We start from the raw sequence: 54,321 nt of genomic DNA, 5'->3' as shown, positions 1-54,321 counted from the left end.
TTATATGGAATCCCAAGGTACTGTAGAAACCGTTAACCGACATAAACAGCTTGGACTCAGCGACGGCCAGGTCATCGATATGTACAGATTCATGCAGCTCGGGCGTAAGTATGATGAACGCAGTCTGCTGCTTCAGCGCGCAGGCAAGATCAATTTCCACGTGTCCGGCATCGGGCAGGAAGCGGCGCAGGTCGCAGCGGCATTTGCACTGGACCGGGAGAATGATTATTTCCTCCCCTATTACCGTGATTATGCTTTCGTGCTGTCCGTTGGAATGACGACGCGGGAGCTGATGCTGTCCGTATTCGCCAAGGCGGAGGATCCGAACAGCGGCGGCCGGCAGATGCCGGGCCACTTCGGAAGCAAACGCCTGCGCATCGTAACCGGATCAAGTCCGGTAACGACTCAGGTTCCGCATGCTGTAGGCTTCGCACTGGCGGCCAAAATGCAGAAGAAAAAGTTCGTTTCTTTTGTTACGTTCGGTGAAGGCTCCAGCAACCAGGGTGATTTTCATGAAGCGTGTAACTTCGCCGGTGTAAATAAGCTGCCGGTCATTATCTTCTGCCAGAATAACCAGTATGCGATTTCCATTCCGGCCCACAAGCAGCTTGGCGGCAAGGTCAGTGACCGCGCCCTCGGCTATGGCTTCCCGGGCTTCCGGGTGGACGGTAATGATCCGCTTGAGGTCTACCGTGTGGTGAAGGAAGCGCGGGAGCGTGCGCTTGCCGGAGAAGGACCCACTCTGATTGAAGCGATGATGTACCGCCTGTCACCGCATTCTACCTCGGATAATGATCTGGCGTACCGGACTAAGGAAGAAGTCGATGAGAATTGGAAAAAAGACGGCATCGCCGCGTTCCGCTCGTACCTGACCGGACTGGGCCTGTGGAGTGACGAGCAGGAGAGCGACCTGGTTGCCGAATATAATCTTGAATTGAAAGAGGCCATAACCTACGCCGAAAATGCACCGTTCCCGAAACCGGAAGATACGCTGCTGCATGTGTACGATGAATCCGGCCTCAAGGGAGGAGCATAAGCCATGGCGATGATGGAATATATCGATGCAATCCGGCTGGCAATGAAGGAAGAGATGGAGCGCGATGATTCGGTGTTCGTGCTGGGTGAGGATGTCGGCGTGAAGGGCGGCGTATTCACGACTACCAAAGGACTGCAGGAGCAGTTCGGTGCAGAGCGCGTGCTTGATACACCGCTTGCGGAGTCAGCGATTGCCGGCGTGGCGATCGGGGCAGCGATGTACGGCATGAAGCCGATTGCTGAAATGCAGTACTCGGATTTCATGCTTCCGGCAACGAACCAGATTATCAGCGAGGCGGCCAAAATCCGCTACCGCTCCAATAACGACTGGAATTGTCCGGTAGTGATCCGCGCGCCTATAGGCGGCGGGATCTTCGGCGGATTATATCACTCCCAGTGTCCGGAATCGATCTTCTTCGGGACTCCGGGACTGAAGATTGTAGCCCCTTATTCAGCCGCAGATGCCAAGGGACTGCTGAAAGCTGCTGTCCGTGACCCTGATCCGGTGCTGTTCTTCGAGAACAAGAAATGCTACAAGCTGATCAAGGAAGATGTGCCGGAGGGCGACTACATTGTGCCGATCGGTGAAGCGAATCTGCTGCGTGAAGGCAGCGATATTACGGTGATCGGGTACAGTCTGCCGCTGCATTTTGCGATGCAGGCAGCGGAAGAGCTGGAGCGGGAGCAAGGCATCACCGCGCATATTCTGGATCTGCGCACCTTGCAGCCGCTGGACCGTGAGGCGATTATTGCCGCTGTCCGCCAGACCGGTAAGGTGCTGATTGTCCACGAGGACAATAAGACCGGAGGCATCGGCGGTGAAGTGGCAGCGATTATTGCTGAGCACTGCCTGTTTGATCTGGACGCGCCAATCTTCCGCCTGTGCGGACCGGATGTGCCGGCGATGCCGATCTCTCCGCCGATGGAGAAGTTCTTCATGCTGAGCAAGGACAAATTAAAGGCTGAGATGCTTCGTTTGGCACAGTACTAATATGTGGGGACAACAGCTGGAATCTTCACCCTGTATGTACATTGGGCATGAATGTTGCAATTATTGCAACTTTGATTCGAAATTAGCAGTGGATTGGGTACGATTGCTGTATGAAATACAACAATTGGCACGCTTATCCGCTTGGATAGAGAGAAATGCTGCCTTTTTTACAACTTTTTTGAATTCTGGCCGGTTTAAGTGGTTAAATGTTGTATTTTGGGCAGGATTTCGTGGCTGTATGCTTCCGAAGCCAGTTTTGTACGAAGCTAATTCGGGAAGCAGAGCTTACAAAACTTTAAGCGTATGCTTTCTAAGCTAGTTTTGTCGAAGCTAACTCAGGGAGCTTGTGCTTACCAAACTTTAAGGAGTGACATTATGTCTGACAATACAAAGCTGACGGATGTAATCATGCCGCAGCTTGCAGAATCGCTGGTGTCGGCGACGATCGGGAAGTGGCTGAAGCAGCCGGGAGATACGATCGAGCAATATGAGCCGATCTGTGAGCTGATTACGGATAAGGTAAATGCTGAACTTCCGGCTACCGTAGACGGTACGCTGGTGGAGCTGCTCGCCGAAGAAGGCCAGACGGTCAGCGTCGGTGAGATCATTGCCCGCATCGCAGTAGCTGGTGCCGAGGCCCCTGCTGCCCAAGTCCCTGCGGCGTCCGCAGCAGCACCGTCACCGGCAGCTGCCGCTGCGGGACCTGCCAATGCCGCCGCACCGGCGGCATCCGGCGCCGCGCCGCAGGCGGCCCACGCCTCCGTCCGGCCGTCCGTGCCGGCTGCGCCATATGACGCGGATGCTCCGATGCGTTCCCGTTACTCTCCGGCTGTGCAGACGCTGGCCGCCGAGCACGGCGTCAACCTTACGGCCGTGCCGGGCACCGGCCTGGGCGGACGCATCACACGTAAGGATGTGCTCGCGTTCCTGGAGAGCGGCGCAGCTGCGGCGCAGCCTGCACCTACAGCCCCAATGGCTGCTGCTCCTGCACCGCAGCAGCCTTTATTCCAGCCTATTCAGGAAGAAGTGCGCGAAGAGCTTCAGCATTTGCGTCATTCCGGCCTGCACTTAAGCGAATCGCCGAAGATTCCGACGATTGAAGTGGAAGGCGGCCGGGGCAGCAGCTCGGAATATCTGATCGATGTTACACCGATCCGCAATACCATAGCTACCCGTATGCGCCAGAGCGTCTCAGAGATTCCGCATGCCTGGACGATGATTGAGGTCGATGTGACCAATCTTGTCGTGCTGCGCAACAAGCTGAAGGATGAGTTCAAGCGCAAAGAGGGCATTAACCTGACCTATCTGGCCTTCCTGATGAAGGCGGTTGTCAGTGCAATCAAGGATTATCCGATCATGAACTCCGTCTGGGCTGTTGACAAAATCATTGTCAAACGCGATATCAACATCTCGCTCGCCGTAGGCACAGAGGATTCCGTAATGACACCGGTCATCAAAAAAGCCGATCAGAAGAATGTCGCCGGGCTGGCCCGCGAGATCGACGAACTGGCGCTGAAGACCCGTGAAGGCAAGCTGCGGCTGGACGACATGCAGGGCGGCACGTTCACGGTTAACAATACCGGCTCGTTCGGCTCGATTCTGTCCTACCCGATTATCAACTATCCGCAGGCGGCTATCCTAACCTTTGAATCTATCGTGAAAAAGCCTGTAGTCATCAATGATATGATCGCCGTCCGCTCGATGGCCAATATCTGCCTGTCGCTGGATCACCGGATTCTGGATGGAGTCATCAGCGGACGCTTCCTGCAGCGTGTGAAGGATAATGTGGAAGGATATACGCCGGACACGAAGCTGTACTAGTTAGTACTTTAAGCTGCTGCTGAACCCTGTGACAGGGAGAATAAGAAGCAAAGGGGACCTGATAACCATGGACAACCTGAACTTAAGCAAACTGGAAGTTTCCTATCTCCCGCTGATAGAATACGGCGCGGCCTGGGAGCTGCAAAAGGAAGCGGTGCAGGGGATCGACGCAGGTACCGCTTACGAGCGGCTGATCCTTTTGCAGCATCCGCCAACCTATACCGTCGGTTCACAGAATCATCCGGAACATCTGCTCCTTAGCGGGGAACAGCTTAAGAAACAGGGGATTGCGCTGTTTGAAATCGACCGCGGAGGAGATATTACATATCACGGGCCGGGCCAGCTTGTCGGTTACCCTCTCCTGAAGCTTGGCGAAGACGGCAAGGTCGATCTGCACGGGTATCTGCGCAGGCTGGAGGCCGTTATTATTGCCTATCTGGCTTCATACGGGATATCAGGAACCCGCAAGCAGGGATATACGGGCGTATGGGTCGGCGATGAGAAGATTTGTGCGATCGGCGTCAAATTCAACAAGAGTAAATTCCGCAGAGGTTTTATTACCAGCCACGGCTTCGCGTTCAACATCTCAGCCGGAATCAGCCAAAGCGGATTCTCGGGAATCATCCCCTGCGGCATTGCTGAGTACGGAGTCACTTCACTTGAGGAATGCACCGGGCGTTCTTTTGGCATAGAGACCGTTGCGTCGGAGCTGGTGCCTTATTTCCTGCAGCAGTTTCCGTATGAAGCGGTTGCCGGGGCTGTACATGCTGCAGAATAAGGAATGCTGCATCCAGGTAAAGCCAAACAGCGCCCGGGGAACCCGGACGCTGTTAATTAAGTACTAAACGAGATTAACCGGCCATAAACGGCTCGATGACAAACAGCACCGTAGAGGCGATCATGGCGATCAGCATAATGTAGATAATGATGCGGAACCATTTTTTCTGTTGCATGAGTGACTCCTTTGAGATTAGTTTAAGTTAAGAACGTAGGCGTAAATGAACGCAGTACAACCATTGTAACGTATCCGTGAAAGAGAGGGAAGTCCAAGTGATATCACAAGACCGGTTGATCAATGAATTCATGGAGCTTGTCCGTATTGATAGTGAAACCCGAAATGAACGGCGGATTGCCGATGTGCTTAAGGAAAAATTCAGCAGTCTGGGACTGACAGCAGTTGAAGATGACTCCCAGGAGAGAACGGGACACGGAGCGGGCAATCTGTTCGTGACCTGGCCTGCGGACAGCGGCGTAAGCGCGCCTAAGCTGCTGTTCACCTGCCACATGGATACAGTGGTTCCAGGGCAGAATATCAAGCCTTCCCTTGGGGCAGACGGCTGGATTACCAGCGACGGCAGTACGATTCTCGGAGCCGATGACAAAGCGGGACTTGCTGCCCTGTTCGAAGCGATCCGGGTGATTCAGGAGCAGAAGCTTCCGCACGGGCAGATCCAGTTTGTCATTACGGCAGGCGAAGAGTCCGGGCTGATGGGCGCACGTGCAATGGACCCGGCGCATCTGGATGCCGATCTGGGCTTCGCGCTCGATTCCAATGGTGAAGTAGGTGCTATCGCGATTGCTGCGCCGACACAGGCGCGGGTAACGATGCAGATCTTCGGCAAATCCGCTCATGCAGGGGTGAATCCGGAGGATGGAATCAGTGCGATTCAAGTGGCCAGCAAAGCGATTTCGGCGATGAAGCTTGGGCGGATTGATAATGAAACGACAGCGAATATCGGCAAATTTGCCGGCGGCGGCCCGACCAATGTCGTCTGTGACCATGTGCAGCTGGATGCGGAAGCCCGCAGTATTGTGCAGGAGAAGGTAGAACTGCAGATTGCCTCTATGCGTGAAGCCCTGGAGACGACCGCACGTGACAATGGCGCGCAGAGTGAATTCCGCAGTGAAATTATTTATCCGGCGTTCAGCTTTAATGAGCATGATCCGGTAGTACAGCTGGCAGACCGCGCGATTACTTCGCTGGGACTGACCACCCGGCTGTTCGCTTCCGGCGGCGGCAGTGATGCCAATGTGTTCAACGGCCTGAAGGTTCCTACTGTGAATCTGGCTGTCGGCTATGAGGATATCCACACGACAAAGGAACGGATCAAAGCCGAAGATATTGTCAAAGTAGCCAGCCTGGTTGTAGCTATTGTGGCCGAAAGCCAGAAGGGCTGATTTCAAAAACTGCTCAAATGCCCGCCGGTAATGGGGCCGGCTGGGGTTAAATATAACAAGAAGGAGCTGTTCCGGATTCACCGGGAAACAGCTCCTTCTTGTTACTTAGTGAAGTTAAATCTGCCTCAAGGAACTCCGGAAGAACGAAGCGGCATTACCCGGCCTTGGAAGCTTTGATCCGCGGTTCCGCCTGGAGCAGCAGGATGTAGGCCAGGGGCATATCACGCCCATATTGCTTCATCCACCCGGCCATGACGGCCATTATTTGCTCCGGTTTCCCTACCATTGTAACAGCGGATGAGCTTGTACGGACAAGGATGTCATTCATGCCTGCATTCCTTCTTTCCTCTTAAGTTTGCTATAATACACCCTATGCATAACCATGCCAAAGGAGACCACAAATCTATGAAAAAAGATGAAATCAACCGCAACCCCGCATTGGATGAAGAAACATTGTCGACGAAGCCGATCTTCACAGGTAATATTATTTCGCTACAGGTGGATACGGTGAAGCTGCCGGACGGCAATACAGCAACCCGTGAGGTTGTGAAGCACCCGGGAGCTGTAGCTGTGCTGGCGCTGAATAACGGTAAAATGCTTGTAGTGGAGCAATACCGTCAGCCGATGCACCGGACCGAGGTAGAGATTCCGGCAGGTAAGCTGGATAAAGGCGAAGATCCGCTAGCGGCTGCTGGCCGTGAGCTTCAGGAAGAGACCGGATTCCACAGCGGCGGTCTGAAACTGCTGAAGTCCTTCTATACGTCTCCCGGCTTCGCCGATGAGATCATTCACCTCTACGTGACGGAGGATGTCCAGCCTGGAGAGATGGCGCTGGATGAGGATGAATTCCTGGAGGTCTCCGAGCTTACGCTGGAGGAAGCCTACCAGTATATCGCGGATGGACGTATTGCCGATGCCAAGACCATGATGGCTGTCTACGCCTGGCATCTGTATACGCTGACTGGACAATGGCACTAGAGTCTGCGCTGCAGAGCGTTTACTGCGACCTGCACGTGCATATCGGGCGGACTTCAGAGGGGCAGGCGGTCAAAATCAGCGGCAGCCGCGGGCTCACCTTCGCCGGTATTGCCAAAGAGGCGGCGGAGCGCAAGGGGGTAGGGCTCATCGGCATTATCGACAGCCACTCACCGGGCGTGCTGCGGGATATTCATGCGGCCCTGGAGTCCGGCGAGATGACGGTGGCGGAAGGCGGAGGGATTGCCTACAGGGGAACCACGATCCTGCTGGGGACCGAGATTGAGATCCGTGAGTCCGGGCGAAAAGAGTGCCATGTCCTGGCCTTCATGCCGGACCTTGGGACGATGGAGGAGTTCAGCGGCTGGATGAGCGCCCACATGCGCAATGTGAATCTCAGCTCCCAGCGCCTCTATGCCCCCTCCCGGGTGCTGCAGGATGAGATTACCGGGCGGGGAGGCCTGCTGATTCCGGCGCATATTTTCACCCCGCACAAAGGGTTGTACGGCTGTGCAGCGGAGCGGATGGCTGAATTATTTGACCTGGAACGCATTGCGGCGGTAGAGCTTGGACTCAGTGCAGATTCGGAGATGGCCGGGTATATCTCGGAGCTTGACCCGTACAGCTTCCTGACCAATTCCGACGCCCATTCCCTGGGCAAAATCGGCCGTGAGTATAATGTGATTGAGATGCAGCGGCCCTCGTTCCATGAGCTGAAGCTTGCGCTGATGCGCTCGGAAGGACGCCGGATCAGCGCCAACTTCGGGCTGAATCCCCGGCTGGGTAAATATCACCGCACTTACTGCGGCGGCTGCGGCAGCATTATCGATGAGGCCTATGCAACTTCAGAGCGCTGTCCGTATTGCGGCAGTGCGAAGCTGGTGAAGGGTGTGCTGGACCGTATTCTCGATATTGCCGACCGCGGGCAGCCGCTGGTTCCGGCGTACCGTCCGCCGTATCATTACCAGGTGCCTCTGGAGTTTATTCCCGGACTCGGGAAGCGCAAGCTGGATGATCTGCTGCAGGCGTTTGGCACAGAGATGAATATCCTGCACAAGGCGGCGGAAGCCGAGCTGGCCGCTGTCGCCGGGCCAATTCTTGCGGAGCAGATTGTACTTGCCCGTACAGGCAGGCTTGCGCTCTCTTCAGGAGGCGGAGGGACTTACGGCAAGGTCATTAAGGATAAGTAATCAAGGACAAGTCATAGAGCGGGACATTCCTTCATATGGTGTAACATGTGACCGGAAAGGAGAATGTCCTGATGCGCAGTTTAAGGCTGATGATGAAGGAACAGACGCCTCTTTATATTTTTGTTGCGGTGTTATTTCTGGTCGGGGTCGTATTTGGAGCGCTCATTGTCAGTGCACTGACGCTGGATCAGCAGCAGGAGCTGGGGGATTATCTGGGCAATTTCTTCATGACCGTGGATCAGCAGGGACTGCCTGCCGCTCAGGATTCGTACTGGGGGATTGCCGCATTCAATCTGAAGTGGGTCGGACTGATCTGGATTCTCGGCTTGTCGGTGATCGGACTCCCGGGCATTCTGATTCTGGATTTCCTCAAAGGCGTGCTGATCGGCTTCACCGTCGGCTGTCTCGTCAGCCAGTATTCCTGGCACGGCATGCTGTTTGCCCTGGTCTCCGTAGCGCCGCATAATCTGGTGCTGATTCCGGTGCTGCTTGTATGCAGTGCGGCAGCGATCGCCTTCTCCCTGCTGATGATCCGCAGCCGGGTGCTGGGCCAGCAGCGGCGTACCGGGGTGACCCGGCCTTTTGTAATGTATACCCTGCTGTCACTCGGCATGGCACTGCTGGTTATGGGAATCTCCGGATTTGAGGCTTGGGTGACCCCGGCGATGATGCGGTGGGTTACACCTCTTCTAATTTAGAAACGCTGTAAACGCTGGTGATATTGGGTTAATAAGTAGTGAACATGATGAGAAAATAACGGAAAAATCACATTTACTGCAAATTCTCTGGATTTAGGATGTTGTTGAAGTGAATCCGTCTTTTCTGAGAAGAATTTTTTTTCATCATCTCGGTTACATGAGTATATACTTTCAAGGTTGTCTTAGAATCGTCATGACCTACTCGCTGCATGATCGTTGGTAGGTCCACCCCGGCTTCCGCCAAAAAACTCACATGAGTGTGCCGGAAGATATGCGGGGTGGCCTTTTTTGTGATGGTGGTTCTTTTAAGAATACGATTCATACGCTCCAACAAAAGCTTCTGTGAAATAGGACGACCGTTCTCTTTGGCAAACAAGAACTTGGATTCATAAAAATCATCATGCAGTTTCTTGTATCGGGCCTGGCGTTCTTTTTTTACTAAGATATATTTTTGCATCATATCTATAATCAAGTCATCCAAATCAAATCTGCGCACAGAACCCGGAGTCTTAGGCGGTGTGATTTGAAAATGTTCATTTTTATTATTAGGATAGTAAATGGTTTTGGTGATGCGAACATCTTTTTCTTTCAACTTCAAATCCTCTTCATACAATGCGCACATCTCCCCGGGACGCATACCACTATAGGTAAGCATGTAGAACATTTCCGTATCTCCCCATAATCCATGCTTTATAACTTCGCCCAGAAATTCTTGTAGCTCATCCCGTTCTAAATATTTCTCCGAAATGTTTCCATTCTCCAAATCTTCGACAGTAACCTTATTTTTGGGCATGGTAATTCCTTTACAGGGATTATCGCCACGGAGATTATTTTTAATAGCCCATTCAAAAATCATATTGGCACAAATATGGATACTTCGGATATAAGAATTCGAATAGGCATTTTCTTTGAATAGTTCATTGAGTGCCTTCTGATATTGAGTATGCGTTACCCGGTCTATATTGATCTTTGAGATTTTCGTAAGCAATACCTGTAACGTCTTTTTCCGCAGGCGTATAGAGCTGGCTTTGACGTCTGTGGCAGAGTATACCTCAACCCAGGCATTGGCAGCATCTTCGAATGAAGTACGTTTTGCCTTTTTTAAATCGAACCCAGCTGTCAGCTGATCTACGACTGCTTGAGCACGGTTAGTGGCTTCCGTCTTGGTATCAGCTCTACGAGAAATTTGCCGGCGGACCCCACTGGCAGGATCGGGAGGACCCTCCATAACACAAAGCCATTTGTATCCTTGTTTATTGTTTGCGGGTATTTTCTTTGTGTAGGCCATAAAGATCGCTCCTCTTAGGAATTTTTTAAATGATCTTCCAACCGCTTTTCTATCCTCGCTAACCGTTCAAGATATCCACCCTGCGTGTAATCTCTGATCTCATATTCAATTGCTGCATAACAGATATCGATGGCCTCATATAAGAGCTCTCTGCTTTCGTAAAAACGCCAGAGAGTTCTGAAAGACAATGGATCGATGGGGAGCCTATCATTTCGATAGCGGGCCCGCCAGGCATCCAGGAAACAATAATAAAACTCTATATCCAGTCGGCAGACCATTACGAGCTTGTCCGCAGCATCGCTCTGATAATCTAGGTAATTGTTATAGAAGATGATCAAACTCTCATACATGTAATGGAGATCATAAGGATCGTGAATAACCTCCACAGCTTTGCCGACAAGGTATTCTTCATCTTCATCGTAAGTAGACTTTGAGTAATAGAATCCATAATCCATCGGATCACCTCCGAAGCCTGTAATATTTTATGTAATGCCGTATGTAGAACTTTGTCGTAAAATAATCTAAACCCATCCAGAAATCGGCAGAGGAGATACATATGATAAGACGAATGAAGAGGCTACAGCATAAGAAGAAGGATATATTTGAATGGAAGGACGTTGATCTTAAGGACGTTAATTATATTGATAAATGGCAACGGACAGAACATTCACAATCAGTACTCGCGTATCATACTACCACCGGATCTTATCAGGACTTGGATATTCTAGCGGAAGCAGCCGAATCTCTAAAAGGTGAAGGTTTTGTCTTGGTCGGACGAACGGCGCTTGTCCAGGAATCGAAAATCGACAACATACAATCAATAGAAAATAATGGATCATTGATTACGTTCAAAGACGGTAATAAATTGTACGTTTTGAAGCAAATTTAATAGCGAAAGTCAACCCCTTCAATGGGGTTTAGGGGTGTCTTTCGTTCGTCCTTTTTCGACAACGCTTTCTTACTTAATGTGATAAAGTATGTATTACAGCAAATAGATTTCGTGATTGTGAGGTGATCGAGAGAATCAATAGGTACTGATATACATGTACTTGTTCCTTAAGAGCAGCTGAGCTACTCTGCTATCGCCATTCCCAGACAAACAGATCATCTTGTAAACAGTCAAGGTGGTAAGCAATCAATGCTGCACGCTGAATACTCATGCTCGTGTATCCTGAGCGGAGATTGATGTAATCAGACATTTGTTGCTTACTAATGCCTATCTTATCTGCTAACCATTGCTGATTGATCTTAATCTGACTCGTCGCCGACTCCATCTTGTGGCGCCGGACAAGCAACTCGGGAATGCGACAGCGGACGGGAACAAGTTCCATCGCACTGCCCACCTAACTATTATACTATTTTTCTGGAACATTTACGAACATGAGTTCGTATGTTAATATGATAAAATAATCCACCTATGAAATGGATGGTGCAATATGAACAATAGAGAATGCCTGATCACTAAGATCATTGCGGCTACTGATGAAGAAATTAATGAACTTATGATGTTATTCAAAGAATATGAAGTAGAACAAAAAGAGAGTTGTGAAGAGACTTAATCTTTATCAGGAATAACTCTGTTCACTATTATTGTAAGATCCGGCAAGACTTCATCAGATGCGCGCATGATTTTATCAATAAGGTATTTTCTGTTCTCATCAATTTCTCTCGATGCTTGATTGTTTTTCTTCTTAGGATCATCCGTCTTTCCATATAGCCAATCCACTGATACTTCATAAAGGTCCGACAACAAATTAATTGAACCGATATCAGGTTCACTTACCTCGTTTTCATATCCACTTAAAGTCTTATTATGGATGCCAGTCTTCTTTTGTACTTCAACCTGTGTATAACCTTTCTTCTTTCTTGCTTTTCTTAATCTATCCGATACAACTGACAAATTTACTCACCTCCTTGACTTCAATAATTATAACTAAATTCCTAGTAACAAAGAATTAACTCTTAGAAATATAGAATTTAAGCTTGACGTATTAGAAACTAAGAGTTATATTATGAGTACGAAATCTTAATATCTAAGAGAAAGGGGCGTAGACAATGGAAATAAATCAGCGTATTCGTGAATTCATAAAGACTAATGGGCTTAAGTTTACTTACGTGGCTAAGGAATCCAATATTGATATGAAGAAGTTTTCTCGTATGATGACCGGAAAACAAAAAATTGATACTGATGAATATGAAACAATTTGTTCATCATTAAGAGTGAATCCAGGTTATTTTTTTGATCAAAAACTCTTAGAAAATAAGAATTATGAAAACGCCAAAGAGGTGATCTAGATGGCCGTAGTCGTGATGGACAGTGATGACCTGGAAAGATTGCTCGATAAAGTCGTATCGCGAGCAATCGAAGCTTATGCCGTGCAAGTTCCAGTGTCCTTACCACCGGTGCTGAGCAGAACTCAATTCATGGAGCTATTGAATATCAGTGCTCCAGTCGCAACAGCATTGTTTAAACGTCCTGATTTTCCAGTCAACCGCGAGTTCGGCAATCCACGGATTCCAACAGCCTTGTTGCTCCGCTGGATTGAAGAACACACCGATTGGGCTGAAGATAACGTCGGCGACAAGTTCAAGGCAATACGTAATCATGCTACAGGATAAAGAAAACCCGCCGAGCTGTACCGGCAGCGGCGGGCAGGGAAAGCGGCAAGGGGAATTGCTTAAGACAATCATACATCAGGCCTCTGTCCGATATAACCCGCAAAACCGGACAAAGGAGAGGATCAGAAGTTGGCAATCGGACAATTCGGACCAGCATTAGAACAAGCGTTAAAGCGCTCAGGCGATACCAGGGAGAAGGCAGGGCTCATCGTTCATGCTGACGCTTCATTAGTAGGGAAAATCGCCAGAGGGACCCGTAAGGCATCAAAGCCTGTCATGAGTGCGGCAGCTGAGCATTACGATGACGGTCAACTCTATCTGGCAGCGGCGGCAGAAGTCACCGGTGGTGCATCTGCTCCTTGGCTGGATAATGTGGACCTACATAGAGCAAGCGTGATGTTCAAGACAATAGAAGAGGTCAAGGAAGTACTGGAAGCCTCCAGCGACGCTCCAATCAGCAAGACAAACAAGCAGCTCAATGATTCGGAACGAAAGCAGATCAAGCGGTTGTTGATGGAGACAGTAGAGGCGATTACGGCTCTAACTCATCTGGCCGCTGTGCTTTGCAAGGAATATTCCTTCAGTTGGTTGTCGACCTGGAAAGAACACCGCGCTGACCTGAAGGCCAAACAATACATGAAATGAGGGAAGCTGAAATGATAACACTCGAACAATTGGAAGGGGAAGCGAGATTCGTGGCACAGAACGCTAAGCACAACCTGAAGCTGGTTAAACAGCAGGCAGCGGTAATTGACCCGGCAAAGCTGGAGAGCAACATTAAGTGGCTTGAAATGATGATTTCTTTGCATCAGAAGGATCTGGCAGCAGCAAAGGTACAAATGAAAAAAGCCCGCCTGGCAGGGCGGACCTCATTGAGAACTCGTCTAAAGTATCTCGTTGCGTCCATTTTACGGGACGATGACCGCAAAAGCAAGGGGGAAGCGGTGTGACAGAGCAGGAAGTGCAGGAATTCGCCGTAGCCCTGGTATCATCTTTTCTCCATTACAGACAACGGTGGTTTGAAGCTCTGGACTTGACGCAAGCAGCGTACTCAGATCGATTCGCCGATCCTCACCGTTACAACCGGGCTGTTAAACAGAACGAGAAGGCCACACATAATTGGGATTTGATTTCAGATATTACGAACCACCTTCTTACTCCCACTATCAAGATAGCGTTCGATGTGGAGTTGAAACGTAGAGAAAAAGCTATCTGAGCAGCGGCTTCGGCCCCTGTCTCCAAGCGTCGACCCTTAGAAATAACCTTTCCTCCGGGTTGGCGTTTGGAGATGCGGCTGACGCATCCGAGGTGGTGGCAGAACGAGTATGCAGCGCCTTAAAACGAAAAGTGAAGTAGGAGTGAAATTCTCCGGCGCTTATAAGAGTTTGTACGGCATGATCGTACAGAAAAACGCCCACTTAGCCTTTCCGGTGAAGCTTGCCCGAAACATGGCGGCCATAAACTACGATGCAAACCGATGCCGGGTTCAAGTCCCGGCCCACCTTGATCTTACATAGGAAGGAGGACAAGAGAAATGACTTTACAGAAACGGATTGAGAAAGCAGTTCAGACACTTAAAGATTTTCAAAACGCAGTGGACGATGCGAAACATACGACAACTGATATCTTGGTCAGCATTTCGGACTTCATTGATGATGATCTGAACGATTTGGTTGACGAACTCGAAGAAGTTGCAGATGAAGTCGGAGATGTGGAAGAAAAGCTGGAAGTGCTAGAAATTGCGCTGGATGAGCTTAAGGAAGGGAGTGAAACGGTTTGAATATCGACACAGGCGAATTGATCCGCCTTAAGCAATCTCAGCCCGTATCGGGTGGATTTGTACCGATTCCACGGGAGCTGCAGCGCGAAGCCAATAAGCATTTGAGTGAAAAAGACAGCGTGATTGTCGATCTTTCATCCAACGGACCATTGTCCAAATGGGCTAAGGCCCAACGGAAGAAGCGCCGGAAGGCTGTTCGTAAATCTCGCAAGCAAAATCGCAAATAAAAAACGCCCCGTTGCACCGGGACGCCTGCTCTTTGAAAACTGAAATATCAACTTGCCTCCATCTTAGCAGGTGGAGGCGCACTACACAAGAGGGAGTGAATGGAATGTCAACTGCCTATTCTGCTGACATTAGCGGTCAGCGCATCGAAGTAGAGATTGTACCTCCTACTAATTACTCGCCACCAGTGCTTTCGATCCGGCAGCAGTTCGGGAGCTTTCAGCTGCATGCTGATCCCGAGCAATTGGCTGAAGTCGAATATGCCATCCGGACCTATCTGGAAGGCATCCGTTATCCCGAAACACCTGATCAACAAATGATCTTACATGCCGAATGTGAATCGGCTATCGAGGAGGGGATCGCTTGAGTCGTATAGAGTTGGAGCGCTTAGGGCTACGTAATTTCAAGGGTATTAAGGAGTTTACTCTGACCGTCAATGGTGGTTACGCTGCTGTCTATGGCGATAACGCTACTGGAAAGACAACAATTTTTGATGGATTCACCTGGTTGTTCTTCGGTAAGGACAGTCAGAACAAGGCCGACTTCGAAATCAAAGGCTTGGACGGTGCCGGTAAGGTCCTACAGCACAAGCTGGAGCATGAGGTCGAGGGAGTATTCCTGATCGATGGCCGCCGCCGGACGTTCCGCAGGGTCTTCTCAGAGAAATGGACTAAGAAGCGCGGATCCGCAACGGACGCCTTCGAAGGGCATGAGACGAATTACTTCTTGGATGGGGTTCCTGTCAAAAAGGGAGAGTACACCGCTGAAGTGGATTCCCTCATTAAAGAGGAACTGTTCAAGCTTCTGACTTCACCTTCTTACTTCAATGAACAAATGAAGAAGGAGGATCGCCGGAAGACTTTGCTGGAAGTATGCGGCGACCTTACGGATGCCGAAGTGATTCACGGTAACAAGGAGCTTGCTCCTCTGCCCGGCATCCTCAGCGGGCGTGACCTTGATTCTCACAAGAAAGTGATCTCTTCCCGGTGCGCCGTGATCAACAAGGAGATCAAGGAGCTGCCGGTTCGCATCAGCGAAGTTCAGCGCCAGATGCCGGATGTTACGGAGTTGGATGAAGATTCACTTAAAGAAGACATGGCCGTCCTTCGCAATCGGGTTGTATCAGGTGAAGCTGAGCTTTCCCGAATTCTCTCCGGGGGCGAAGTGGCCGTGAAAGAGAAACGGCTGCGGGAGATTGAGGGCGAACTGATCGCCATTAAGAGCCGCATGCAGTCAGATGTCCTGGATAAGGTTGCTCTTAAACGGGATGCGGTCAACCAAATGCACATGGAAGTCAACCGGTACCGCCGGGACATTGAAGATAAGCAGCAGCGTATTCAGATCAATGAGCGGAAGGCCAAGGATCGTCAGCAGGAAGCGGATCGTCTCCGGACAGAGTTTTCTGAACTGAAGGGTTTGACCTTTGAACCTGCTGGTGATCACGATGCTCATTGCTCCGCCTGCGGCCAGTCTTTACCTGAAGATCAGGTCAAGGCTGCTCATGACAAGGCAGAGGCTGATTTTAACCGTAGGTTGGCCGAGCGAAAGGAACGTATTAACGCTTCCGGCAAAGCGGCGGTGGCTGATACTCAGAAGTTTGAACAAGAGATTGTCCGGTTCCAGGGAGAAATTGAGAGCTTGAAGAGCGCACTGCAGCTGCTCCAAGCAGAGTTGACTGACGCCGATGCTGAACTGACTGATCTTCGAGCTGGTGTTAAAGATCCTGCAGCGGATCCAGATTATGCCAGCAAGCAGGCTGAGGCAGCGACAGTACAGCAGCAGATCAGCGATCTGAAAGCTTCTTCTAATGATGCGGCTGCTGCTGTCCGGCAGAGCATTCTCCTGCAGCGTTCTGAAATTGCAGGAATGGAAAGTGATCTTGCTAAATTTGATGGTGTCCGCCGCGCGCAACTGCGTGTGACGGAGCTAGAGAACCAGGAGCGGGAATTGGCTGCTGAATACGAACGCCTACAGCATGAGTTGTTCCTCTGTGAAGAGTTCACCAAGACCAAGGTCAGCATGCTGGATGCCAAGATCAACAGTAAATTCAAGCTCGCCCGGTTCCGCCTCTTCGAGGATCAGATCAACGGCGGGATCAAGGAGGTTTGTGACACGCTGTATAAGGGCGTTCCGTATGACGGCGGGCTGAACAATGCGGCCCGGATCAATGTCGGACTGGACATCATCAATACGCTGGGTGAGCATTACGGTTTCAGCGCTCCGATCTTCGTGGACAATGCGGAGGCCGTTACCAAGCTGATCGGAACGGACGCTCAGGTAATCCGGCTGGTTGTAAGTGAAGCTGATAAGAAGCTGCGCATTGAGACGGCAGCTATACAGGAGGCGATTTAAGGGATGAGTACAGGTAATCAGGTGGCGATTATTCAAAAGGACATCACCGATGATGTTAATCGGAGTCTTACACGGTTGCAGGATGACGGGTTGATCTTGCCTATGAATTACAATGCGAGCAATGCGCTAAAAAGCGCCTTCTTCAAGCTCCAGGAGGTTCAGGATAAGAATGGCAAGCCTGCGTTGGAGGTTTGCTCGCGGGAATCTGTCGCAAATGCCCTGCTGGATATGGTTGTGCAAGGTTTAAGCCCGGCCAAGACACAATGTTATTTCATTGTGTACGGCAGCAAGCTTCAGCTTAATCGCTCCTATTTCGGTACACAAGCTGTTCTTAAGCGTTTGTCCAACGTAAAGGATATTTGGGCAAACGTGATTTATAAGGGTGATGTTTTTGAATATGAAGTGGCAGGTGGACGCGAAAAATTAGTCAAACACGAAACCAGTTTTGAGAATCGGGACAATGAAATTCTAGGTGTGTATGCCGTCGTGAAGTCGGTTGATGATGAAGAAATCCTTACCGTTATGACAAAAAAGGAAGTTGACGCATCGTGGAGTCAGAGTAAAACAAGTCAATCTGTCCATAAAAAATTCCCGCAAGAAATGGCAAAGCGGACTGTTATCAACCGTGCGGCCAAGGCTTACATCAACACCAGTGACGACAGCGACCTGCTGGTCGATGCTATTAATCGGTCGACAGATAATGAGTATGAAGAGCGTATCGATGTGACGCCTGAAGAGGTCAAAGCAGAGATTGCGGAGCACGCGAACAGAGAAGTGATTGATATCGTACCGGAAGTTACTCCGCCGTCATCAAAACAACAGACGGCACCACGTACGAAGCAACTTGTCGATGACCCTTATGATTTTGCTGATGATGTTCCGCCACTTGAACAAGAGATGGATTTCTAATGATCGACATCCAATGTCTCGGCTCCAGCAGTGCCGGTAATGCCTACCGTATATCGGACGGCCACACCGCGATCCTGCTGGAAGCCGGTTTTCCTTATAAGTCGATTCAGCGGGCTCTTAACTTCCGAATGTCGGACATTTCCGGTTGCTTGATCACACACGAGCACCTGGATCATAGCAAGGCTGCTCCTGACATTATGAGAGCAGGCATCAACATTTATACCAGTGCTGGTACGGCGGCTGCCAGAGGGCTGTCAGGTCATCGCCTGAAGGTCATCAAGGCGCTGGAGAAGTTCACGATAGGCACCTGGACGATTCTACCGTTCGATATTCAGCATGATGTGGAGGAGCCGTTGGGCTTCCTTCTTGCCAATACAGCGGGCGATAAGTTGGTCTTCCTGACAGATACCTATTACTGCCGGCATCGCTTCAGCGGGCTGACTCACATCATGTGTGAGTGTAATTATTCTCTGGATATCGTCAATGAGCGGGTGGCTGCTGGTCATCTTCATCCAGCACAGAAGAAACGGCTGCTTCGTTCTCATTTCTCCCTGGAGAATGTGAAGGAGATGCTGAAAGTCAATGATACCCGGAATGTCGAAGAAATCTGGTTGCTTCATTTATCCGACGGTAACAGCGATGCTGAGCGCTTTAAGCAAGAGATCCAAGAGACCACCGGCGCGCTCGTCCGGGTAGCAGATCGATGAACGGCCCGATGGGTGAACGGATCTGGACCAGCATGATCAGTGACCGATTGTGGGCCTTGCGGTCAACTGACCCGGAATCATTCAAAGCACAGGTCAAAGAGTACTTCGCTCGGGGCATCAGGGCTTCACCGTGGTCCGAGCAAAGTACCCACACATTTATATTCAGGACGATAGAAACAATCAAGTGAATTAGCACGGCTGCTGCGGGAGGGGGGAGTGAATGACGGAGTCAGCCAGAGAACCAACTATGGCCGGCCTCCTTAACCAGTATGAAGCGATAGGCGGTCCTGAGGAATATGGACCAGAGGGAATTGCAATCATGGTCGCCTTATGGCGGAAGTCTTGCAAGCTGGGATGGAAGCGGGCTTTCCAAATGACAAACACTGAGCTTACACTTCAAACCGGAATAAAGAGTCGGGATACCATTAACACACATCGTAGCAAACTCGTCAATGCCGGATTGATCGGCTATACTTCCCCACCTCGGGGGAGTGCCAAGGGCAGTTACACGATCAGATTTGATCTAATAGTTGTCGGCGAACCTGTCCAAAATTCGGACCACTTTAATATAGTTGGTGAAGAAGTGGTCCAAAAACCGGACCACTTTTCAAAAGCTGACGGTGAAGCTGTCCGAAAATTGGACCACTTTCCCGACACTGTATTAAAAGATCTTAGTACTACTATTACTTCTACTACTGACAATGAGTTCGCTGATGAGATTGATCAAGGCAAGCCAGGAGATATGTTCGAACTTTTAAATGCCTTTTGCAAAATGAATCACAGACTTGATATTCACATTTCCCCACGTGAACGCGAAGCCATGGGTAGGATGGTCGCCGGAGGTACGCCTAACCCTTTTACCATCCGAACTATGGAGAGCCTGCTTCAGGCAAAGCGAGAACGTGAGGGAGACGACTTTAAGTATCCCACAAGCTTTTTATACTACGTGGACGGGATTAAAAAAGCCTGGCTGAACTCTCAAACTACCGCAGCACAGACTGACGGAGTCGCCCCGAGAGAGACGACAGATAAGCCGCAGCGCCAGACCAAACAGCAACGAGAGCTTGCCGAATTAGACATGATGATCGAGGAGGAACGACGACGTGGAGAAGCTGGAGGTCATTCTTCTGGTCCGCACCATTAAGGCCAACTATCCCGGATTTGACAAGTCGCCCGAAAACATTGAACGGTTGTACAAATACCTGAAGGATTTCCCGTTTGAAGCTGCCAAGGAGAATGTTGACGCCCATATCAAGACAAAGGAATTTCCGCCAAATGTTGCGGAAATTCGCGGCCGTCTCGGGGAGCAGATTGAGCGGGAGCAGATGAAAATTCTGACTGATCAGCACTTTGCTAATCTCGACACCTGGAGCGCCAGCAGCAAACCGCCGCCTGAAGGGTACTGGGACGAAGTGAAGCGGAAGATTCGAGGCGAAGCAAATGTTGAATCGTGAAGAAATGCTAGAACAGATGGGCATTCAGCCACCGATTGATCTTGAAGCAGAGCAGGCTGTTCTTGGAGCCGCACTTTTGGACCAGACGGCTTACGATGCTGCTGCAGACATCTTGCAGGGCGGAGAATTCAGCGATAAAGGCCATGCCCGTATCTTCCGGGCTATGCGCAAGTTGAACGACGCAGAACTGCCGATCGATATGGTCAGCTTGACCTCCCAGCTCAAGGACAGCGAGGAGCTCGAGAAAGTCGGTGGAGTCAGTTATCTGGCTCGGATGGCTGGAGCTGTTCCAACCGTGGCGAACGCCGGTTACTATGCGGAGCGGGTACAGGAAATGTTCCTCCGACGCCAAGCCATAGACACTGCAATGGACCTGCTGCGCAACGCTGGAGAGGAACAGGACGTGAAGGGCTTCATCGCGATGGCGGAACATGCTGTTTCGAAACTCTCCGATCAGTCCGTGCCGATTCGGGAGTTTGCCACCATGAAGGACGTCCTTATGCAGGTCTGGGAAGATGCCGAGCAGCGGTACAGCGTACGGGAAACATCACGAGGGATCACCGGTATCCGGTCTGGTTTTGACGACCTCGACAAGATGACATCCGGCTTCCAGCGAAATGATCTGATTATCGTTGCTGCCCGGCCATCGGTGGGTAAGACAGCGTTCGCCCTGAACATTGCTCAGAACGTGGCAGTCCGCGCCAAAGAGACCGTTGCCGTATTCAGCCTTGAGATGTCCAATGCTCAGCTCGTACAGCGCATGGTCTGTGCTGAAGGCAACATCGATGCCAGCCGGATGCGGACCGGGCACTTCGAGGAAGATGATTGGCAGAAGATGTCCATGGCGATGGGGTCTCTATCCGAGGCTGACATCTACATCGACGATACGCCAGGAATCACGGTCAACGAGATCCGTTCCAAGTGCCGTCGGCTCAAGAAGGAAAAGGACCTCGGCATGATTGTTATCGACTACCTGCAGCTTATCCAAGGCAGGGGGCAGCGGGGAGTGAACCGGCAGGAAGAGGTGTCTCAAATCAGCCGGACGCTGAAGCAGCTTGCGCGGGAACTTGAGGTTCCGGTGATTGCACTGTCCCAGCTCAGCCGCGGTGTGGAGCAACGCCAGGACAAACGCCCGATGATGAGCGACCTTCGGGAGTCTGGCTCCATCGAGCAGGATGCCGATATCGTAGCCTTCTTGTACCGAGATGACTATTACGATAAGGAATCCGAGAAGAAGAACATCATCGAGATCATTATCTCAAAGCAGCGGAATGGCCCGGTGGGCACGGTAGAGCTGGTGTTCCTTAAGGAATTCAATAAATTCGTCAACTACGAGCGGGCACACAGCGACATTCCGGCTCCGCCGGATGATATTGATAAACGCAAATGGGCATGAGAAAGGGGAATTGTGATGAAGCAGGAAAAGCGGCCAACACGCCGGCAGATGCTTGAAATTCAGGCAGCTGGCTTGAGTGCGTGGAATTGGTTTGTGGAGCGGGATACGCGTGAACAGTTAGTACTGATAAATCGGTACTCCGGCAAGCCCCGGACGATCCGGAGGGCAGTGTCGTGAGTGGCGCTTGGAATTACTGGCACGTCTATCACTTCATGGTCACCTACTACCAGAACACGGGGCTCGTACCGGAGCGCTCGGTTCTGCTGGCAGAGTTTCCTTCTCTGGATCCTGAACAGGTGGACGAAGGCATCGCCGAGTTCAATCTCGTGATGGGGAAACGGGGTGAGGCTGGATGATCCCGGATAGACCCATTGATCCTTTGTTCCAGCAGAAATATTACTTCGCTGTTTTTGATAAACGCGGGCATGTAATCGGCACGGTGTATGTTCTGGACACCGATATGAAGCCGCGCAGGGAAGGGGGAGGGAAACAAGATGATCCAGTTCGTGGTGTACGGAGAGCCAGTCGCTCAGGGTCGGCCTAAGTTCAGTACTGCAGGCGGATTCACCAGGGCATATGACCCGGCCAAATCCCGGGATTACAAGGATTATGTCCGGCTGGCCGCCCGGGAATATGCACCGGCTGCTCTGCTGGAAGGAGCTTTAGGCATTGCTATCACAGCTTATCGTTCCACACCGAAGAGCTTCAGTAAGAAGAAGGCGGCGGAAGCTGAGCGGGGCGAAATTCTCCCGGTCACTAAACCGGATGCTGACAACTACCTGAAAGGGGTGAAGGATGCTCTGAAGGGCATCATCTGGAAGGATGACAGCCAGGTGGTGGATGCTTTCGTCCGGAAGCGGTATAGTAACCGGCCGCGCATTGAAGTGAAGATCAAGGAATTAACTTAATCCAAACATGAAGGGAATGGGGAATTGTGGGATATCTCGATTTTAAAGGGCTTGTGAAAAAGGTTGACTTGAAGGCTGACGGTGATGTGAACATCTTGCTGGTTGTGTCCGGCGAAGAGCTTCGCGGAAAGATTGAATGGCTGCATGAAATGATCGGGGATAAGGTGACAGCCTCGCTGGACTCCGCGGTTGTTAATTACAACATCGAGATCAATGCCCGGACAGAGAAGCCGATCAAGACCTACAGGGTGGATAACGGTGTTGTGTCCGAAGTGAAGCCAGAAGGTGAGCAGCTTGCGATGGACCTGGGGCTTCCCGCCGAGAAGATCGAGATTAAGCAGCAGCCGGCAGAAATCGAACTGGCCATCATCGAAGAATTCATCCAGTCCGGCCTGGCGCCGACCTTCGAGGATTTGGATTATGATTTTGTCGCCTTCTCCCTTCGTTTGGCCGGCGGGGAGACTTACATGAAGATCGCTTCTGAGCTCGGCATCAGCAGTGGCAAGATCGTCGAAAAGATTGATGAATACCGCAAGCGTGTAGCCCCTTCCGCAGCAGCTTGGCATGAGTGGATGCAGTCCCAGGGTGTAGCCCCTTCCGCAGCAGCTGAGGCAGCTCCAGTCACTGAAGATGGCGGTTCGGCTGAAGGTGAAGACGGAGATATCGTTATTGAAGAAGCAGACGGCCCTGTTCAAGATGGTGAAGGCGATGGATTCGTGCCGGAGTGGGAAAGCGGTGCTGACCAGGGAACAGGTGATCCGTCCGGTGAACCAGGTCAGGACCCGGCAGACCCTACAGATGCTGAAGAAGTGGATAAAGACGAGTTGGATGCCTTCATTCTGAAGGAACGCCCGATCTTCCCGGAAATTGAGCATCAAGGTCAGCCTATCCCGTTCCCGGACCTGATCGAGAAGCGGGCTAAGGAAGACAAGACTTGGCTGGAGATCGCTGTTTCTCAGGGAATGACCAAGGGACAGTTCCAGGGGAAATTCAGCGCCTACAAGAAACTGGCAGCTAAGAAAATGAAGGGTGGCGGAGGAGCAGCTTAACAGCTGCTTCTTCTCTTACAAAGGAGGGAGCGCGATGTTCATCGATTTCGGGATGCTCATGCAACTGCGGTATGAAGCCATGCTGAGTGTCCACGCTGATGCAATTTGGCAAGCCTCTATCCAACGCTTTAATGAGGAACGTCTGCTCAAGCTGATCGACCAGGCACTGGATGATCAAAATCCTGAAGCATTTTACCAATACTCGGCAGAGTTGGCCGGAGTAAGGGCGGTGCAGGCTTATGGGCAAGTCACATCGGCGTCCAAAGGATGAATCCATCCGGAAGTTAGCAGACCGGATCACCCGGGCGGTGAAAGCCCATGGAATCACCGTACAGCGGTATGACGCCTTCACCACCAACAGTGTTTACCTCAAATTCGATTACGGCGTGGCGAACAGCGTCCGGATTAGCGATCACATGGGGAAGCTCAGCAGGTCCAATCGCTTCAACCTATTGAAGAACATCGATCACAGTTATGTCGAACTGGATCGCTATCTCAAATACTTCTATTGCACAAATGATTTGGAAAAGTTGGTCGCTGACATTATCCAGAATCGCAAGGACCAGGTCGAGAAGTACGGACCACGGTACTATGATTTCCTGATGAAACGAAATAAAGCGGCTAACACCGACACTAAGGGATTTTGGAGCAAGGCCAGGATTGTATAAACGGGAGGGACTTGGGATGAAGGACAAAATCAAGGCGGCTCTGATCAAATTGGAGCCTGAGCTGAAGCGGGTAGCCAAGCTGATTGAGGAAGGAGAGAATGACGGGATTTATGACCGAGAGGATCCTGATGCTCAGTATCTTCGGAGTATGTTCAATGTAATCAGCGAAGATTTGAGCAAAACTCGGCGTTACATCCGGCAGCTCTCCGCTCCACTTGTGGCAGAAGAGACCATTTATAAACGTCCAGACGGACGGTATGGAAGCAGGACTTCCTATTATACATCCGGTGCGGCAATAGAGTATCTGTTCACCGATTCTTGGGGCGATCAAGTTTGGGTGTACTCCCACATCGAGCATAACGGTGAGGATTACTACATCGTTAATAATCCTAAGCTCTCACTTGAAGGGCTGCGGGTAAGAGTCAAGCGATTGCCTATGTGGGATTAGCATGAACTGGCGCGCTGCGACTCCCCAGCAATTACGGATGGTAATGTGGGACCCCGGCGCGCATCCGGTTCACCGGCAGGAAGCTGCCGCGGAGCTGTTCCGGCGGCGCCGGCAGAAGTGGGGCAAGACCAACTACAAAATGAAGAGGGTGTATCCCAAATGAAGACAGTCATTCGCTTCAGAGACGACAACGGCCGGATCATGACAGCGCGGGAAGAGGAACTGCCGAGTCCAAATCGGGTACTAGTTCGGTTTAGCATTGCGATGTTCGTCCTGTGGCTGCTACTGAACTGCCTTATATAGAAAGGATGCTGAATGATGAGCAGGCTACAGGTGGTCTACGCAATAAGCGATATCCTCCAGCATTGCGGGGTCTGCCCGCAGCGCGTGAAGCTTAGCCAGAAGTATGGCAGCACTTATTCCAAAATAGACGGGTATTGCAACCGGGAGTGTCCGGTAGGTGGATTGCTGCAGCTGCAGGGAAAAGAACTCATACGTGAAAGGGCGTGAAGCTTTGGGCTTACCAGATAACATCATCTATAAAACAGCAGCGTTCCTCTTTGCGGGGATCGGTGGGGCCACGGCCGGAGCAATGCGCTCAACAGTTGAATATGGCGGCAAGGTTTATAAGTTCAAGGTACTGTGCTCGATCGACAACGACCCTGTTGCATGCCGGAATCATGATCAGATCTGCGGTGAGAAAACTTCTGTGGTAATGGACTTGTTCAAGCGTTGGCAGTACAAAGCCTGGCACGGACATGAGCCGCCTGAGACTTGGAGGGAAACAACGCCTTGGGATATCTGGCAGGCATTCAAGGAGCAGGTACCGTTCTTTCTGTTCCTCTCACCGCCATGCAAGGGCCTGAGCGGGCTACTGCCGTCTGATAAGGCAGCATCCGCTCAGTATCAGGCGCTTAATTTCCTTACTGTTCATGGATTGGAAATGGCTTTGCAGGCTTGTCTGGAGTATGGAGGAGCCATCCCGGCAGTCATTCAACTGGAGAACGTACCGAGAATCACCAGTCGGGGCGAACCTTTATTGAAGCAGATTCTGAAGATGCTTAAGAAATACGGATATGAGGTAAGTGTTCGGTCTGATCACAACCTGGGTACCATTGGCGGGCTTGGGCAAAACCGAGTGCGGTTTCTCCTTAAAGCTCGCGATCCAAAGCAGATTCCGAATGTGATTTACTATCCAGAAGCTAAGCCCATGAAGAGCATCGGAGAGGTACTTGTACCCTTGCCTGCCCCAGGAGATACAGTTGCAGGCGGTCCGATGAACAAATTACAGCAGCTGCAGTGGAAGACTTGGATGCGATTGGCCCTTATACTCGCCGGCGGAGATTGGCGAGATCTGAACAAAGTCAATTGGCAGAACTTGCGAATTGCACATGAACCGCGGCGAGGGGCATACGAAGTGGCTGATTGGAATGAACCGAGTAGAGCAGTAACCAGCACGGCGGGACCCGGTCGCAGCAATGGTGTTGCCGCAGTGTCGGACCCACGGCTTCATATTAACAGCGAAGGCAAGACAAATATTCTGCGGATACAATCGGTAGATGAACAATCCTCTTGCATAACCGGTGCTGCTGGACCATATCAGGGCGGAGCCAGCATCGCTGATCCTGCATTGAAGGAACGGCCTAGTCGTCACCCGGCAGCCTACCGGGTAGTGCGGGTTGACGAGGTGGCGCCATGTGTGACAGGTACGCGATTTGGCAGCGGGGCTATTGCCATTGCAGATCCTTTGCTGAAATGCACTCCACGGGCGGATAGCTACGGTGTCCAAGACTGGGATCAACCAGCCAAGACAGTGATTGGCAGCGCCGATATTCATGCTTCAGCTGCAGCGGTAACTGATCCGAGAATTCCGAAAGACAACGAACAGGGAGTTTGGGTGATAATCGCCCAAGATGGTACTTGGCACCGGCCGCTCACTACCTATGAGCTCGCCATGCTGCAGAACTTCCCGACGCATCTTCCAGACGGCAGACCGTTCCAGCTTGAGGGCTGTAATGATGCCAAGGCACGGGAGTACATCGGGAATGCTGTTCCTCCGGGAGCTGAGGAGGCTATGGGCAATGTCATCCTGATGGCGGCAGCGGAAGCTGAAGCGGGCATATCATTCCAGCTCAGTTGGAATCCAGTTTGGGTTGCTCCTGGTGAGGAGCAGCGGCCGACAGTGCTGCATTGATTAGGTCTGCTGCGGGACAGGTGGAGTTTAGCCTATTGGGCAAGCATTCCTTCGGTGGTGTCTGCTCAGCGACGACTGTCGTGCTGGCTCAGCTAGGGGACATAGCTCATCCGGACTACCGCATCGCTGGCAGTGACAGCCTGGACCGCCGGAGCCTGTACCGTTAGGGCAGCCGCCTTGTCCTCGAAAGATTCATGTTCCATTACATGACACCAATGACAAGTAGTGAGAAAGGAGACACCCATTTATCCTACAAGAAGACAACATACAGAGAGGAGGGAGAGCCTTGAAGGTACCACGCATACTCCATTACCCTGGCAGCAAGTGGAGCATGGCCGAGTGGATCATCAGCCACATGCCAGCACATACGACCTATCTGGAGCCGTACTTTGGAAGCGGGGCGGTGCTATTCAACAAACCACCGGCAGTACTAGAGACGGTGAATGATCTGGACGGAAGTGTCGTGAACCTTTTCCGGGTGATCAGGGATAAACCTGACGAACTGGCCCGGGCAGTGTACTGGACTCCATATAGCCGGGACGAATACCTCTCCTGTCAAACGGGGGGGGGATTCAGACCTCGAAAATGCCCGCAAATTTCTTGTTCGCTGTTGGCAGAGCATCAGGGTCAAAACGGGTTCTATCTCGGGATGGAAATGTCGGGGAACACCGGATGATTCTTACCGGGTGAAACAGTGGAACGGCCTGCCGGAGAAAATTAGTATCGTGGCAGAACGTCTGAAGGATGTTCAGATTGAAAACCGCCCGGCGTTGCAGGTAATCGCTCGGTACAATCGGCCTGATGTGCTGATATATGCGGATCCGCCGTACCTGCTTGAGACCCGGAACGGACCGATTTACGACAATGAAATGACAGATGCTGATCATACACAACTGCTTGAAGCTCTGGCGGTGCATCCAGGACCGGTATTCCTTAGTGGATATGACAATTCACTCTATAACGAGTGCTTGTCTGGATGGCACCGGCAGGAACGGCAGCAGACCATTGAAACCGGACAGAGCCGGACAGAGGTGTTATGGATCAACCCGGCAGCAGCAGGGCAGGTCGGACAGATGCAGTTATTTTAAGGGGCTTTAACAGCCCCAGGGAGGGAACAGATAGCACCCCTCCCACCAGTGATTTGAATTAAATAAAAAATGGAAGCAAGTACAAAGCGGTAATGGCACCAAATGGTATATGTCGCGGATAAAAGCGGCGGCGAGGATAGAAGCCTGGATAGTATCCAAATTGTCTGTAAGTTGATGCGTTAGCGGGCATTCCGTTCATCATTTCATTTGTTGGAACAGCAAGTGTAACGTAATCCTGATCAATATGAGCAATAAACCCATCGTGAGACTGACCATCAGTTGTAGTCATGCCAACATATTTATTCATGCAGTTCCAAGCGACTTGTTGATAATTTGTTTCCATGGATAACCTCCTAAAATAATATCTCGACATCAGTCTATGGACTACAACCTATATCAATCACGGCATATGCCTATAACTCAAAAGTTTCATGATAAATAAAGTCCATTTTAAGAATCGGAGTGTATTGAAATTAGAAAAAGGGATGCGTAACCAGTATGAGCATAGTGGGGATAATTAATCGTATGGAAAGGCCATCCGTTAAGATGGCCTTGATCATGATTATTTAATGCCAGCCCATTGAGCTAAAGCCGGAAATAGTTCTCGAATGGTCGAGTCCCATCCACCTTTGTTACCATAGGGTTCATTCTCATATGAAAGAATTCCCCGACGAATAAATAACAGCTGAGGGCGTGTGTACTTCTCCATCCGATTGTTTGGATCAGGGTAAAACTTTTCCTCATCCGCCATTAAAACAATTTGTCCCATCAGTTTGTTAGCTACAAGATCAAGTTTTTTCATTACGTATTTCCTCCTCAAAATGTAAGTTTGCAACCAAAAATAACGGCTGCGGAGACCAACCTGTATTCGGTTACTGGCTGGTACTGCATTCCACCCCAAGATGAAAGAAATAGCAAGAGCTAAATGGTGATGATTAAAAAAAATTATACAGAACAAGCCGTAATTCAAAGAAATGTCACATAATTTGTCTGTTAATTAGGAAGGAGAGAGGGCGTATGGGCCGACTCAAATTTAAGATGTGGAAGGCAAAAACTCGCGACAGGGGTTACTATTCGGAATTCACGGACGGCAGAGGGGTATGTACTCAATCATGGTGGAGCAGCCCTCAGATGAGCATTGATCATGCTGGGCCCGAATATCTCATAAATCGTCACCCTAACGTGAAAACTGCCCGGCATAACGCCTTTTTTAAAGAGCGTTACAAACAGGAGATGGCCCGGATTAAGGGCGAGGAAGGGGATACACATTCATGATGAAACCACGCTACTTAATTTTGAAGGGCGGTAGCCCGGCAATTCACAAGCTCGGCGATATCGGCAGAGATGAAGATGACCTTATCTTTGTGAAATCGGAAACTGAGGACCACTTCATCGGAAATTTTGTAGAGGGATTCGGGTTTGCGGATGTTGAGTATAGGAAAAGCGATTGTCGACCGCTAACACCAGGTGAGATTGAGAAATTAAACAATAGCGCGTTCCAACTCGGTGGAGTCAGATACAAGATGCGGGTGGATTCAGAGGGGTATCCTCAGAAAAATTAAATAAATAACATGCAAAGACCCCCATATCCTTGGCCGGGGCGGGGGTCATTTCGGTAAATCATTCCTCTTGACATTATAACACAAAGGGGAATGAGGGGAATGGCGATGGCATACGAGCAAGGGGAATTGTTTGCTAAAGCATCAGAGGAGGAGATTACAGAGACCGAGTTCTACCTCGAACGATACCGGGACATGATTTTGTTTATTGAGGATTTCAACGGATTCCAATCAGAAATGGCTCAGGTTGCGGTTGATGGAGAGGCTGCTCGCAGGTTGAGTGCGGACGAGCTGCACGCCGACAAGACGGCTAATGCTGTAATCCTGACCGAAAAGCAGAAATGGATGTATGAGCGGTACCGCGTTTATACGTTCATGATCTTCAGGGCATACAACCTAATTCCGCATCAGGGAATAAAGAAGGTGATCAAGGCTCGCTTCATTGAAGGGCATAACCGCAGCAATACAATTCTGTTTACTTACGCATCAGGTAGCACCGTGGATCGTTACATTGAGCGGGGAACCAAGATGATAGCGAACTCCTTGGTACAGATGGGATTCTTCGATGAAATTTTGAAGAGGAACTGATGAAAACATGGCGGAATAGCGGGGTTTTCTGAACACCACATGAAGATTCTACCGTGCTATATTGGTAATGTGGAAATCAGGCGAGAGTGACACGCACGGCTGCAGTAATGCAGCATTAACCGAGGCGTACCTCCTCTCGCTTTTTCTTTTACTCCGATCTTGTTACCCTTGTCCCCCTAGAACCGTGACCACAACGGTTAAAGTTCGGATCGTGGAGGCATCCGGCCGCCTGAGTGAGTGCCGGATTTAATTTGTTCCAACCGATGATAAGATCAAATCAAACTTCTGGAGGGTTACTATGAACGGTATGCCGGTTAAATGTGATAACTGTAAGGGTGGATTTCATATCTTCGTGCAGCATCGCCGACTTGAAGACTCAATTGAGGAAACGTATTTTGAGTGTCCTTACTGCCAACAACACTACCCGTCCTTTTATACGGACACTGCCGTCCGTGAGAAACAGCGCTCCATCACTAAGCTGCGGGAGCGATTCGATGCTCTGAAGAATCCTGCGAAGCGTGATGTTCTCCAGGAAAGAATCGAGCGGGAGCAGGCGGAAGTCAAGGTTCTTATGGACGAACTGAAACTGAAATATAAGCCGGTATAACTGGAGGTGCTCATCGTGGAAGTCGGGAACATTAGGAAATTCGGATATCGGGTAAATGGTAACATCGTCAATCAGCCTGCCCGGGTCATCAGCACGAATAAAGTTACTTCGGGACTGAAGGTTATAGAAGCTGAGTTTCAAGACGGAACAGTCCGGAAATACTCCCGGCAACATATGCCGAAAGAGTGAGAAATGAAGAGTGAGAATGAGATTTCCGGGAGCACATCTTCTGTGATCAGCTGCGGCGGTTTTGACTCCGATTTCTCCAGATCAGTAAAATGGTCTTGTTCTCCTCTGTAACAATGGAGATAAAGATTTAAGCAAAGAGCGCGGCGCATTTGCTGCGGATGCGAAGCGGACGCCGCTCTATAGACCAGGCTCATCGCAGGATTGAATCGAATACATATTCCGAAGTCGCTCATTTATTGGGCGGCTTTTTTATTATGAGGAAAGGAGCAGCAGCCATGGATATGAAGCTCAATGATCAGAATAAGCTTACTTCTGGATTGATTATTCTCTGCTGTGAAAGACGATTTTTCATTCCTCAATCAGCTCTTGATGAAAATGAAGAGTTATTCTGCATCGGCTGCAACCAGCCTATGTTATTCAAGGGCAGCAACGGTGAATGGTATATTCCCGGGAAGAAGGTGGATTTCTGATGGTGAAGACGAAGCGAATGAAACAGAAGGACCCGCCCCAGCAGCCGGAGAAATGCGTAGGTTGTATATGGGGGCGATGGGAAGGAACAGCTCAGTTTTGTTCCAGAGTGAAATGTCAAAGAGACAAACCTCAGTCTCCAAAGTATCTCGAAAAATATCAAGTGGGTACCGCTTGTCATGGTATCTCAAATAGTATGGATGAATTCCTTCGGAGTTTAGCTAAGAAAATAGATTGGCCAGATTAGTGCCAGAAGGTAAAAACTTCCTTGATGTCGAATTATGATGTCGAAGGAGGATGGCTATGAACTTTGATTTCGGTGGATTTACAGGTGGAATAATTGGTACTATAGGTGCATTTGGCGCTGCATGGTACACTCTAAAAAAACAAGAAAAATCAAAAAGACCGGCTATTTATGCTAAAACCATTGCTGAATCGAGATTTTTATTTAATTTGTTGCGTGGATTCGAATGGGATATAACTTTGGCAACCAAAAGAGTCGAATCTATTGAAGAAGATCCAAGGCTCAATTTATTAGAGGTGAAGTATCTTGTAAGAGACCACTTGAAAGTATTAGAAGAACATATTCCTAAAGCAATTGAAACAGACTTACGAATTGCTAGCTCTTTAATGGATTACGTCTCAGAACTCGACGACCTAAATTATAAATATAGGAAAGATGATAGTGTAGAAGAGACCAACTTATATAAAACCGAACATGAGAGTATTTCCACAAATACACGACAGAAGCTATTTGGTATACGAAGCGAAGTTGAGAATAAGGTTAGAAGAATAACTTGAATAGTTCGATACTCTTAATGTTACATCTCGCTCTGTGAGCCTATTTCAGCGTTTATTGTTGAGGGCGTCCGTTTGTGAGGATGAAGTCTGAGAAGGGCAGGTAGCAGCAAGCCACACAGTGTGCAAGCGGATTACGGACCGACCCTACAGCAAAACCGACATAACATAAATTCTAATACTTATTCAGCGATTTCCACCTTGACGCTTTCCTTCTATTAATTAATATTGATATAAATCAAATATTTTAGGGGAGTAATTATGAGCAGACAAATTTTATACTCACGTCCTGAAAACGGGAAATATGCAGTTGAATATCCTTCTTATGTAGATCGATACCCAGATAAATGTCCTGTTTGTAATGTTGTTGTTGAACCGAGAATCATTTATGCTAAATTTTTCAGTCGAGGTATATCGGAAGCAGTTTTTTTATGCACAAAAAATGATTGCAACTCTCTATTTATTTCATATTATTATTCTGGCGACATTAACTTATGGACTTATTCAAGAAGCGAACCTCAAAAACTTATATTGCCAAAGTTCAGTGATGAAATAAATGAATTGTCGCCATTGTTCAAAGAAATTTATGGACAAGCATACACGGCTGATAATTCTGGACTGAATCATGTAGCTGGAATGGGATATAGAAAAGCTTTGGAATTCTTGATAAAAGATTACTTAATTAATTTTCTTGAAAAAGAAAGAGAAGTAATTGAAAAGAAACTTTTAGGAAAATGTATTAAGGATGATGTTGACAATTCAAATATCAAACTGGTTGCTGAGAGGGCAGTATGGATTGGGAATGATGAGACACATTATGTCCGGAAATGGGAAACCAAAGATATTTCTGACCTTAAAAAACTAATCGATGTCACAGTTCATTGGATTTCATCTGAGATTATCACCAAGAGAGTAATTGAAGAAATGCAGTAGTTAACAACGCACCTGAGTTAATTCGGGTGCTTTTTCTTTTGCCCTAAATCTTATGCCGGGGGTGGTGACATGTAGCTATGAACTGGGATGATATCAGAAAAGAATACGAGACAACGGAAATCACTTTGCGTGAATTAGCTGAGAAATACGTTATCAAATACCCGACGATCAAAAGCCGGAACCAGCGGCAGGGATGGGTCAAGGATGCATCTCCGGGAGCTACGGATGCATCCAGCGATAAAGATGCATCCAAAAAACGGCGCGGTCCTCCAAAGGGAAACAAGAACGCCGTTGGCAATCGCGGCGGTGCTCCTCCCGGCAGTAAGAATGCGCTGGGAAACAAGGGCGGGCACGGCGGGCCATACCGAAATGATAAAGCCGTCACCCATGGCTTCTTCCGTAAGTTCCTGCCTGACGACACCGCCGAGATCATGGAGCAGCTTGAAACCCGTTCCCCTATCGATATGATGTGGGATCAGATCACGATTCAGTACGCTGCTATTCTCCGGGCGCAGCAGATCATGCTGGTGAAGGACCGGGATGATCTTACGAAAGAGCTTAAGAAGTCCAAACTGGTCACTACTGAGAAAACGGATAATGAGGAAACCGAGTGGGAGATTCAGTTCGCCTGGGACAAGCAGGCTACCTTCCTAACTGCGCAGAGCCGGGCAATGACCACACTGCAGAACCTTATCCGGCAGTATGACGAGATGTGCAGGCAGGATGGAGCGGATACAGAACATCAGCTCCGCGTTGAGAAGCTCAAGAAGGAAATTTCGATTCTTGATAAGAAAGGCGGGAGTGATGGCAGCAAGCCGCCTCTTCACATCATCGTAGATTACGGGGATGATGCATCATGAGTGCTCCGGTAGTCGTGGCGTTCAATTCTCATTTCAAGATCATTAACCGTTCTAAGCATCGGTACCGGGTGATGCGTGGCAGCGCCGGATCTGGCAAATCCGTTAATATAGCACAGGACTTCATTTTGAAGCTTGGCGATCCGAAGTATGAGGGTGCCAACCTGCTGTGTGTCCGGAAGGTCAATGAAACCAACCGGAATAGCACCTACGCGGAGCTGGTCGGCGCGATCAACCGGATTTACGGTGATCAGGCTGATGAATACTGGGAAGTCCTTCGTTCACCGCTGATGATCCGCAGCCGGGTAACCGGTAATGAGATCATATTCCGCGGCATGAATGATGTGCGGGACCGCGAAAAGGTCAAATCTATCACCTTCACCAAGGGGAAGTTGGTCTGGATTTGGGTGGAGGAAGCAACTGAGCTGCAGGAATCTGATGTCGATATTCTGGATGACCGGCTGCGCGGGGTTCTGCTGAATCCTTATCTCTATTATCAGATCACCTTCAGTTTCAACCCGGTGTCGGCTTCCCATTGGATTAAGAGGAAATACTTCGATTACTCGAGTCCGGATATCCTGACGCACCATTCCACGTATCTGCAGAACCGGTTCATCGATGAAGCCTACCACCGCCGTATGATGATGCGTAAGGAGCAGGATCCGGATGGATACGAGGTTTACGGGCTGGGAGAATGGGGCGAGCTCGGCGGCCTGATCTTCAAGAATTTCATTGTGCATGACTTCGATACTTCCTTCGGGATGTTCGACAGCATGCATCATGCGCAGGACTTTGGATTTAACCATGCAAATGCCATTCTCACGGTCGGTGTCAAAGACGGTGAGTTTTTTGTATGCAACGAGATATACGTCCATGAAATGGCCACAGACGGGATCATTGAGCTGGCTGATCGGCAGGGCCTTAGTAAGTACCTGGCGATGTACTGCGATTCCGCCGAGCCTGACCGCATTCAGATGTGGCAGAATGCCGGATACAATGCTTCTGGTGTAATGAAGGAGCCCGGCAGCGTGCAGGCTCAGATCGATTACCTGAAGCAGCGGAAGATACACATTCATCCCGATTGCGTCAATACCATCAAGGAGATACAGCAGTGGTCATGGCGGAAGGACAAGAAGACAGGGCTTTATCTGGATGAGCCAGTTAATGTGTTTGATGACGCAATGGCTGCGCTTCGCTATTCGGCTGAGCCACTTAGACGGCCAGAGTCGATATATTCAAATCAACGCCCTTCAGGCTGGTGATTCTGTTACAATGGAATTAATTGGAGGGAAGTTAAAATGGTGAACTCTATTAAGAAGAACAAATTTCAATATGAACTGGGGGAGAAGTGGGCCAGAGAGTTTTTTAATGGCGCAGAAGATCACAGTTTCATTTTAGAAACCAGAGCTCATGATTACGAGAGAGATCATCTAGGGGCGAGCACAGATGTGGCTTTAACTAAGAAACAAATAGGTGATCTACTAACGAAATTTGAGTTTTTAGAAACAAAAAATAATGATTTAGTTATCATTCGGACCTACAGCAAAGGCGGTCAGTTCTCACCTGCATACTGTTTTATAGTAGTAGCCAATCAACAATTGCTTGAAAATAATAAAAAGACTCCTTTATATTTTCGATTATCCGGTAAAAACGGCAAAGAAGACTGGTTAGTTAAAGGCAAAGGCTTGGTTCAATACTTTCCGATAGACACTTCTCTTTTAGAAACCGGAACTGGGCACGAAAACCAATAGGATTATTCAGATAGTCGCTCAAATGAGCGGCTTTTTTTATTGCCAAGAAAGGAGGAAATACCGTGACCATCATTTACAGCAAGAAGCGTTTCCCCCCGCCGCCTTATGATGTCGAGGTCGAGGACATGAATTACTACCGGCTGCTCTATGGCGGAGATCATGACCAGATATTCCCGCGGGCTCGCAGCATCCAGACCACGGAGCGAGTTTTCCGGCGGTCGCGGCCGGGTTTAATTCGCCGCGGCATGAGCGCAGACATCAAGATTACAAGCGAGCATCAGTATGTTGTGGTCAACTTTGCCAGCCTGGTGGCTGAAGTGCCGGCTGACCTGATCAACCGTGCGCTCGGCAATGTGTCGGCGGACGTGGAGGCTGGTCCGGAGCTGGAGTTTGTTTCCGCCGTGGTCACTGCTTCCAAACCTAATGACAAGATATGGTCGGCAATCACGCAGCATCAAGTAGATGGCCTTATCGCTTACCGGATCCGGCGGAGTGCCAAGGGCAAGGTCTGGTTCGAATGGGTGCTGGGTGATCGGTTCTTTCCGCATGAGGATGGGAGCGGGGCTGATCTGGCTTGGATCGAGGAGTGGGATGACCGCAGAGGCAGTAAGCTGAAGTTTCTCCGGGTTGAACGGCAGGAGCTCAGCGACGAAGGGCTTACCATTCAGCAGCAGGTCTATGAGATGGACGGCGAGACTGTTGGTGATCAGATCGATATTAACCAGTATGCTGTCACTTATGAAATCGAGATCCCGGATGACGAAACCCTGAAGGATGTCACCGAGCTGCTATGTGGCTTCGTGATCAACGATGAAACCCTGCTGCATCCCCGGGGCCGTTCGGCTCTGCGGAACATCGACACCATCCAGGAGGAAATCAACTGGACCATCACCCGTGATTCCATCGTCTTCGACAAGCACGGCAAGCCGAAGCTGGCGATCCCCCGGGCCTTGTGGGACACGGTTGCCAACCAGAACCAGCGGGATTACGGCGCTCGGTTTGTTCGCGGAGCGGATCTGGAGGTTGTTTCCTTCGATGAGAAGACCGGGGCCATCCCGCAGTACATCACCTGGGATGCGAAGACGGACCAATCCTTCAAGCATGTAGAGCGTCTGATCCGTTACTTGCTGGCCGTATCGAAGACTTCTGTCCAGGCTGCCGGGCTGGAAGATGCCAAGGGAGATACAGGCATTGCGCTGCTGTACCTATGGATTCAGTCGGTGATCAAGGCCGAAGCCATTCAAGCGAAGTTCGACGGGGCCATCAAGGACGCCATCCGGAAGTGCATGTTGCTGGAGAATGCGATCGGCAAGGGCGGGCTGAAGCCTGTTAACCCGGTCATTGAGTGGGGAACCATGCTGCCGAAGGCTGAGAGCGAGAAGGACGAAGAAGAGAGCAAGAAGTATGTCGATGGCGTCCAATCGCTTGAAACCACGGTCCGCCGGATGCATCCAGACTGGTCTGAGGAAGCAATCGCTGCCGAGATCCAGAAGATTCAGGATGAGAAGGCGGTCGACACTTTAAACCCAACCTACACGCAGCCGCCCCGGGTGACGGTGTAGGATGGCTACGTCGGAGGAACTGATCGCTCAGTATGTCCTGACGGACGAACGCCTGAGAGCCCTAGTCCAATCGTTGGAGGTCGGCAATATATCAAACCGCCGCAGGCAGCAGCTGCTTCGGCAGGTTGAGGTCATCATCGAGGAGTTGACCAGTAGCGCCGGGCAAGGTCTGGCTGATCTGGTTGGCTCTGAATACCGTAACGGGGCTGCTATAGCGGTTGAGCAGATGACGGCAGCGGGGATAGCGGCTGAAGCGGTTAACAGTTCGCTTAAGATTATCATCCACCAGCAGGCGGCACAGACGATCTCAGACGAGGGATTCTATTCCATCCTTGAAGCATCGGAGCATATGAGTCGCGATGCCAAACGGCGGATTGAAACTGCCGTTAGCCGTGCGAATGAGCAATCGCTGATCCAGGGCGTCAGCCGGAGGCAAGCCACGAAGAATGCCGTTGCCGAGGTTAATAAGCAGGGCATCACCGGGATGATTGCTAAGAACGGTGCTGAGATTCCTGCTGACAAGTACATGGCTGGCGTTGTGCAGTACCATCAGCGCAAGGCGCATGTCACCGGTACCGAGAACATGGCCGTGCAAAACGGACAGGACCTGGTGTATGTCAATTCTGTCGGCATCACCTGTTCGATGTGCGCCAAGTATCAGGGCCGTGTCTATTCCATCAGCGGAGCAGACAAGCGATTCCCAAAGCTGGAGCTGCGGCCGCCGTATCATAGCCATTGTGTTCACTCCCTGTCGGTATGGGTGGAAGAATATACGCCTGCTGCTGAGGTCGAGCAGACCATCAAGGACAGCAATCGATCGTTTGAACAGGAAAGCCGCACCGAAGCCAACATAAAGCGATACAACGAGCTGCAGCGTGAGAAGTCACGGAAGAATGAGACCCGGAAACAATGGATCAGGTACAAGGCCACGCTGCCGGATGATACTCCTGACCTGAAGCAGTTCGCCAGTAACAAGGTGCGGGGAACGAAGAAATACGGGGAGTTGCAGGAGCTTTACCGGGCGGCGAACATTGAGATTAAGAAGAAGGGGGGCTGATTGCCTTGGATGAGATCAAGGAACGGCGAGACCTTCGCGCAGGCAAAGTCACTCCCCTGGCATGCGCAGGTAGCCTACAACAGGCAGCCGAACAAGGGCGCATTGAGGCATTTGTTGCTGTGGTGAAGTTGGCCGATGGAAGCATTCAGACGGTTTGGAGTCATATTCAGAACACTGAAGCACTCGGCCTGCTGGAATGCGGCAAGGATGATGTGATGATCCAGATGAGGGAGGGATGATTTTTGAACGTGCATAAATGTACTGACCTTCCTTCATCCTGGGTGGATATCACTTATGATGAACAGGAAAAGGAATGGGATTTACGGATTGATTTCGATCAATCAACATCAATTCAATATTGTCCGTTCTGCGGATGTGAACTGAAGCCACTCTAACCGAGCGGCTTTTTCTTTTGTCCAAAACGCCGTGACGACACTAAAAGCTGCGGCAGGCAGTCCACCCGGACTTAAACAGGAGGTCAACAACATGTACACATATATTTCAAGACGGTTTCCACGGTTTCATCAATTCTTCGCACCGGACGGTGGCGGCGGTGAAGGTGGAGCTGGAGCTGGAGGCGGCGAGGGCGGCGGGACTGGTGGTGAAGGAGGAGCGGCAGGGGAAGGTAAAACCTTTACGCAGGCCGAGCTTGATGCTGCTGTTCAGTCACGCCTTTCCCGCGCCGAGAAGGCAGCGCAGAAGACGCTGGCTAAAGATCTGGGCTACGACTCAGTCGAAGCCATGCAGGCAGCCCTTAAGCCGAAGGACAAAGAAAAAGGAGACGGGAAACTTGATCCCGCTGAAGTCGACCGCCTGGTCGAGGACAAAATCAAGGCGCGTGAGAAGGAACAGAACGACAAGACCTTCAAACGCTTGCTAAATGCCGAGGTAAAGGTACTGGCGAACGAACTCGGGTTTGCCGATTGGGAGGATGCTGCTGCGCTGTCTGATCTGACCGCCGTCAAGGAGAATGACAAAGGCGAGCTGGAGGGCGTCAAGGAAGCGCTGGAGGCGCTGGCAAAGAAGAAGCCGCACCTGCTGAAGGCTAAGGCTGGTAGCACTGGCCGATTTGGTGCAACCGTTCCGAACTCCCCGGACCAGAAGAAGTCCGCACTTGAGAACATCAAGAAATTGGCCCAAAACGACAGCACTGCAACCGCAGCTGCTAATGACCCTTGGGCAAAAAAATAAGGAGGAATACTCGTTATGAGATTACAACCACGTCCACTCTTTGAAGTGGAAGGCGATTATGAAATCTTCGCATCGATGGAAGTCGTCCGGTTTATCACGAACGGCGCTACCGTTGATTACACCAAGGTCCCTGCTGATGCCAACGGTGATCGCATCATCAAGAAAGGTACACCAATGGCAAAGATCACGGCATCCGGAAAGTATCGTCCATACACCGGCGGGCTCGCTCTTACGGCCAACGTCGCAGCAAACGCAACTACAGCTGTGCTCAATGACGTCAGTCGGCTGGTTGTCGGGGATATCATTACCTTCTACAACGGTACGAACACCGAGCCTAAGACCATCACCGCGATTAATGCCGGTACTAAGACGATCACCTTCACGGCGATTACCAATGCTTATACCACAGCTAACGGTGTGCTGACCAATGCCGACGGCGGTGACAACCCGACGTTCATCACAGTCCGGACATCAAATGTCAAGGATGGCGACCATGTCATCGGCGGCGTCGAAGTGGCGAAGCTACTTTCTGCACGCCTGGCCGTTACCGTTGATGCTGCCCTGAAAGCCAAGATGCCCGGCATCACCTTTGCATAAACCAATTCTACTCACTTGAAAGGAATGAATAACATATGGATCCAGAACTGTTGTTGTTAGAAGAGGCGTTGTCCGGGGAGGAATTGCTGGTCTATGCGTCCAACCTCACGATTCAGAATGATTACTGGCAGAATATCCTGTTCCCACCGCTGCAAACGGATGAGTTGACAGTCGATGTGATCAAGTCGGCATCTTCGCTGCCAGTCATGGCACAGATCGCACACCTTGGGACTGAAACTAAGTACGGTTCCCGTGAAGGTACATCCGGACAGCGCATTGAGATTCCTAAGATTCAGCGCGGCCGTTGGATGGATGAGAAGTTGATCCGTTTGCTGCTCATGGCAAGCCAGGCATCCGGCCTGCGTAGACAGGAAGTTGCCAGCATTGTGCGGGATCAGTTGGATGATGCGAAGTATGCAGTATCCAGTATCCGGGCCCGTAAAGAGTGGATCGCCATGCAGGCAGCGAGCCTTGGTGCTGTAAACTATGTCGAGGACGATGTCCGTATTACTGTTGACTATGGTTTTACCAATGATCAAAAACCTGTTTTAAGTGGTACTGATCGATGGAGCGATTTGGTGAATTCTACTCCACTCCTCGACATGCAGACATGGTATAACATCCAGAAAGCCCGCGGGGTGATCCTGGAACGCGCCTTTACTAGCCAAACTGTTCTCTCGTACCTGCTGAACAACCTGTCCATGCGGCAATTCTACTTCGGCAACCCAACGGGGACGGCAGTGCCACCACAATTGGATTCGAGCCAACTGGACCAGATCACAGACCGCATGAAGCTGCCGCGTATTCTTGCTTACGATACGGTTGCCCGGACAGAGGACACTGCCTTGGTAAACGGCAAGACCAGTTACAGTACGGTGCGTATGACGCCGGAAGATCGGTTTGTCATGCTGCCAGGCGGCAAACTGGGTGACTACCTGTGGGCTGAGACAACCGAATCCATGGTATCCGGCATCGAAGCGGAAACGACTGCAGAGAACGGCATCTATGTATTCCGCGACCTGGTCAGCAAGCATCCACTGCGACTTCGCACGGTGGGTGTTAACCTGGCCTTCCCGTCGTTCCCTTATGCGGATTCTGTAATGAGTGCAACTGTAATCTAGGAGCCCCCCGGGGGCTCTTTTCTTTTATCACGTAACATCACGTAGAGGAAAGGGTGAATAAAGTGGATATCAAACTGAAGGGCGTTGTGAAGAACGGCGGCAAGTGGTTGAAGCCGGGAGATATTGTCCGCAAAGTGGATGATGAAATCGCCTTGGATCTGATTGCTAAGGAATATGCTGAGGAAGTCGAACCACTGCCAGAGGATGACACCGAGTTGCAGGCACTGCGGGAACGGGCAAAGGTGCTCGGCGTGCCGCAGGCTGGCCGTCTGGGTGAAGCAAAACTGAAGGAAGCCATCGCCGAGAAAGAAGCTGAACTGCAGGAGCTCCGCACTAAGGCTGCTAAGCTGGACATTGAAGGCTTTGACACCAAGACAGCTGAGGAACTTACTGCGGCCATTGCAGAAGCTGAAAAGAAGTAGGTGATGTGTCATGCCCACTACCGAAGAGGTCAACCTCTGGATAGCGGAGAATGTCCTCGATACCGAAGCATGGGATAAGAAGCCATTGAAGCAGCCACTGGCTGTAAAGCAAGCTGAACGTAACCTTGCCCGGTGGTATCCCGCCGTCATCCTGACCGTGGAGATTGCTGCCCTTCAATCCATCTGGGAAATGCAAGGGCTGGACCCAGCGCTCAAGTTCCAGAAGCATGGCGTCAAGTCGGTCGATGACCATGGCGAAGGTGTCACGTACAGCGGAATCCGTGATGTTGTGGCTCCGGACGTGCGGGACCTGCTCGGGAAGACGGCCAGCGAGATTGCAGAAGAAGAGGCTGAGGAAGGCGGAACCGACCTGCAGTATGGCGGGTGTCTGATATGAGTCTGTTCGGATATCCTGCGACCGTTTCCCATTATCACCCCGGTGTCGATGATTGGGGCCGCCCTCTGCCAGCCGTTCCGGTGGAGAAGGATGCCAAGGTGGTCGAGGAGCAAAAGCTCGTTAAGAACGCCAAGGGCGAGGAGATAACGGTCGCTTACACCGTCTACCTGGAGGGAATCAATGCTGTTGGCTTCGATGACTGGCTACTTTACACCGATGCGATAGGTACGGAGATTCGGATCGACGTAAAGCACTATGAGATCCGGAAGTATCTCGGTACTGACGATGTGAAAGAAGTGGTTCTGTATGGCTGATAATGGCGCGTTCTCATTTGAGCTGGACGGTTTGGACAAAATCATTGACCGGCTCGATGATCTGGAGAAGGACATCGAAATCCGCCTTGATGCGACACTGACCAAACTGGCTATGAAGATCATTCATGATGCAAAGCGGCTGGCTCCTAATGATAGCGGCGATTTGGAGGGATCCCTGGAAGTGGGGGAGCTGATTCAGCTAATCGGATTATCCTCCATCGACTTCGGGGCTACTGTAGATGTGAATGATTACTCCGTCATCCAGCATGAGGGATTTAACAAATCTTCGTTGGGCAAGGTGATCACACTCAAGCCTGGGGAGAAGACCCTAAGCAAAGGTAATTACAGAGGTTATATGCCGGGCAAGAAGTACCTTGCAAATGCCATCAAATTGAACGAAAAGCTGATCAAGAGTGAGCTGTCCAAGATTCTGGAAGGATGGTGATGCCATGCTCGCAAGTGATCTGATCAATTTCCTGACCGGCGCGGGCTACTCCGTGTATCCGGATGCTAACTTTGTACCTGCAGATCTCCCTGAGGCAAAGTTTCCTTGCCTCTTCGTTGAAGACTCTGGCGGTCCTCCACCGGATGACTATGTTCCGACGGAGCGGCCGTCCTATCAGATTATCGTCAAGGGTAAGTCCTACAAGGCAAACCCGGTCAACATGGCAACTGCTGAAGCTGTGGCGAAGGGATTGTCCAAGCTACTGCACCGAGAATCAAATTACATGGTCGGTAGCACCTATGTCTTTTCCAGCGTGGCCACAATGCAGCCGAGCTTCATTGGGCTGGATGAGAAAGACAGGCCGATCTATTCAACCAATTTTGAGTTTTACGCGAGGGAGGAATAATCATGGCTAGAGCCACAATAGCGAGATCAACCGCTAGTTTGGCGGGAGTAGAATTGGCGACGCAGGCCGCGAACTCCGCCGATGACATGCAATTTCAGAACAATGGTGCTCAACTGTTGTACGTCGATAATGGATCCGGCAGCGCGGTGAATGTGACGATCCCGATGTCCACTGATAAACACGGCCGCACCGGGCAGAAGGTTGTTTCTGTTCCTGCAGGTGATCAGAGCTTCATTGGACCATTCGATGCCGAACTGTATAACCAGGGCGGCTTTGTCCATGTCGATTTTTCCGTAAGCACAGACATCCTTGTGGGTGTTCTGAGCTTGCAATCATAAGAGAGGAGCTGAATTAATTCATGAGTGATATCAATAATATTTACGCTGGCCCCGGCATTTTCACCTGGGGGATTAATGCGGATGGTACTGAAGAATCTGATGCTATTACCATCGACCTGACCCAGGGCGGTATCAATTTCACAACGACCACAACTTACTTCGAACCAACCGTTGACCAAACAGGTACTGCGCCGGTGAAGTCCATTGTCACGGGTACCACAGGAGCGATCAACTTTGAGACTCCAGATATGGACTTCGAGAAGGTTGTCTCGTATAACCCGAATGCATCCAAGGTTATAGACGGCGATACCCCTGCAAAGGTAAAGTATCAGGTCACAGGTTTGGCTGGTAAGGAGCTGCCTCGCAAACGAGCGGTTATCAAACCGCAGGGTATCACTGATCCTTCCCGGTTCATTTACATCGAGAGTGTCGGCATCAAGTTTGATATGAACGCCGCGTTCGTCCTGGATAACAACCTGCGGCTGACTGTGGCTGCTATGGCTTATCCGGATGTTAATGCCACACCAAAGGGCCTGCTCTACACCTGGGGCGATATCACCGCCACAGCGTAAATCATAATTGAATAGAACCATTCTGGGAGAGGGCATTGTGCCTTCTCCTTTTTTTGTATTTCGAGAAATGAGGGATGAACGTGTTTCCACTTACCAGAAAAGATAAGCTGAAGCTCGGCAGCCGCACGGTGTCCATACCGAAGCTTACCAGGAACCGCCTGAAGAAGCTGACAGACCACCTCGGCACGATCGGTGATCTGCTCGTAAAGATATTCCTTACTCCGGAAGCTGACCGATCTGTAATGATCGTAGCCGGAGCCGAGATCATGATTGACGAGATATACGAACTCACATCGCTCATGAGCGATATCGACATAAATGAGCTCAGTGAGCAGGCTAGCCTGGCTGAATGTACTGAATACCTGAATTTGACTTGGCAGAAGAACGACATGAATACAGCCTTAAAAAACTTAAGCGGCCTGATTCCGCCGATGGCTCAGCAATTCGTGACCTCAATCGCGGCTCGTCAGAGTCAGGCCCAGGGTTAACCTATGACGATTTTGTTTTACGCTGCTGCACGGTGCTGGATAAGACACAGCATCAGATCGAGAACGAGTACTTCTTTATTGATCTGCCGCAGCTGCTGCTCCTGAAGGATCAGGCTCGTGCATCGGAAGTGATTGCTCAGCTTGAGATTGCGTCTTACCCACATATCACGGACCAGAAAGTCCGGCAGGAAATCATTAATCGCTATATCAAAGTGTTGCCGAAAGCGCCGGAGAAGCCGCGGGCTTCCGCAGAAGACCAGTATCAAGCGCAGCTTGCGCGCATGAAGGGAGGAGGATAATCAGTGGCTGGAGGAAACCTCGGGGAATTGAAGGCGCGGCTGACTGCCGATGCCAATGGGATCAAGCGCGACATCAAAGAAGTGAAGAAGGATTTCGCCAGTATGGGGGAGACGGCCAAGAAGGCCGGAATGGACCTTCAAACGCTGAATAGGGCGCTGGCAGAGTCTGGCGTCAGTGCAGAACAGATCAGCAAGATCAATAAAAGCATGGGTCAGGCTGAGAAAAGTACAATTGGTGCAGCCGATGCTGCCAAAAAGATGGGCAATCATGCTCACGAGGCAACCGGGAGCTTCATGAAGCTGAATATGGCTTTGCAGGACGTCGGTGCCAGCGGTCAGAACATTGACAACATTAATGCAGCGATCCGCCGGGCGAATCCTGAAGTGTTTGAACAGCAACTTGCCAGTGTAAGAGAGGAGCTTGAGAATCTCGGAGTCAGCAGTTCAGTCATTGATGACATCATTGAGCAGATGCAAGAGCTTAATGAAGTAACCGGTAGCGTTGATTTTGAGATCCAATCACTTGGAGCTGCATATGCAGCCATGGCAATTGCTGTTGGAGCTGCGATTGCCAAGTCCGTACAGACAGCAGCTGACTTCGAACAGGCCATGCAGAATGTCAAGGCGATTACGGAAGCAACCGGTGCTGACTTCGAAGCTCTGCGTATCAATGCGATTAAGCTCGGTGCTCAGACCAAGTTCTCGGCTTCACAGGCCGCAGACGCAATGTCTGAGCTGGGACAAGCAGGATTTGACACGAAGGAGATTATCGCGGCAATGCCGGGTGTGCTGTCGCTGGCGGCAGCAGGTAATGTTGATCTGGCCACAACCGCGGATATTGCCTCTTCCATCCTGCGCGGCTTCGGGATGGCTGCTACTGAGACCACTCGAGTTGTGGACGTGCTGGCATCGTCCAGTATTTCGACCAATGCCGATGTGACTGACCTGGGTATGGCGATGAAATACGTCGCCCCGGTTGCCAAGTCCATGGGGCTGTCTCTCGAAGAGGCCACTGCGGCTGTTGGTGCCCTGTCTGATGCCGGCATTAAAGGCGAGATGGCGGGTACCGGATTACGGGCGATCCTGTTGGCGCTGGCTTCTCCTTCCAAAGAAGCTGCCGGATATATGGATAAGTTGGGTTTCTCGATTAAAGATGCCGCAGGTAATATTCTTCCGTTATCCGGAATTGTCCAACAACTAACAGAGATCTGGCCGCGGCTGACCCAGGCACAACAGGCTGACGTAGCTGCCACGCTGGCCGGGCGCGAAGCGGCATCTGCATTTATTACGCTGATTGAATCTGGAAGCGGCAAGCTCAATGCTTATACCGATTCCCTTGCCGAAGCAGGCGGAACTGCAGAACGTGTTGCAAAAACTCAGATGGATACCCTGAAGGGCGCCGCAGATAACATGGGCAGCGCCTTTGAGTCTGCTGGAATCATCATCGGGGACATGTTCCTGCCGGCAGTCAGGGAAGCGGTTGAAGGTATCACCGCCTTACTCACCGGATTCTCCGAGCTTGATAAGTCAACGCAGGCTGCGCTCATTACCTTTGCGGCTTTACCACCGTTACTGCTTGGAGGCGTAGTCGTTGCTTACCAACTCAAAAAGGCCATCGATGCTGTCAAAATAGCCTACGAAGCCGCGATATTGGCGGGGACACTCACCGCAAGAACAATCCCAATGTTAGGGCTTTTAGCTGTAGCCATTGGAGCGGTCGCTGCCGGCGCAGCCTTTCTCGTCGGGAAGTACAATGAGAGCAAGGAGGCTACTAAGAACTTTGAAGCAGCGCAGGCGGAGCTCAACGATACTCTTAATGATTCTCCTGTTAAGCGTTCCGTTGATGATCTGACCGAGCTCCGCAAGAAGACGGAGGATCTTACCAAGGCACTTCATGAGCGCGAGAAGTTGCAACAACGGCTAAATGAGATTCAAAAGAAGGCTGATGCCGGTCAAGGGAATCCCCAGATGTTGTCCGAAGCAATGGACATCAATGAGCAACTGGAAAAGATCGATAAAAATCTCAGAAGCATGGGCTTCGATGGCGCGGAAAAGGCGACTGAGAAGCTTAAGGAAATGAACACGGCGATTAAGGGTTCTGTGGGTGCTCTCTTTGAAGAACAGAAAGCGGAAGTTTCTGACCTAGCTGCAAAGAACGACAAGCTGAAGGCTTTGGAAAAGTCGCTCGCTACCTTCAAAAAACTCTCCTCAGCTCAGAAGTTGGATCAGGCACAGAAGAAGGAGCTCGTCGATGCTACGAACGCACTCAAACGGGAGTATCCTGGTCTTAATGCTGTCCAAGAGGAAGACGGACGGATTCGAGCGGATAACATCGGTGTTATTGAGGGCCAAATCGAGTCAGACCGATACTTTACCAATCAGGCTATCTCTGGAGCAAGTAAACGGATGCAGGCTCTGGTGACAGAGACAGCGGCACAGAAAGCGGCCGTTGAGGCTCAGATCAAGAATTACGGTGAACTCCTAAAATCTATGAATGCGGTCAATGGTGTCCAAGCTTCCACATTTGCTGAATCGGTGAAGCAAAACGAGGAAAGAGCGAAGAGGACGACTCCTAACGTCATGGACATCGTGAATAATACTTTGAAGGTGCAGACGGAAAAAGAACTGACCAAACTGACAGATCAACAGCGGGAACTGGCGGAGAAACAAAAGGTAATTGAAGTTGCCGCCGCCGCTCTATCATCAGGTAATTTTGACTTGGATGGTCCAAACGGTCCAGGCATTGATCTGACTGATCCGGAAAAGCCGAAGAAGGATAAACCAGCCACCGGAAAAACAGCTGCTGAGCTTGCTGCCGAAGCTCGCCAGGCTGCATATGAGGCTGACCTGAAGACCATTCAGTTCCAGGCTGACTATTATGACCTCACTGCTGAAAAGCAGATGGAGAAGTACGAGGCACTCCGGAAAAAGCATGCTAAGTTTCTGGCTGAATCTGTGGATGATGCCCGCACACTGACCCTGCAACTCAAACGTTTGAGTGAGGATTCGGTCAAGTCCCGGTATGACTTTTCTGCCACCTGGATTGATGCTGAATCCAAACGGATGGAGGACAGCGGGAAGACAGAACTGCAGATTGCTCAGATGAAACTGGACTCCTGGACACGCCTGCGGGATCGCTACAGTAAAGATTCTGAGCAGTACAAGGCAGCGGATGATCAGGTCCGGCAATCCCGCAAGGAAGTTGCCACCGAGACGGAGACGCAGATCAGCGAACTGTACGAGAAGCGGTCCAAGCTGATTGAGAAGGAAGCCCGCCGGTTAGAAGAGTCCGGAGCCACCGAAGCGGAGATCGCCGCATATAAGGTGAAAGCCTGGACGGACCTGCGAAATCAATATGCCATCGACACAACATATTACGAGAAGGCGGATGAGGAACTCTACCAGTCCCGGAAGGACCTGACCGACAAGACGCTGGATCTGACCAAAGAACTGGTCGATGCCGAGAAGGACCGAATTGATGAGGCCCAGAAGGCTGAACTGGCTGCGATTGAATCCCGTAAAGATGCTTATGTTACTGCGCAGGACGCCAAGATCAAGGCTATTGATGATCTCCTTGCGAAGGAAGCTGAAGCGAACAGTGATCTGGATTATGAAGAGGAGCTCGCAAAGAAGAACGCTCGCATCGATCTGCTTGCTTCTGCCGTTGGTAAGGATGGCCTTAAGGAACGGCAGAAGACCATTGAAGAGCGCGACAAACTCATTGAGGACCACGAACGCGACCTGCGCAAGCGGGACCTGAACAACCAGAAGGACGCGCTGCAGGATGAGAAGGACGTTCAGCTGCAGGCATTCGAGGATGAGAAGGATAAAACCGAAGCCCATTATGATGATCTAAAAGAAGCCTTTGATACTTATTCCGATGACATCAAGGTGATTGAAGCGGGCATCGCTGCTTTCCGGGTATCTTCCGCTGGTACGGCCAATACGCAGATTCTGACTGATCTAGACGCCTTCATCATTCAGTACCAATCGAAGATGTCAGCAATCTCTGCTGCCAAACAAGCAGCTCAGAAGGATGCTGACCTTGCTGAGTACAATGCCAACAAGGATGCCTATGCCGCAGCTGCAGCAGCAGGTAACCGTACTGAAATGGTGAGGTTAGCCTCTCGGAATCAAGCGCTTCGCGATCTGTACGGCATTACCAAGGACACTGGCGATAAGCTGCAGAGTTTCGATGTTGGTGGTATTATCCCGGGAGCTGCCGGCGCCCCCGTACCGATTATCGCACACGGGCAGGAAGCAATCTTTAACACTGCGCAGCTCAATGGCTTGTTCCGCATCCTGGATAACCCCAGCATTATCGGAGCTGCAGCGGGTGTGACGAAGTCCGAAACCAAAGTCGAGAACCACATCGACATGTCCGTAAACGGCGTAACCTTGGAAGACCGGGCAGACACGGAAATCCTTTATTCTGAACGAGAGAAGACGGCTCGGAGGATGCAAACGATGGGAGTGAAGTCCGGATGAACGACGTATCAGTAAACGGTGTCTGGCTCTCAACCTTGAACATCCTGCTGGTCTCCCGTGACCTACCGCCCCTGCCGGATACCGAGGAGAACACCATCAAGCTTGCCGGCAGGGACGGCGTAAAGAGCTTCGGCAGTACCTATGCGGCCCGGCCTCTCGGCCTGGGTCTATTTATCATGGGTGACGATTATTACGGCACTGTGGCGAATCTGGCCCGTGTATTTGATGTGAAGAATGGCCCAGCAATCGTCATCTTTGATGATATTCCGCAAAAGAGGTTCATCGCTGAATATCGCGGTTCTATGGCATTCGATACTTCGACGGGAAATCGGAAGATTGATGTGCCCATGAAGATGGATGATTCGTGGATCGAGTCGATACAGGATACCGAGCTCCGGGAATATGGAGAGGGCCTTTCCTTTGGGGAGGGCTATTTTTATATCTCCGATTCTTCGTTCTCGATTACAGCAAGCGGTCAGACCTTTACCGTTAACAATGAAGGTTCTACCTTGGCTTACCCATTGATCCGTATCACAGGGGCGTTTACAAACCTTTCGATGAGTGATGGCATCCAGACCTTGACCATCACCGGCAGCGCTGGAACTAACGATGTATTTGAGATCGATTGCGACCTGGATAAATGCTCGGTGCGGCTTAATGGGGTGAATGCTTGGTCCCGCAGCAATGGTGTGTTTTTTGTTCTTGAACCAGGGGAGACAACATTCACTGTGACGGCCACCAGCCCCAATATCACTGTTGAAGTGATCTACCGCTATCAATATCTCTATTAGAAAGGAGCTGCTACAAAAATGACATTTGCGCGGAGAATGATTACCAAGACGCTGGATTTAATTAATCTCCAGCGGCACAACGATAACTATGCCGACATTCAGACGGATTTGACTGATCACGAAGGGCGGATTACAGGGGCACAGAGCGATATAACGATTCACAAGGCTTCAACCACAGCTCATCCAGCTGCGCATGTGACATATTCAGGTGCAGTTGCTGGTGCGGCCAACATCCAAGAGGCTATCGATTTTGTAGATGAGCGTCTGGATACGATCATCGTCGGCGGCAGTGAGGATAAAGACCCGGAGCTGACCGACATCAAAACGCCAGATCCCAGCTATACGCCTGGCCGGACAATTGCCGCTGCTGGTGATGTAGTACGGGATATGCAGAAGCAGTTTGGGGAACAGTTGGGGGATGTAGCGTACGGAGGCCAAGCGTCTTTATACGGAGTGGAACCGACTGGCGCGGACCAGACAACGGAGCTTAACACTTATTTCGAGGCCCTTGAGGACAAAGGTATTCGATATGCGATGTTCGATAAGCCGGGCACATTTGTGCCGGATAGCGCACTCTCTGGCACTTCTAAAGTGCTAAAAATCGGTAATGCGGAAATTAGCAGAAAGAATCCCGTTAACTGGTTTACGCATATCTCAAAGACGTTCCGTGGATTCAGCGGGAAAATCAATTCAAGCGCGGTTCGTGGGTTGACAGAAGCGGTGGACACTGGTGGATTCCGGCGCGTTGCGGAAGCTATCTCACAGAATCAGCCCGTTAAGGTTTGTATCTTTGGCGACAGTATCTCGACGGCAGGTTGGGACACTGCGAACTTAAAACTTCGATCAGTGAAAGGTTCTTCAAATCCACTGGGGTATATTAATGGCCCAGACGCTTCCGCAGAAAGCGCAGCGTATCCGATCAAATTAATGGAAATGCTCGTAAATTCTTTCCCAGACACCACGTTTAAATACTCAAACTTTTCAATTGGGGGAGAGGTGATCAACAATTGGGGAGTTAGCAGAACGATTCAAATTGACAATGTCTGGATAACCAAAACCTGGATTGATATGTGTAAGGATGCCGCGCCGGACTTGCTTGTTATAGCCTTCGGGATGAATCATGCTAGTAATGACTCGGCAAGAATATTTTCATATTACTTAAAAACATTGCTAGATTATGTCAAAGCGAATTTTACTGTTATTCCTGATATCGTAGTTATTACAAGTCCTCGTTGTGCGTATTTGCCCGGTGAAACAACTTGGGGAACGTATACTACACATTCATCTATACATGCAGCAGCTAATGCTGCAAGAGCTATTGGGCAAGAGTATGGAGCATACGTTTGTGACGTTGCTCGTATAACAGATATCAAGCGTATTGGTTTGGATTTAACAAGACCGATGCTCAAAAAAATTAGCGTATCAGACTTCAATAAAATTCTCAACGGGGTTACCGACAATGGTGACGGAACGTATTCCTTTATTAATGGCGCTTCACTCTCTCTCGCAGGGAATCTGCAGAAGGATTTCCAATTGAAGCTCAAGCTTAACTTCCATGTTTTGGGATCAAGCACAGGTCATTCTCTCACCGTGAAATTTAATAAGACAAACCCTGGATTTTATGACAATGCCGTTATCTTCTCTCCGAAATCTCCTAGCAATCTTGCGAAGATCGATAGCGCAATGAGGATAGCAGATAATGCACATTATACGATCTTCATTACTGGAAGTTATGCAGATACCGTGGCCTATGAAGGTGTTGACGTTGTACTAACGATCACTAAGCAAGGGCCAATTGTTGAAATTAAGCTAGGCGACAACGAAACGCGGATCATCAAGGATTACGCTGACTGTTGGGATGTTCCGGGAACACTCGATATGTTGTACACTACCGGAACCGCCGGTGAGTCATTACTGGTCAAATCAATTGAGGTGTGGGGCGCGGAATATCCGGAATATCTACCGGTGCTGCTTGACCGTGAGATGTTCGGCGCTTATGCTGCCGGAGACTACTCGGTTAAACAGCCGTACGGCGGAAACGGGGTTAATCACCCTTCAAGCATCGGAATAGAAGAGGGCTACGTACCGGCGCTGGTCGAGTTGGTTGAGGATATCAAGCACGTTGTCAGCATCCGTAACCGCAATACGGATTGGAGCCTATTCCCGGTAACGGAAACGCGAGATAGCATTGCATCCGGGGTAACAGGGATTAGCGTGATAGCGCTCGGCAGCATAACGGACTATCCAAAGTTGACGGCGAGAGTAGTGTCGTCCGGCGGGACCGTGTATAAGTTAAACCGTGTCTACAACGCCTCTCCGTACGACCATGGCGTGCTACTCGGTACGAATGAATTCGGGATATACAACGACTCCGGCACCGTGAGACTTGTAATTAAAAGCGCAGCGACAACGGGGTGGGTAGTGACTACGCATAGGCGCGCTTAGCTGATTTTACCTGTGTTAAGCCAATTCACAGCATTAAAGTATTTTTTGTAAACGAGCATCTCATTGTCGACTGTAGAGGAATTTTCAAATTCCCTAAACCAGACAAGGGAGTTAATGCCAGGAGTATTCTTAGAAGAGAAAAACACTTTAGGGTATGTAAGAGCATCAAAACGCTGTACGTGTTCTTCCGAAGTAAGATCTCTATCAGATAATTTTATAAATATATTATTCCAATTAAATCGGGCTAGCCTACGGTTCCATTTCTCGTAGGCCTCATTTTCGTCGGTATAGTGCATAAAATGGATTTCGATGTCGTGTAGTAGACCGACGGGGTAGCTCGGAGTTTCTTTATACTGGGACGTATCAGTGAAGGTCAACGGTGTGTGAAGATAGTAATCGAGGTTTTCCAATAACTTAATGTAGCATGGCCCATATATAAATAAGCCAACAAATGGCGTGTTATACGGTTTTCCTAAATTTTTATATACTTGACCGCCCCAGCAGTTGTTTGAGATGATACTGAAATTGTCGTTTTTTAGCTTTATTCTTGAATTGAAGTTTTTAACGAATAATCTTGTGCTCTTTAAAGTTTTAGTTATATTGCTCACTGTGCTCGCTCCCAACTGTTGAGTATTAAAATTGTAAAATTAAGTCTGCGTGTTATCTATGAAGTATATATTATTGATTAATATTTGTTAACTTCAATTTCAGAGAATTAAGCCCAGTAAAACAGTCTTAGTTTTTGATGAACTTATAGAAGGGATTCTCCCTTTTGCATAGAACTCTGGATGTGAGAGGGGAATAGAAATGAATAATGATAAAGTAATGGAAAATCTAGTTACAAACTGGGGTTTACCAAAATGCCTCGAGAGGGATAAAGAACATATAATATTTAAATTCGACGATGAAGGCATTACGGGTACAAGTGAAAGAGGTTATCATTGCAACGTAAGAGATGTAAAGTTTTGTCTCTATAATGAAAGAACAGACAAGGTTGTCTTTTCGATGGATTTTTTCAAAGGTAGTCCCTCACTTCCGGGAAGACACATGTCTCGAATAGTATTAGAATTGCTATACGTACATGATGAATCTTTGAGAAGAAAAGGCGTGGCTAGTTATTATTTTAATAGACTCCGGGAATATGCCCTCGAAGAAAAGGTCAAATGCATCTATGTGAGAGCTGATGCGAATGCTAATAATTTTAAGAATGATGATAGGCTTAATGCATTGAATCAAACAGAATTAGAGATGTTTTATAAGATAAAAAGCACACTAGAAATGCCTGTATATGTAGAGTCTTAGTTCATAGACGGACGATACTGCGCAGCAAACAGTATCACGCTACACTCCCGAGAAGTAGTTATGGTCGGGAAGGTCAAAAAGTTCGGACTGCCGTTTGACGTTTTGACCGTTACCGGAAACGAATTATATTCTACGAGTAAGTCAGCGACCGGATTTACAGCAACGGGATCGAGTGTAAATAGGCTATGAAGCAGGTAGACGGTAATCGCGTGGTGAATTTTAGCATTGCTATTTACACTTTCTCCGTTCTGATAGTAGAATGTATGAAAATGGAAATAGAATGGAGAATATAAATGGCGAAGAAGTGGAAGACAACAGAGAAAGTAATAAAAAAGTTTCAGGAGAAATACAAAGATAAGGCAG

The 54,321-nt window shown here is 50.0% G+C and carries 76 protein-coding genes (1 of these 76 running past the window's edge); 67 read left to right on the top strand and 9 right to left on the bottom strand.

Going from position 1 to position 54,321, the window contains the following annotated elements:
- Positions 1 to 4 precede the first annotated feature (4 nt).
- The 4 genes from PBOR_RS23465 to lipB all read left to right on the top strand — a co-directional run bounded on the left by PBOR_RS23465 (position 5) and on the right by lipB (position 4,625).
- Positions 5 to 1,036 carry a thiamine pyrophosphate-dependent dehydrogenase E1 component subunit alpha gene (locus tag PBOR_RS23465; RefSeq protein WP_042215892.1) on the top strand — a complete coding sequence of 344 codons (1,032 nt, stop codon included), beginning with the start codon at positions 5 to 7 and terminating at the stop codon, positions 1,034 to 1,036.
- A 3-nt stretch (positions 1,037 to 1,039) separates the two neighbouring features.
- Entirely contained in the window at positions 1,040 to 2,026 is a 987-nt protein-coding gene (locus PBOR_RS23460) for an alpha-ketoacid dehydrogenase subunit beta (RefSeq protein ID WP_039300367.1), read from the top strand.
- Positions 2,027 to 2,401: 375 nt separating this feature from the next.
- A complete protein-coding gene (locus PBOR_RS23455; RefSeq protein WP_042215889.1) occupies positions 2,402 to 3,847 on the top strand; it encodes a dihydrolipoamide acetyltransferase family protein in 1,446 nt (481 codons plus the stop codon).
- A 67-nt stretch (positions 3,848 to 3,914) separates the two neighbouring features.
- Positions 3,915 to 4,625 carry a lipoyl(octanoyl) transferase LipB gene (lipB, locus tag PBOR_RS23450; RefSeq protein ID WP_042215887.1) on the top strand — a complete coding sequence of 237 codons (711 nt, stop codon included), beginning with the start codon at positions 3,915 to 3,917 and terminating at the stop codon, positions 4,623 to 4,625.
- A 73-nt stretch (positions 4,626 to 4,698) separates the two neighbouring features.
- Here the strand turns inward: lipB and prli42 are convergent, their stop codons facing one another.
- Positions 4,699 to 4,800: a stressosome-associated protein Prli42 gene (gene prli42, locus PBOR_RS36675; RefSeq protein WP_099052488.1), complete on the bottom strand. Its 102-nt coding sequence runs from the start codon at positions 4,798 to 4,800 to the stop codon at positions 4,699 to 4,701.
- Positions 4,801 to 4,897: 97 nt separating this feature from the next.
- Here prli42 and PBOR_RS23445 point away from each other — a divergent pair, with 97 nt between their 5' ends.
- Positions 4,898 to 6,025 (top strand): M20/M25/M40 family metallo-hydrolase, encoded by a 1,128-nt coding sequence (locus tag PBOR_RS23445; RefSeq protein ID WP_042215885.1) that lies wholly within the window; start codon positions 4,898 to 4,900, stop codon positions 6,023 to 6,025.
- Positions 6,026 to 6,179: 154 nt separating this feature from the next.
- Here PBOR_RS23445 and PBOR_RS37080 read toward each other — a convergent pair whose 3' ends face one another.
- Positions 6,180 to 6,353 (bottom strand): hypothetical protein, encoded by a 174-nt coding sequence (locus PBOR_RS37080; protein WP_157764108.1) that lies wholly within the window; start codon positions 6,351 to 6,353, stop codon positions 6,180 to 6,182.
- A 77-nt stretch (positions 6,354 to 6,430) separates the two neighbouring features.
- Between PBOR_RS37080 and PBOR_RS23440 the strand changes: the two genes are divergently transcribed.
- From PBOR_RS23440 to spoIIM, 3 genes are all read left to right on the top strand, one after another.
- Entirely contained in the window at positions 6,431 to 7,003 is a 573-nt protein-coding gene (locus PBOR_RS23440; protein WP_042215882.1) for an NUDIX hydrolase, read from the top strand.
- Positions 6,994 to 8,190, top strand: coding sequence for an endonuclease Q family protein (locus PBOR_RS23435; RefSeq protein ID WP_042215879.1), 1,197 nt, complete (start codon positions 6,994 to 6,996; stop codon positions 8,188 to 8,190). The genes PBOR_RS23440 and PBOR_RS23435 overlap by 10 nt, the downstream gene beginning before the upstream one ends.
- Positions 8,191 to 8,261: 71 nt before the next feature.
- Positions 8,262 to 8,888 (top strand): stage II sporulation protein M, encoded by a 627-nt coding sequence (gene spoIIM / locus PBOR_RS23430; RefSeq protein WP_042215877.1) that lies wholly within the window; start codon positions 8,262 to 8,264, stop codon positions 8,886 to 8,888.
- Positions 8,889 to 8,961: 73 nt separating this feature from the next.
- On the opposite strand, the gene PBOR_RS23425 is transcribed toward spoIIM, so the two are convergent.
- Both PBOR_RS23425 and PBOR_RS23420 read right to left on the bottom strand, forming a co-directional pair.
- Positions 8,962 to 10,176 carry a tyrosine-type recombinase/integrase gene (locus tag PBOR_RS23425; RefSeq protein ID WP_042215875.1) on the bottom strand — a complete coding sequence of 405 codons (1,215 nt, stop codon included), beginning with the start codon at positions 10,174 to 10,176 and terminating at the stop codon, positions 8,962 to 8,964.
- A gap of 14 nt (positions 10,177 to 10,190) precedes the next feature.
- Positions 10,191 to 10,631, bottom strand: a complete 441-nt coding sequence (locus PBOR_RS23420) for a hypothetical protein (protein WP_042215873.1) — start codon at positions 10,629 to 10,631, stop codon at positions 10,191 to 10,193.
- A gap of 101 nt (positions 10,632 to 10,732) precedes the next feature.
- Between PBOR_RS23420 and PBOR_RS38640 the strand changes: the two genes are divergently transcribed.
- Positions 10,733 to 11,065: a LytTR family transcriptional regulator DNA-binding domain-containing protein gene (locus tag PBOR_RS38640; RefSeq protein WP_042215871.1), complete on the top strand. Its 333-nt coding sequence runs from the start codon at positions 10,733 to 10,735 to the stop codon at positions 11,063 to 11,065.
- Between the two features lie 190 nt (positions 11,066 to 11,255).
- Here the strand turns inward: PBOR_RS38640 and PBOR_RS23410 are convergent, their stop codons facing one another.
- A complete protein-coding gene (locus PBOR_RS23410) occupies positions 11,256 to 11,507 on the bottom strand; it encodes a helix-turn-helix domain-containing protein (RefSeq protein WP_042215869.1) in 252 nt (83 codons plus the stop codon).
- 105 nt (positions 11,508 to 11,612) lie between these two features.
- On the opposite strand from PBOR_RS23410, the gene PBOR_RS38395 reads away from it, so the two are divergent.
- Positions 11,613 to 11,735: a hypothetical protein gene (locus tag PBOR_RS38395; protein WP_281191815.1), complete on the top strand. Its 123-nt coding sequence runs from the start codon at positions 11,613 to 11,615 to the stop codon at positions 11,733 to 11,735.
- On the opposite strand, the gene PBOR_RS35665 is transcribed toward PBOR_RS38395, so the two are convergent.
- Positions 11,732 to 12,076: a helix-turn-helix domain-containing protein gene (locus PBOR_RS35665; RefSeq protein WP_042215867.1), complete on the bottom strand. Its 345-nt coding sequence runs from the start codon at positions 12,074 to 12,076 to the stop codon at positions 11,732 to 11,734. The two genes, PBOR_RS38395 and PBOR_RS35665, sit on opposite strands and share 4 nt — an antisense overlap.
- 155 nt (positions 12,077 to 12,231) lie before the next feature.
- Here PBOR_RS35665 and PBOR_RS23400 point away from each other — a divergent pair, with 155 nt between their 5' ends.
- The 27 genes from PBOR_RS23400 to PBOR_RS38505 all read left to right on the top strand — a co-directional run bounded on the left by PBOR_RS23400 (position 12,232) and on the right by PBOR_RS38505 (position 27,973).
- Entirely contained in the window at positions 12,232 to 12,471 is a 240-nt protein-coding gene (locus PBOR_RS23400; protein ID WP_042215865.1) for a helix-turn-helix domain-containing protein, read from the top strand.
- The gene (locus PBOR_RS23395) at positions 12,472 to 12,795 is read left to right on the top strand and encodes a hypothetical protein (protein ID WP_042215862.1); all 324 of its coding nucleotides are present in this window, start codon (positions 12,472 to 12,474) and stop codon (positions 12,793 to 12,795) included.
- A 129-nt stretch (positions 12,796 to 12,924) separates the two neighbouring features.
- A complete protein-coding gene (locus tag PBOR_RS23390; protein WP_042215860.1) occupies positions 12,925 to 13,440 on the top strand; it encodes a hypothetical protein in 516 nt (171 codons plus the stop codon).
- An 11-nt stretch (positions 13,441 to 13,451) separates the two neighbouring features.
- Positions 13,452 to 13,745, top strand: coding sequence for a hypothetical protein (locus tag PBOR_RS23385; RefSeq protein WP_042215858.1), 294 nt, complete (start codon positions 13,452 to 13,454; stop codon positions 13,743 to 13,745).
- Positions 13,742 to 14,011 (top strand): hypothetical protein, encoded by a 270-nt coding sequence (locus PBOR_RS23380; RefSeq protein WP_042215855.1) that lies wholly within the window; start codon positions 13,742 to 13,744, stop codon positions 14,009 to 14,011. Before PBOR_RS23385 ends, PBOR_RS23380 begins: the two co-directional genes overlap by 4 nt.
- 318 nt (positions 14,012 to 14,329) lie before the next feature.
- Positions 14,330 to 14,575: a hypothetical protein gene (locus PBOR_RS23370; RefSeq protein WP_042215851.1), complete on the top strand. Its 246-nt coding sequence runs from the start codon at positions 14,330 to 14,332 to the stop codon at positions 14,573 to 14,575.
- Positions 14,572 to 14,802, top strand: coding sequence for a hypothetical protein (locus PBOR_RS23365; RefSeq protein ID WP_042215849.1), 231 nt, complete (start codon positions 14,572 to 14,574; stop codon positions 14,800 to 14,802). Before PBOR_RS23370 ends, PBOR_RS23365 begins: the two co-directional genes overlap by 4 nt.
- Positions 14,803 to 14,906: 104 nt before the next feature.
- Entirely contained in the window at positions 14,907 to 15,167 is a 261-nt protein-coding gene (locus PBOR_RS23360; protein WP_042215847.1) for a hypothetical protein, read from the top strand.
- Positions 15,164 to 17,152 carry an AAA family ATPase gene (locus PBOR_RS23355; RefSeq protein ID WP_042215845.1) on the top strand — a complete coding sequence of 663 codons (1,989 nt, stop codon included), beginning with the start codon at positions 15,164 to 15,166 and terminating at the stop codon, positions 17,150 to 17,152. The genes PBOR_RS23360 and PBOR_RS23355 overlap by 4 nt, the downstream gene beginning before the upstream one ends.
- Before the next feature lie 3 nt (positions 17,153 to 17,155).
- Entirely contained in the window at positions 17,156 to 18,061 is a 906-nt protein-coding gene (locus PBOR_RS23350; protein ID WP_042215844.1) for a recombinase RecT, read from the top strand.
- Positions 18,061 to 18,768, top strand: coding sequence for an MBL fold metallo-hydrolase (locus PBOR_RS23345; RefSeq protein WP_042215842.1), 708 nt, complete (start codon positions 18,061 to 18,063; stop codon positions 18,766 to 18,768). Before PBOR_RS23350 ends, PBOR_RS23345 begins: the two co-directional genes overlap by 1 nt.
- Positions 18,769 to 18,988: 220 nt before the next feature.
- Positions 18,989 to 19,912, top strand: a complete 924-nt coding sequence (locus PBOR_RS23335) for a hypothetical protein (protein WP_042215840.1) — start codon at positions 18,989 to 18,991, stop codon at positions 19,910 to 19,912.
- The gene (locus PBOR_RS35660) at positions 19,872 to 20,222 is read left to right on the top strand and encodes a replicative helicase loader/inhibitor (RefSeq protein ID WP_052429615.1); all 351 of its coding nucleotides are present in this window, start codon (positions 19,872 to 19,874) and stop codon (positions 20,220 to 20,222) included. The genes PBOR_RS23335 and PBOR_RS35660 overlap by 41 nt, the downstream gene beginning before the upstream one ends.
- Positions 20,209 to 21,618, top strand: a complete 1,410-nt coding sequence (gene dnaB / locus PBOR_RS23325; RefSeq protein WP_042215839.1) for a replicative DNA helicase — start codon at positions 20,209 to 20,211, stop codon at positions 21,616 to 21,618. The genes PBOR_RS35660 and dnaB overlap by 14 nt, the downstream gene beginning before the upstream one ends.
- Positions 21,619 to 21,633: 15 nt before the next feature.
- Positions 21,634 to 21,795, top strand: coding sequence for a DUF6906 family protein (locus tag PBOR_RS38635; protein WP_425415502.1), 162 nt, complete (start codon positions 21,634 to 21,636; stop codon positions 21,793 to 21,795).
- Entirely contained in the window at positions 21,792 to 21,974 is a 183-nt protein-coding gene (locus PBOR_RS23320; RefSeq protein WP_042215837.1) for a hypothetical protein, read from the top strand. Before PBOR_RS38635 ends, PBOR_RS23320 begins: the two co-directional genes overlap by 4 nt.
- Before the next feature lie 138 nt (positions 21,975 to 22,112).
- Positions 22,113 to 22,526 carry a RusA family crossover junction endodeoxyribonuclease gene (locus PBOR_RS23315; RefSeq protein ID WP_042215835.1) on the top strand — a complete coding sequence of 138 codons (414 nt, stop codon included), beginning with the start codon at positions 22,113 to 22,115 and terminating at the stop codon, positions 22,524 to 22,526.
- Between the two features lie 53 nt (positions 22,527 to 22,579).
- A complete protein-coding gene (locus tag PBOR_RS37575) occupies positions 22,580 to 23,575 on the top strand; it encodes a hypothetical protein (protein ID WP_218918854.1) in 996 nt (331 codons plus the stop codon).
- Positions 23,576 to 23,609: 34 nt separating this feature from the next.
- On the top strand, positions 23,610 to 23,846 hold the full coding sequence (locus PBOR_RS23305) for an IDEAL domain-containing protein (RefSeq protein ID WP_042215831.1): 237 nt from the start codon (positions 23,610 to 23,612) through the stop codon (positions 23,844 to 23,846).
- Complete coding sequence (locus PBOR_RS23300) at positions 23,815 to 24,243, top strand: hypothetical protein (RefSeq protein ID WP_042215829.1); 429 nt, start codon at positions 23,815 to 23,817, stop codon at positions 24,241 to 24,243. The genes PBOR_RS23305 and PBOR_RS23300 overlap by 32 nt, the downstream gene beginning before the upstream one ends.
- 16 nt (positions 24,244 to 24,259) lie before the next feature.
- Positions 24,260 to 24,691, top strand: coding sequence for a DUF5348 domain-containing protein (locus tag PBOR_RS23295; protein ID WP_042215827.1), 432 nt, complete (start codon positions 24,260 to 24,262; stop codon positions 24,689 to 24,691).
- A 1-nt stretch (position 24,692) separates the two neighbouring features.
- Positions 24,693 to 24,854 (top strand): hypothetical protein, encoded by a 162-nt coding sequence (locus tag PBOR_RS37075; RefSeq protein ID WP_157764106.1) that lies wholly within the window; start codon positions 24,693 to 24,695, stop codon positions 24,852 to 24,854.
- A gap of 152 nt (positions 24,855 to 25,006) precedes the next feature.
- The gene (locus tag PBOR_RS23290) at positions 25,007 to 25,201 is read left to right on the top strand and encodes a zinc-finger domain-containing protein (protein ID WP_081972151.1); all 195 of its coding nucleotides are present in this window, start codon (positions 25,007 to 25,009) and stop codon (positions 25,199 to 25,201) included.
- Between the two features lie 4 nt (positions 25,202 to 25,205).
- Positions 25,206 to 26,885, top strand: coding sequence for a DNA cytosine methyltransferase (locus tag PBOR_RS23285; RefSeq protein WP_245647880.1), 1,680 nt, complete (start codon positions 25,206 to 25,208; stop codon positions 26,883 to 26,885).
- A 35-nt stretch (positions 26,886 to 26,920) separates the two neighbouring features.
- A complete protein-coding gene (locus PBOR_RS38390) occupies positions 26,921 to 27,052 on the top strand; it encodes a hypothetical protein (protein ID WP_281191813.1) in 132 nt (43 codons plus the stop codon).
- Positions 27,053 to 27,171: 119 nt separating this feature from the next.
- Positions 27,172 to 27,561, top strand: coding sequence for a DNA adenine methylase (locus PBOR_RS38510; RefSeq protein WP_342671081.1), 390 nt, complete (start codon positions 27,172 to 27,174; stop codon positions 27,559 to 27,561).
- A gap of 10 nt (positions 27,562 to 27,571) precedes the next feature.
- Complete coding sequence (locus tag PBOR_RS38505; RefSeq protein WP_342671080.1) at positions 27,572 to 27,973, top strand: DNA adenine methylase; 402 nt, start codon at positions 27,572 to 27,574, stop codon at positions 27,971 to 27,973.
- 58 nt (positions 27,974 to 28,031) lie between these two features.
- Here the strand turns inward: PBOR_RS38505 and PBOR_RS23275 are convergent, their stop codons facing one another.
- Entirely contained in the window at positions 28,032 to 28,316 is a 285-nt protein-coding gene (locus PBOR_RS23275) for a hypothetical protein (RefSeq protein ID WP_042215821.1), read from the bottom strand.
- Positions 28,317 to 28,535: 219 nt separating this feature from the next.
- Positions 28,536 to 28,775 (bottom strand): hypothetical protein, encoded by a 240-nt coding sequence (locus PBOR_RS23270; RefSeq protein ID WP_042215819.1) that lies wholly within the window; start codon positions 28,773 to 28,775, stop codon positions 28,536 to 28,538.
- Positions 28,776 to 29,244: 469 nt separating this feature from the next.
- Between PBOR_RS23270 and PBOR_RS23260 the strand changes: the two genes are divergently transcribed.
- The 28 genes from PBOR_RS23260 to PBOR_RS23120 all read left to right on the top strand — a co-directional run bounded on the left by PBOR_RS23260 (position 29,245) and on the right by PBOR_RS23120 (position 52,656).
- On the top strand, positions 29,245 to 29,535 hold the full coding sequence (locus PBOR_RS23260) for a hypothetical protein (RefSeq protein ID WP_042215815.1): 291 nt from the start codon (positions 29,245 to 29,247) through the stop codon (positions 29,533 to 29,535).
- Between the two features lie 99 nt (positions 29,536 to 29,634).
- On the top strand, positions 29,635 to 30,120 hold the full coding sequence (locus PBOR_RS23255) for a hypothetical protein (RefSeq protein ID WP_042215813.1): 486 nt from the start codon (positions 29,635 to 29,637) through the stop codon (positions 30,118 to 30,120).
- 298 nt (positions 30,121 to 30,418) lie between these two features.
- Entirely contained in the window at positions 30,419 to 30,727 is a 309-nt protein-coding gene (locus PBOR_RS23250) for a PHD finger domain-containing protein (RefSeq protein WP_042215811.1), read from the top strand.
- Positions 30,728 to 30,742: 15 nt separating this feature from the next.
- Positions 30,743 to 30,916, top strand: a complete 174-nt coding sequence (locus PBOR_RS37070) for a hypothetical protein (RefSeq protein ID WP_157764104.1) — start codon at positions 30,743 to 30,745, stop codon at positions 30,914 to 30,916.
- Between the two features lie 275 nt (positions 30,917 to 31,191).
- Positions 31,192 to 31,386 (top strand): hypothetical protein, encoded by a 195-nt coding sequence (locus PBOR_RS37470; protein WP_042215809.1) that lies wholly within the window; start codon positions 31,192 to 31,194, stop codon positions 31,384 to 31,386.
- Positions 31,387 to 31,687: 301 nt separating this feature from the next.
- Positions 31,688 to 32,185, top strand: a complete 498-nt coding sequence (locus tag PBOR_RS23235; protein WP_042215806.1) for a hypothetical protein — start codon at positions 31,688 to 31,690, stop codon at positions 32,183 to 32,185.
- 258 nt (positions 32,186 to 32,443) lie between these two features.
- The gene (locus PBOR_RS23230; protein ID WP_081972149.1) at positions 32,444 to 33,115 is read left to right on the top strand and encodes a DUF4145 domain-containing protein; all 672 of its coding nucleotides are present in this window, start codon (positions 32,444 to 32,446) and stop codon (positions 33,113 to 33,115) included.
- A 77-nt stretch (positions 33,116 to 33,192) separates the two neighbouring features.
- Entirely contained in the window at positions 33,193 to 33,975 is a 783-nt protein-coding gene (gene terS, locus PBOR_RS23225) for a phage terminase small subunit (protein WP_042215804.1), read from the top strand.
- Positions 33,972 to 35,234, top strand: coding sequence for a PBSX family phage terminase large subunit (locus PBOR_RS23220; RefSeq protein ID WP_042215803.1), 1,263 nt, complete (start codon positions 33,972 to 33,974; stop codon positions 35,232 to 35,234). Before terS ends, PBOR_RS23220 begins: the two co-directional genes overlap by 4 nt.
- Positions 35,235 to 35,270: 36 nt before the next feature.
- A complete protein-coding gene (locus tag PBOR_RS23215) occupies positions 35,271 to 35,723 on the top strand; it encodes a hypothetical protein (RefSeq protein ID WP_042215801.1) in 453 nt (150 codons plus the stop codon).
- Positions 35,724 to 35,785: 62 nt separating this feature from the next.
- A complete protein-coding gene (locus PBOR_RS23210; RefSeq protein ID WP_042215799.1) occupies positions 35,786 to 37,285 on the top strand; it encodes a hypothetical protein in 1,500 nt (499 codons plus the stop codon).
- A 1-nt stretch (position 37,286) separates the two neighbouring features.
- On the top strand, positions 37,287 to 38,342 hold the full coding sequence (locus PBOR_RS23205; protein ID WP_042215797.1) for a phage minor capsid protein: 1,056 nt from the start codon (positions 37,287 to 37,289) through the stop codon (positions 38,340 to 38,342).
- Positions 38,343 to 38,347: 5 nt separating this feature from the next.
- The gene (locus PBOR_RS23200) at positions 38,348 to 38,581 is read left to right on the top strand and encodes a hypothetical protein (protein WP_042215794.1); all 234 of its coding nucleotides are present in this window, start codon (positions 38,348 to 38,350) and stop codon (positions 38,579 to 38,581) included.
- 247 nt (positions 38,582 to 38,828) lie between these two features.
- Entirely contained in the window at positions 38,829 to 39,533 is a 705-nt protein-coding gene (locus tag PBOR_RS23195; RefSeq protein ID WP_042215792.1) for a hypothetical protein, read from the top strand.
- A gap of 15 nt (positions 39,534 to 39,548) precedes the next feature.
- Complete coding sequence (locus tag PBOR_RS35650) at positions 39,549 to 40,130, top strand: hypothetical protein (protein ID WP_052429614.1); 582 nt, start codon at positions 39,549 to 39,551, stop codon at positions 40,128 to 40,130.
- Positions 40,131 to 40,165: 35 nt separating this feature from the next.
- Positions 40,166 to 41,251 (top strand): major capsid protein, encoded by a 1,086-nt coding sequence (locus PBOR_RS23180; protein ID WP_042215790.1) that lies wholly within the window; start codon positions 40,166 to 40,168, stop codon positions 41,249 to 41,251.
- A gap of 62 nt (positions 41,252 to 41,313) precedes the next feature.
- A complete protein-coding gene (locus PBOR_RS23175; RefSeq protein WP_157764102.1) occupies positions 41,314 to 41,673 on the top strand; it encodes a hypothetical protein in 360 nt (119 codons plus the stop codon).
- Between the two features lie 10 nt (positions 41,674 to 41,683).
- Positions 41,684 to 42,070 (top strand): hypothetical protein, encoded by a 387-nt coding sequence (locus PBOR_RS23170; RefSeq protein WP_042215786.1) that lies wholly within the window; start codon positions 41,684 to 41,686, stop codon positions 42,068 to 42,070.
- The gene (locus PBOR_RS23165; protein ID WP_042215785.1) at positions 42,067 to 42,384 is read left to right on the top strand and encodes a hypothetical protein; all 318 of its coding nucleotides are present in this window, start codon (positions 42,067 to 42,069) and stop codon (positions 42,382 to 42,384) included. The genes PBOR_RS23170 and PBOR_RS23165 overlap by 4 nt, the downstream gene beginning before the upstream one ends.
- On the top strand, positions 42,377 to 42,829 hold the full coding sequence (locus tag PBOR_RS23160) for an HK97 gp10 family phage protein (protein WP_042215783.1): 453 nt from the start codon (positions 42,377 to 42,379) through the stop codon (positions 42,827 to 42,829). Before PBOR_RS23165 ends, PBOR_RS23160 begins: the two co-directional genes overlap by 8 nt.
- Positions 42,798 to 43,235 carry a minor capsid protein gene (locus PBOR_RS23155; protein ID WP_245647878.1) on the top strand — a complete coding sequence of 146 codons (438 nt, stop codon included), beginning with the start codon at positions 42,798 to 42,800 and terminating at the stop codon, positions 43,233 to 43,235. Before PBOR_RS23160 ends, PBOR_RS23155 begins: the two co-directional genes overlap by 32 nt.
- 2 nt (positions 43,236 to 43,237) lie before the next feature.
- Complete coding sequence (locus PBOR_RS23150; RefSeq protein ID WP_042215778.1) at positions 43,238 to 43,573, top strand: hypothetical protein; 336 nt, start codon at positions 43,238 to 43,240, stop codon at positions 43,571 to 43,573.
- Positions 43,574 to 43,593: 20 nt separating this feature from the next.
- Positions 43,594 to 44,145: a hypothetical protein gene (locus PBOR_RS23145; RefSeq protein ID WP_042215775.1), complete on the top strand. Its 552-nt coding sequence runs from the start codon at positions 43,594 to 43,596 to the stop codon at positions 44,143 to 44,145.
- 80 nt (positions 44,146 to 44,225) lie between these two features.
- Positions 44,226 to 44,633 (top strand): hypothetical protein, encoded by a 408-nt coding sequence (locus PBOR_RS23140; RefSeq protein ID WP_099052487.1) that lies wholly within the window; start codon positions 44,226 to 44,228, stop codon positions 44,631 to 44,633.
- A gap of 32 nt (positions 44,634 to 44,665) precedes the next feature.
- The gene (locus PBOR_RS23135) at positions 44,666 to 44,932 is read left to right on the top strand and encodes a hypothetical protein (protein ID WP_042215772.1); all 267 of its coding nucleotides are present in this window, start codon (positions 44,666 to 44,668) and stop codon (positions 44,930 to 44,932) included.
- A 3-nt stretch (positions 44,933 to 44,935) separates the two neighbouring features.
- Positions 44,936 to 49,420: a phage tail tape measure protein gene (locus PBOR_RS35645; protein ID WP_052429613.1), complete on the top strand. Its 4,485-nt coding sequence runs from the start codon at positions 44,936 to 44,938 to the stop codon at positions 49,418 to 49,420.
- Positions 49,417 to 50,211 (top strand): phage tail domain-containing protein, encoded by a 795-nt coding sequence (locus tag PBOR_RS23125; RefSeq protein WP_042215770.1) that lies wholly within the window; start codon positions 49,417 to 49,419, stop codon positions 50,209 to 50,211. Before PBOR_RS35645 ends, PBOR_RS23125 begins: the two co-directional genes overlap by 4 nt.
- A gap of 36 nt (positions 50,212 to 50,247) precedes the next feature.
- Positions 50,248 to 52,656: an SGNH/GDSL hydrolase family protein gene (locus PBOR_RS23120; protein WP_157764101.1), complete on the top strand. Its 2,409-nt coding sequence runs from the start codon at positions 50,248 to 50,250 to the stop codon at positions 52,654 to 52,656.
- Here PBOR_RS23120 and PBOR_RS23115 read toward each other — a convergent pair.
- Positions 52,653 to 53,264, bottom strand: coding sequence for a DUF1919 domain-containing protein (locus PBOR_RS23115; protein ID WP_042215765.1), 612 nt, complete (start codon positions 53,262 to 53,264; stop codon positions 52,653 to 52,655). The two genes, PBOR_RS23120 and PBOR_RS23115, sit on opposite strands and share 4 nt — an antisense overlap.
- Positions 53,265 to 53,463: 199 nt before the next feature.
- Here PBOR_RS23115 and PBOR_RS23110 point away from each other — a divergent pair, with 199 nt between their 5' ends.
- Positions 53,464 to 53,958, top strand: a complete 495-nt coding sequence (locus PBOR_RS23110) for a hypothetical protein (protein WP_042215763.1) — start codon at positions 53,464 to 53,466, stop codon at positions 53,956 to 53,958.
- Between the two features lie 293 nt (positions 53,959 to 54,251).
- A protein-coding gene (locus PBOR_RS23105; RefSeq protein ID WP_042215760.1) for a hypothetical protein crosses the window boundary here: on the top strand, positions 54,252 to 54,321 show its 5' end (the start). It continues 287 nt past the right edge of the window; only the first 70 of its 357 coding nucleotides appear in the window; the start codon lies at positions 54,252 to 54,254; its stop codon lies off the right edge, out of view.

This window comes from Paenibacillus borealis (assembly GCF_000758665.1).
Lineage (GTDB): Bacteria > Bacillota > Bacilli > Paenibacillales > Paenibacillaceae > Paenibacillus_AQ > Paenibacillus_AQ borealis.
This window is presented reverse-complemented; position numbering and strand designations above follow the sequence as displayed.

What these genes read in the sequence shown, in the direction of transcription:
- PBOR_RS23465 (WP_042215892.1), top strand. Translation starts at nt 5, where the DNA reads ATGGAATCCCAAGGTACTGTAGAAACCGTTAACCGACATAAACAGCTT.
- PBOR_RS23460 (WP_039300367.1), top strand. Translation starts at nt 1,040, where the DNA reads ATGGCGATGATGGAATATATCGATGCAATCCGGCTGGCAATGAAGGAA.
- PBOR_RS23455 (WP_042215889.1), top strand. Translation starts at nt 2,402, where the DNA reads ATGTCTGACAATACAAAGCTGACGGATGTAATCATGCCGCAGCTTGCA.
- lipB (WP_042215887.1), top strand. Translation starts at nt 3,915, where the DNA reads ATGGACAACCTGAACTTAAGCAAACTGGAAGTTTCCTATCTCCCGCTG.
- prli42 (WP_099052488.1), bottom strand. Translation starts at nt 4,800, where the DNA reads ATGCAACAGAAAAAATGGTTCCGCATCATTATCTACATTATGCTGATC.
- PBOR_RS37080 (WP_157764108.1), bottom strand. Translation starts at nt 6,353, where the DNA reads ATGAATGACATCCTTGTCCGTACAAGCTCATCCGCTGTTACAATGGTA.
- PBOR_RS23440 (WP_042215882.1), top strand. Translation starts at nt 6,431, where the DNA reads ATGAAAAAAGATGAAATCAACCGCAACCCCGCATTGGATGAAGAAACA.
- PBOR_RS23435 (WP_042215879.1), top strand. Translation starts at nt 6,994, where the DNA reads ATGGCACTAGAGTCTGCGCTGCAGAGCGTTTACTGCGACCTGCACGTG.
- spoIIM (WP_042215877.1), top strand. Translation starts at nt 8,262, where the DNA reads ATGCGCAGTTTAAGGCTGATGATGAAGGAACAGACGCCTCTTTATATT.
- PBOR_RS23425 (WP_042215875.1), bottom strand. Translation starts at nt 10,176, where the DNA reads ATGGCCTACACAAAGAAAATACCCGCAAACAATAAACAAGGATACAAA.
- PBOR_RS23420 (WP_042215873.1), bottom strand. Translation starts at nt 10,631, where the DNA reads ATGGATTATGGATTCTATTACTCAAAGTCTACTTACGATGAAGATGAA.
- PBOR_RS38640 (WP_042215871.1), top strand. Translation starts at nt 10,733, where the DNA reads ATGATAAGACGAATGAAGAGGCTACAGCATAAGAAGAAGGATATATTT.
- PBOR_RS23410 (WP_042215869.1), bottom strand. Translation starts at nt 11,507, where the DNA reads ATGGAACTTGTTCCCGTCCGCTGTCGCATTCCCGAGTTGCTTGTCCGG.
- PBOR_RS38395 (WP_281191815.1), top strand. Translation starts at nt 11,613, where the DNA reads ATGAACAATAGAGAATGCCTGATCACTAAGATCATTGCGGCTACTGAT.
- PBOR_RS23400 (WP_042215865.1), top strand. Translation starts at nt 12,232, where the DNA reads ATGGAAATAAATCAGCGTATTCGTGAATTCATAAAGACTAATGGGCTT.
- PBOR_RS23395 (WP_042215862.1), top strand. Translation starts at nt 12,472, where the DNA reads ATGGCCGTAGTCGTGATGGACAGTGATGACCTGGAAAGATTGCTCGAT.
- PBOR_RS23385 (WP_042215858.1), top strand. Translation starts at nt 13,452, where the DNA reads ATGATAACACTCGAACAATTGGAAGGGGAAGCGAGATTCGTGGCACAG.
- PBOR_RS23370 (WP_042215851.1), top strand. Translation starts at nt 14,330, where the DNA reads ATGACTTTACAGAAACGGATTGAGAAAGCAGTTCAGACACTTAAAGAT.
- PBOR_RS23360 (WP_042215847.1), top strand. Translation starts at nt 14,907, where the DNA reads ATGTCAACTGCCTATTCTGCTGACATTAGCGGTCAGCGCATCGAAGTA.
- PBOR_RS23350 (WP_042215844.1), top strand. Translation starts at nt 17,156, where the DNA reads ATGAGTACAGGTAATCAGGTGGCGATTATTCAAAAGGACATCACCGAT.
- PBOR_RS23345 (WP_042215842.1), top strand. Translation starts at nt 18,061, where the DNA reads ATGATCGACATCCAATGTCTCGGCTCCAGCAGTGCCGGTAATGCCTAC.
- PBOR_RS23335 (WP_042215840.1), top strand. Translation starts at nt 18,989, where the DNA reads ATGACGGAGTCAGCCAGAGAACCAACTATGGCCGGCCTCCTTAACCAG.
- dnaB (WP_042215839.1), top strand. Translation starts at nt 20,209, where the DNA reads ATGTTGAATCGTGAAGAAATGCTAGAACAGATGGGCATTCAGCCACCG.
- PBOR_RS38635 (WP_425415502.1), top strand. Translation starts at nt 21,634, where the DNA reads ATGAAGCAGGAAAAGCGGCCAACACGCCGGCAGATGCTTGAAATTCAG.
- PBOR_RS23315 (WP_042215835.1), top strand. Translation starts at nt 22,113, where the DNA reads ATGATCCAGTTCGTGGTGTACGGAGAGCCAGTCGCTCAGGGTCGGCCT.
- PBOR_RS23305 (WP_042215831.1), top strand. Translation starts at nt 23,610, where the DNA reads ATGTTCATCGATTTCGGGATGCTCATGCAACTGCGGTATGAAGCCATG.
- PBOR_RS23300 (WP_042215829.1), top strand. Translation starts at nt 23,815, where the DNA reads ATGGGCAAGTCACATCGGCGTCCAAAGGATGAATCCATCCGGAAGTTA.
- PBOR_RS23295 (WP_042215827.1), top strand. Translation starts at nt 24,260, where the DNA reads ATGAAGGACAAAATCAAGGCGGCTCTGATCAAATTGGAGCCTGAGCTG.
- PBOR_RS37075 (WP_157764106.1), top strand. Translation starts at nt 24,693, where the DNA reads ATGAACTGGCGCGCTGCGACTCCCCAGCAATTACGGATGGTAATGTGG.
- PBOR_RS23290 (WP_081972151.1), top strand. Translation starts at nt 25,007, where the DNA reads ATGATGAGCAGGCTACAGGTGGTCTACGCAATAAGCGATATCCTCCAG.
- PBOR_RS23275 (WP_042215821.1), bottom strand. Translation starts at nt 28,316, where the DNA reads ATGGAAACAAATTATCAACAAGTCGCTTGGAACTGCATGAATAAATAT.
- PBOR_RS23270 (WP_042215819.1), bottom strand. Translation starts at nt 28,775, where the DNA reads ATGAAAAAACTTGATCTTGTAGCTAACAAACTGATGGGACAAATTGTT.
- PBOR_RS23260 (WP_042215815.1), top strand. Translation starts at nt 29,245, where the DNA reads ATGATGAAACCACGCTACTTAATTTTGAAGGGCGGTAGCCCGGCAATT.
- PBOR_RS23255 (WP_042215813.1), top strand. Translation starts at nt 29,635, where the DNA reads ATGGCGATGGCATACGAGCAAGGGGAATTGTTTGCTAAAGCATCAGAG.
- PBOR_RS23250 (WP_042215811.1), top strand. Translation starts at nt 30,419, where the DNA reads ATGAACGGTATGCCGGTTAAATGTGATAACTGTAAGGGTGGATTTCAT.
- PBOR_RS37470 (WP_042215809.1), top strand. Translation starts at nt 31,192, where the DNA reads ATGGATATGAAGCTCAATGATCAGAATAAGCTTACTTCTGGATTGATT.
- PBOR_RS23235 (WP_042215806.1), top strand. Translation starts at nt 31,688, where the DNA reads ATGAACTTTGATTTCGGTGGATTTACAGGTGGAATAATTGGTACTATA.
- PBOR_RS23230 (WP_081972149.1), top strand. Translation starts at nt 32,444, where the DNA reads ATGAGCAGACAAATTTTATACTCACGTCCTGAAAACGGGAAATATGCA.
- terS (WP_042215804.1), top strand. Translation starts at nt 33,193, where the DNA reads ATGAACTGGGATGATATCAGAAAAGAATACGAGACAACGGAAATCACT.
- PBOR_RS23220 (WP_042215803.1), top strand. Translation starts at nt 33,972, where the DNA reads ATGAGTGCTCCGGTAGTCGTGGCGTTCAATTCTCATTTCAAGATCATT.
- PBOR_RS23215 (WP_042215801.1), top strand. Translation starts at nt 35,271, where the DNA reads ATGGTGAACTCTATTAAGAAGAACAAATTTCAATATGAACTGGGGGAG.
- PBOR_RS23205 (WP_042215797.1), top strand. Translation starts at nt 37,287, where the DNA reads ATGGCTACGTCGGAGGAACTGATCGCTCAGTATGTCCTGACGGACGAA.
- PBOR_RS23195 (WP_042215792.1), top strand. Translation starts at nt 38,829, where the DNA reads ATGTACACATATATTTCAAGACGGTTTCCACGGTTTCATCAATTCTTC.
- PBOR_RS35650 (WP_052429614.1), top strand. Translation starts at nt 39,549, where the DNA reads ATGAGATTACAACCACGTCCACTCTTTGAAGTGGAAGGCGATTATGAA.
- PBOR_RS23180 (WP_042215790.1), top strand. Translation starts at nt 40,166, where the DNA reads ATGGATCCAGAACTGTTGTTGTTAGAAGAGGCGTTGTCCGGGGAGGAA.
- PBOR_RS23170 (WP_042215786.1), top strand. Translation starts at nt 41,684, where the DNA reads ATGCCCACTACCGAAGAGGTCAACCTCTGGATAGCGGAGAATGTCCTC.
- PBOR_RS23165 (WP_042215785.1), top strand. Translation starts at nt 42,067, where the DNA reads ATGAGTCTGTTCGGATATCCTGCGACCGTTTCCCATTATCACCCCGGT.
- PBOR_RS23160 (WP_042215783.1), top strand. Translation starts at nt 42,377, where the DNA reads ATGGCTGATAATGGCGCGTTCTCATTTGAGCTGGACGGTTTGGACAAA.
- PBOR_RS23150 (WP_042215778.1), top strand. Translation starts at nt 43,238, where the DNA reads ATGGCTAGAGCCACAATAGCGAGATCAACCGCTAGTTTGGCGGGAGTA.
- PBOR_RS23145 (WP_042215775.1), top strand. Translation starts at nt 43,594, where the DNA reads ATGAGTGATATCAATAATATTTACGCTGGCCCCGGCATTTTCACCTGG.
- PBOR_RS23125 (WP_042215770.1), top strand. Translation starts at nt 49,417, where the DNA reads ATGAACGACGTATCAGTAAACGGTGTCTGGCTCTCAACCTTGAACATC.
- PBOR_RS23120 (WP_157764101.1), top strand. Translation starts at nt 50,248, where the DNA reads ATGATTACCAAGACGCTGGATTTAATTAATCTCCAGCGGCACAACGAT.
- PBOR_RS23110 (WP_042215763.1), top strand. Translation starts at nt 53,464, where the DNA reads ATGAATAATGATAAAGTAATGGAAAATCTAGTTACAAACTGGGGTTTA.